Origin of the sequence: Variovorax sp. SPNA7 (assembly GCF_033807855.1) — a bacterium.
Classification (GTDB): domain Bacteria; phylum Pseudomonadota; class Gammaproteobacteria; order Burkholderiales; family Burkholderiaceae_C; genus Variovorax; species Variovorax beijingensis.
This window is the reverse complement of sequence record NZ_CP138513.1, coordinates 2,470,196-2,526,899: the sequence shown is the minus strand read 5'-3', so window position 1 is coordinate 2,526,899 and position 56,704 is coordinate 2,470,196. Positions and strand designations below refer to the sequence as shown.

Sequence of the window (56,704 nt, the reverse complement as noted above, 5' to 3'; positions counted from 1 at the left end):
GACGGTGGTGGTGTTTGTTGCGGGTTGCGTGGCCGTTGCGACAACGGCATTCGGTACGGGTGCGGTCATTCGTGCTTTCCTGCTGTGCACCGCGAACTCGCAATGCTGTCTCGATGGCGGGAGTGTGAAACCGCACACCCATCTTGAAAATTGCCTTTTCGAGAAAAAGTCATTACCGTCATGCATGACTTTCGATCTGCAACAGCTCGTCGCTTTCAACGCCATCGTCTCGTCGGGCAGCCTCGGGCGAGCGGCCGATGCGCTGAACATCACTCAACCTGCGCTGAGCCGCACGATTCGCAGATTGGAAGAGCAAGCCGGAGCACCGCTGTTCGAGCGCCATTCAAAGGGAATGCAGCTCACCGATGTGGGCCGGGCGCTGCAGCCGCATGCACTGCTGCTGCAGCGCGAATCGGAGCACGCAAGCGAGAACATCAAGGCCATGCTCGGGCTGGCGAAGGGCACGATCCGCGTCGGTGCGGTTGGGAGCATCGCTTGCCTTGTGCTTCCCTTGGCCATTGGCCGAACTTGCAAGAAATGGCCGAACCTTCAGGTTCAGATCATCGAAGGCGTATGGGATCGGCTGGCGGACGCGCTCGTCTCGCACGAGATCGACTTGGCGCTCGGGGTCGACACCGAGGACACGGGCGAGATCGTTGCGGTCAAGGACTGCCGATGGGAAGACACCAGCTACGTCGTCGCGGGTCGCCACCACCCGCTGCGCAAGAAACCGAAGCTGAAGCTGTCAGACACTCTGGCAGAGCGCTGGGCGATCCTTCCAAAGGGGACGGGACCGTTCGAGCACATGAAGAGCGTATTTGCGCGGCAGAACCTTGCTCTGCCCAACGTGGTCGTCGAGACACGCTCGGTCATGGCGCTCAAGAGCTTGATCGGCCACTCGGGGTTTCTTGGATGGATGCCGGCGCCGATGTACGACGCGGAGCAAAAGGCCGGACTGATCGATGCCTTGGACATCCCCGGCGCAAGCGACAAGAGGATCTTGACGGCTTTTCGGCGGCGGGCAGGCATGCTGCCGGGCCCCTCGACTAAGCTTCTCGAAGAGCTTCGTAGACTGACAAGGGCTGGCTCTAAAGCTGCGTGAGAATGTGGTGGTTCCGCAGTTTCAGCGTGTTGACTCCTTAGGGCTACGCTGGAGTAGCTACCTCGTCGTATCCCGTCGATCTCTGACTGGTCCAGACCCTCGCACGCAGTTCTGCACTACATATCGCGCGCTCAGTGGCAGAAACTTTTGAAGCCTAGCTGCACGTGCCTCGCTACAGCAGCGCGGCCGATCGTGCATGCGTATTCCCTGCACGTCTTGGCCTGCTACCCGTGAAGAAGCCCCGGGGCCAGTCGCCAACACCTCGGGCGCAGTCTCGCCATCAATCGTCCAAATGCTGCCCTGGGGCACTCGCATCGCAAGAAGCAAGTGCCAAGGCTAAGGCATCCTCATTGGCTCATCGTTTGCGGTCTCAAACGCCTATCTGATCGAGCTGCTTGAGCGCCGCGATCAGCACATCCGTGCTCCAGTACGGACGAAATTTGCACCCGTACGCGTAGATAGGAGTATTGGGTGTCGCCTGATTTGGTACAGCGATTGCCCCTGATGTTCGCACTTGATGACAGCGAACTCGTCCAGGATTGCCGCGTTGATATCTTCGCAGACGCATAAGAGCGCCGAATTTCCATCAACACCCCGCAACGCCTCGGCGGCAGTCGCCCACGCATTTTCAGTCTTGAGGGGCCAGCTCAACGTGCAATCCTGCCAACGCTGGTAGCAACACGATTTGGCAACTCAGGCGCGACACGCGTTCGCGGTAGTGGTCTGACTCGGACAGCAGATCGACTTCATCCTCATCAGGCAGGCCCACCGGCGCGGAGCCTTCGCCGATGTACACATGGCAGGTGGCGCATGATTTCGCTCCGCCGCATGTGGCGGCCACGGGCAGCCCCTGGTTCTTGAGGGCCTCCATAAGCGTGAGGCCCTCGGTGCCTGTAAATTGGCTGACGCGACCTTTCCGGTCAGTGACTTCGATGGCTATATCGACCATGGGGATTTCTCATATACGAAACAGGATTTACAGGACCGATTCGCTCACCGCCCGGATCGATCGCACATCGCGCAGACTGACAAGCGGGTCGCTCAACAACGCGAGGGCGAACCTGCGCCTCTCGGTAATCATCTTCTTGGCCGCCGCGAAGTCGGCTGACGCGTTGACGCATTGAATCGCCGTGAGGCGATCGGCGTTTTGATAGATGACACTGAAGCGCCCGCTCTGCGGATCGCCGCGCACCAGCTCGGCATCGCCCGGCAAAGGCAACCCCGCCATCTGCAGCTTGATGTCGAACTGATCCGACCAGAACCACGGCACCTCGTCGCGTCCCGCGGGCTGACCCAGCATCGCGGCCGCCGCCCGCCTCGCCTGCAAGGTGGCATGCTGCACCGACTCCAGCCGCAGCGGTGCATCGAAGCCTTCGCACCGACTGACCGTGCAATCGCCCGCGGCGAACACATGCGGATCGGTGGTGCGTCCCTCGCGATCGACCACGATGCCGCGATTGACGGGCAGGCTGCCACCCCGTGCCAGCGCGTCGCTGGCCTCGTTGCCGATGCTCACGAGCACCACATCGGCAGGAAGCCATGTGCCATCCGAGAGGACCACGGCGTTGACGTGCTCATCGCCCTCGATGCGCGTCACGCTCGAATGCGTGAGCACGCGCACGCCGCGCCTTTCATGTTCGTTCTGCAGGAATCGGGCGATCACCGCCGAAAGAGAGCGCGACAACACCCTGCCCTGGCTCTCCAGCACGGTGACCTGGCAACCGGCCTGGCAGGCGGTGGCTGCGAATTCCATGCCGACATAGCCTCCACCAATGATGACGACCGATCGCCCTTCCACCAACTCGGCGCGCAGGCGATCCGCATCGTCGAGCGACTTGAGTTCGCACACTCCCTCGAGTTCGGCGCCGGGGATCGTCAGGCGGCGCGCTTCACCGCCCGTGGCCAGCAGCAGCTTGTCGTAGCCGAGCACCGCGCCGGTGTTCAGGTGCACGCAGCGTTGCGCGCGATCGATGGCCGTGACCTCGGTGCCCAGCTGCAGTTCGATGTTCTCTTCGGTGTACGACTTGGCGGGACGAAGCCAGAGCCTGTCACGTGGCAGTTCGCCTTGGAGGAAGGCCTTGGACAGGGGCGGACGCTCGTAAGGAGGCCAGGCCTCGCGCCCAACCACCACGAGGCGTCCTTCGTAGCCGCCATCGCGTAGCGCGAACGCGGCTTCGGCGCCCGCCAGGCCGGCGCCCACGATAACGATGGTGGAACCGGTCTTCATGGCTGCCGTCTCTTCGCTCACAGGGGTACGGCCAGCATGTTGTCGATGCTGAACGAGTCGACGATCACCAGCCGCCTGCGCAATTTGAGCTGCCCGCCGGTCTCCACCAGCGTGTCGTCATAGCAGCCGACGATGTAGATGGACGAGTTGCCCTCCAGGTCGCTCTGCATGACCAGCAGGTTGGCGCTGGCGGTGATCGTGCCGTCGGCTTCCTCATTGACTCTCACGTTAGTGATGTAGTGCCGCAAATACATCTGCCGGTACGTCAGCGTCTCCTTGATGAGCATCGACACGCGGTCTTTGACCATGCCCGGTGTGTAGCAGCCCATCAGCGGCGCTGGTAGGCCCGCATCATGATTCTCACGCGAGACCACGCGGTAGTCGCATGCATCGGCGGCAAAAGACTCGGGCCACTCGGCGAAGCGGCGTTGGTTCAAAGCATCCGCGTAGTCGAAGTTGAAGCGCTCGACGCGCTGTTGAAGTGACACGGACATCAGGCGGACTCCCCGTCGCGGTTCATGTTGCCCGCCGGGGCGAAGCCCATCATGCGGTGGTAGTGCTGCCAGAAGCCTCGGATCGAAATCTCCTGTGACAGGTAGTCGGTGTCGTGCGGCTTGCCGACACCGCCCATCTCGAGCACGGAGTGGTCGCCACGGCGTGCCTTGACGCCTTCCTGCACGAGGCGCAGCGCCTCGCCGTCTTCCATCGAGATGTAGCCAGACGGTCCGATGAGGTTGACCGCGAGCAAGCGGTTGTGCAGCTGTTCCGGCGTGTCGCCCTCGAAGCCCAGGTAGGTGATGTGCAGCTCGACCGCATCCGGCCCTTTGGGCCGCAGATGGCGCACGGCGTAGGTGTTGTCGACCTGCGCCACGATCAGGGTCGGGAACATGGACAGGAGCGTCGTCTTGTAGCCGTCACCCAGGTCCAGCGGGATCTTCAGCAGCGAAGGGTCATGCATCTCCAGGTCGGGCATGAGCTTGCCTGTGTCCGCGTAGGCGTCGGAGAGCTTGCCCAGGTTCGCGTTGTCGTTGACCCCCATGATCGAATGGTTCCAGGTGTTCTTTCCATCCTTGTCGAGCTTGATGCCTCCCTGCATGGCCGGCGTCTGGATGCCGAACGACACCTGGAACAGGTGCAGCAACGAGGCGTGGTACGGATCGCGAACGTTTTCGTTGTAGAGCTTCCAGTTCCCGGGAATCTTCTGGCGCAGGTAGCCGATGACCTTGGGCTTGCGCTGGACAAGCAGGCGGTCGATTTGCGCCACGCTGTGCGGGCCGAGGTATTCCTCGAGGGGTTCGGTCGTGTCGCAGTAGGTGCCGAAGATCAGCCCGCCGCGCATGGCCACGCGCAGCGTGCGCAGGCCATGGTCCTTCTTCTCGAAGCACGGTGGCATGCCGCCTTTGCCGTTGTGGCCCTTCTCCAGCGGCACGCCGGTGAGCTCGCCCGCGAGGTTGTAAGTCCACAGGTGGTACGGGCAGGTGTGGCGTTTGGCGTTGCCGCGCAGCTTGTCGACGATGCGCGCGCCGCGATGGGCGCAGCTGTTCTCGAACGCGTTGACGGAGCCGTCCTTGGCGCGCGTAACGACGATCTGGGTGTCGCCGATCCAGGTGGTCTGGTAGTCGCCCCACGCCGGGATCTCGCACTCCATGCCGAGGTAGTTCCAGACCTCGCCGCGGAAGAGCTTGTCCATTTCCAGCCGGTAGATCTGCGGGTCGGTGAACACGTCGTAGGGCACACGCGAGAAGTCCGCAGTGGGCCAAGTCATCGGCTTTTCGACTGTCGGTGTCGATGCCGGATTGCTGTTAGTCATGCCTTGTCTTCCTTTAATTGAGTTCAGTCGGTGGTCAGACACCGAGGTAGCGGTGCCACAGCGCTCGGTCTTGCGCCAGCGCACGGGAGTCGCCTTCCCAGGCGACGCGGCCGCGCTCGAGGATCGTGTGGCGGTCGACCAGCTCGATGAGCCGCTCGACGTACTTGTCGATCACCAGAATGCCGAGCCCCGTCTCTCGCAGCAGTGCGAGGCTGCGCCAGATCTCGGCGCGCACCAGCGGTGCGAGTCCCTCGGTGGCCTCGTCGAGGATCAGCAGCCGCGGGTTGGTCATCAGCGCGCGGCCGATGGCCAGCATCTGCTGCTCGCCGCCGGAGAGCTGGTTGCCCATGTTGGCGGCCCGTTCGCCCAGGCGCGGGAACAGCGCCAGCACGCGATCGAAGGTCCAATGGCCGTCGCCCGACCGGGTGGCGGCGAACGCGGTGAGGTTCTCGCGCACGCTCAGGTTGGGAAAGATCTGCCGGCCCTCGGGCACGACCGCGATGCCCAGCCGCGCGATCTCGCTCGTCGACAGGCCGTCGATGCGCTGGCCGAGGAAGCGGATCTCGCCGCGCCGGGGAGGCGTCAGCCCCATGATCGAGCGCACCAGCGTGGTCTTGCCCATGCCGTTCCTGCCGAGCAGGGCGTGCGCGCTGCCCGTCTGGATCTGCAGGCGAACCTGCGACAGCACCTGGCTTTCCCCGTAGGCGGTGTCGATGTCGATGATGTCCAGCAGAGCGCTCACGCAATGTCCTCCCCGCCCAGATAGGCTTGCACGACATCCGGGTTGCAGCGGATCTCCTGCGGTGTTCCCGTCGCAATGACGTTTCCGTAGACGAGCACGGAGATGCGGTCCGCCAGGCGGAACACGGCGTCCATGTCGTGCTCGACGAGCAGAACAGTGACCTGACCGCGCAAGCGTTCGATCATCTCGACCATGTGGCCCGATTCCTGCGGTCCCATGCCGGCCATCGGCTCGTCGAGCAGCAACATGCTCGGCGAGGTGGCCAACGCGATGCCGACTTCCAGCAAGCGTTGGTCGCCGTAAGACAGGCTTGCAGCAGAAAGCAGTGCGTGGTCGGTCAACCCCAGCCGGTCAAGCACGGCCGCTGCTTCGTCGCGCAGCGCAGTGTCGCGCGCGACCGGGCGCCAGAATGAAAAGCTGTGCCCGCGTCGCGCCTGCACGGCGAGCGCGATGTTGTCCAGCACGCTCAGTTGACGGAATACGTTGGTGATCTGGTACGAGCGCGCAATGCCGCGCCGCACGCGCGCACTGGCAGGCAAGGCTGTCACGTCATGCGCGTCCAAAGTGATCGTGCCAGCGTCGGACGCCAGCGTGCCGGCGATCTGGTGGATCAGCGTGGTTTTGCCGGCGCCGTTCGGTCCGATCAAGGCATGCACTTCGTCGCGCCGCACCTGCAGGTGCAGGTCGTCGGTCACGCGCAGCGCGCCGAACTGCTTGTGCAGCCCCTGGATTTCCAGCAGCGGCCTAGACATGCTGCGGCTCCTTGCGCGCACTGCCGGGCAGGTTCCAGCCAGCCACGCGTGCAAGCACCAGCGCCAGCAGCAGGATCCCCAGCGGCAACTGCCAGCGCTCGGTGTAGTGCGACAGCACTTCCTCGAGACCGAGGAAGACGGCGGCACCGACGACACCAGCCCACGGGCGGCCGAGGCCCCCGATGATCACCATGACCATCAACATGCCCGACTGCGACCAGTGCATCACCGACGGGCTGACGAAGCGGTTGAGCTCGACATTGAGCACGCCCGCCAGCCCGCACAGCACCGCCGCGATCACGAAGGCCACCAGCTTGTAGCGGTAGACCGGGAACCCGATGGTGCTCATGCGGGCTTCGTTTTCTCGCACGCCGATCAAGACGCTGCCGAAGCGCGACGGAATCAGCCGGTGTACCACCAGCAACCCGAGGGCCAGCAGCAACAGCGCGAGATAGTAGAAGCCCGTGTCGCCGCCTGTCGGCCACCAGGCTTCCCAGCCGAAGCTGGAGCGCCGAGTCATCGAGAGACCGTCGTCGCCGCCATAGCTGCGCAGCGAGACGAAGGCGTAATAGAACATCTGCGCCAGCGCGAGCGTGATCATCAGGAAGTGAACGCCCTGGGTGCGCAAGCTGATGGCGCCCATGATGGCGCCCAACAGAGCCACGACAGACAACGCGAGAGGCCACGCCACCCATGCGCTGCCCACGCCGTGCTGCGCGGCGATTGCCACCACATAGCCGCCGATGCCGAGGAAGGCCGCGTGGCCGAAGCTGACCATGCCGCCGTAGCCGAGCAAGAGGTTCAAACTGGTGGCGGCCAGCGCGTAGATCATGACGCGCGTCAACAGGCCCAGGTAGAACTCCTGCCCTGCTGCGGCGAGCAGCACAGGCAACGCGGCAAGGCCGAGTCCCACCAGCAAGGTCGCAATGGCTCCGCGCTTCATGACGACGCACTCCCCAGTTCGGTAGGTGCGAGCACGGGCGAGCGACGCACGCGCAGCCATTTCGGCCAAAGGCTCGTGGCGCCGGGCGAGAACAGGCCCATCGGCCGGAACGCCAGCACAACGATCATCAACAGGTAGACCGACATCGACGCGAGCGCGGGCCCAAGATCGGAGACGATCGCCGCCGGGAGCACCGTGCCCAGAAGGCCGGGCAACCAGGCCCGGCCCAGCGAGTCGACCATGCCCACCAGCAGCGCGGCGATGAACGCGCCACGGACCGAGCCGACGCCGCCCACGACCACGACGACGAAGGCGAGGATCAGCACTTCCTCACCCATGCCGACCTGCACCGACATCAAGGGCGCCAATGCAGCGCCCGCCAGCCCGGACAAGGCCGCGCCGAGCGCGAATATCGCGGTGAACAACCACCGCACGTTCACGCCCATCATCTGCACCATCTCGCGATTCGAGGCTCCGGCCCGCACCCACATACCGACCCGGGTGCGCGCGACCATCCAGTACAGCAGCAGCGCCACGACCACGCCGGCGACGATGAGCGCGAGCCTGTAGGCCGAGTAGCGCAGATCATCCACGATGGGCACCGAGCCCGACAACGCGGCCGGCATGTCGTAGGGCAGCGGCTGCACGCCCCACACGATACGAACGGACTCGTTGAAGATCAGGATCAGCGCGAAGGTGGCCAGCACCTGCGTCAGGTGGTCCTGGCGGTACAGGCGCCGGATCAGCACGATCTCCAGCACGGCACCGAAAAGTCCCATGAAGAGCAGCGCCCCCATGAGACCCATGACGTACGACCCGCTGAACGTTGTCAGCGCCGCAGCCGCATAGGCCCCCAGCATGTACAGCGAACCGTGCGCGAGGTTGACAAGGTTCATGATCCCGAACACCAGGGTCAGGCCGGCGGCGAAGAGGAACAGCATGAGGCTGTACTGCAACCCGTTGAGGAGTTGTTCGATCCAAAGCATGGTCTCGGCTTACTTCTGCGTGCAGGCCGCGCCGTAGGCGTCGGCGTGGTTGCTCAGCACGAGCGACTCGGTCTTGTTGTAGAGGCGGCCTTTGGAGTCGCGCGAGACGACGCGAACAAAGAAGTCCTGCACCGGAAAGCGATTGGGGCCAAGGCTGAACTTGCCGCGGACCGACTTGAACCTGCTCTCGGCCAGGGCCTTGCGCAGTGCCACAGGATCGTCGGCATTGCCGCCGGCCGCGCGCACCGCGGCGTCGATCATCATGATCGCGTCGTAGCCTTGGGACGCGTAGAAACTCGGCAGGCGACCGTAGGTCTTTTCGAAGCCGGCCACGAACTCGCGGCTGGGCGCGGTGTCGGTGTCGGTTGACCAATGACCGGTGTTGTAGATGCCGAGCATCGCGTCGCCACTGGCGGCGAAGGTGTCCTGGTCAGCGGAGAACTGGCTGGTCAGCAGACGGGTCTTGTCCGAAATGCCTGCGGCGCGGTACTGCTTGGTGAAGTTGATCCCCATGCCCCCGGGCAGGAAGAAGTACACCACGTCGGGCTTCTGTTCGCGCAGGCGCGCGATTTCCACGGCGAAGTCGAGCTGGCCCAGCTTGGGGTAGAGCTCCTCGACCACTTCGCCCTTGAAGAATCGCTTGAAGCCGGTGGTGGCATCGCGGCCGGCCGGATAGTTGGGCGCGACCAGGATCACGCGCTTGTAATCCCTGTCCTGCGCGTATTTGCCTGCAGCCTCGTGCACGGCATCGTTCTGCCAGCTCACGCTGAAGAAGCCGCTGTCGCATTGCGCGCCCGCATACTGCGACGGACCCGCATTCGAGCTGAGATAGACGTTGCCGTTTTCCAGCGCGACAGGCGCCGCCGCCAGCAGGATGTTCGAGTAGATGATGCCCGTGAGCACCTGCACCTTGTCCTTCTTGACCAGCCGCTCGGCGATTTGCTTGGCAGCACCGGGGTTGAACTGGTCGTCCGCGACGATCAGGCGGGTCGGCTGCCCGCCGACCTTTCCGGAGAGCTGCTTGACGGCCAGCTCGATGCCGTCTCGCATGTCGACGCCCGGCACGGCCTGGGCGCCGCTCAGCGTCGTCATGACGCCGATGCGAAGTTCTGCGGCACCAGCCGTGGCCAAGCTGGCGCACGCCATGAGGGAAAGGGCCCAACGGGTAATTCGTTTCATCGCTTTTCTCCTGTAGAAATTTGGTGCTGCATTGCTCACTGGCGCGGCCGGTCAGGGCGCGGGTGGTGCGCCGGACCAAGCGCGCGCCAGTAGCCCGGCAATCGCTTCGCGGCTCAGCGGGCGCGGGTTTGCGTAGGGGCTGGTGAGCGCCAGGTCGGTCACTCGATCGAGGGCCCCGGCGGTCATGCCCAACTCACGCAACGACGTTGGCGCGCCAAGCTCCTTGGCAAGTTCGTGCAGGCCCGAGCTGGCGTCCGGTCGGCCCAGGGCGCGCGCGATGCGGCGCATGGCCACCGGCGCAGCCGGTGCGTTGTAGGCCAGGGTGTGCGGCAGCATCACGGCGTGCGTCTCTGCATGGGGCAGATCCAGGCTGCCGCCGAGCACGTGGCACAGCTTGTGATGCAGCGCCATGCCCGCCTGCCCCAGCACCGTGCCGCACAGCCACGCGCCATACAAGCAGTCGCTGCGCGCCTCGATATCGCTCGGCGCGGCAGCCACGCGCGTCAGACCGGCGGCCAGGGCGCGAATGCCTTCCTCGGCCATGAGATCGAGCACGGGGTTGCCGTCATGTGCGTACAGCCCTTCGGCGGCATGTGCAATCGCATTCAATCCACTGGTGACAGAAAGCGCCACCGGCAGCCCCAGCGTCAACTCGGGGTCGTACACCACGGTGCGAGGCAGCACGCGCGCATCGCGTCCGGTTTTCTTCACGCCGTCTTCCGTCAACCCATAGATGGGCGTCATTTCAGAACCTGCATAGGTGGTCGGAACGGCGACGATCGGCAGACCCATATCGAGCGCGATCCCCTTGGCCAGCCCAATGGTGGAGCCGCCACCGACCGCCACGAGCCCATCGGCGCCGACAGAGGTGGCGTATGCACTCGCCGCGCGCGCCACCTCGACAGGGACATGCATGCGCGCACCGTCGAACACGCCCACGCAGCGCTGTTCCAACAAGGTCGCAGCGGCTTCAGCCAGGTCTCGTTGATGGGGGGTGCACAGCACCAGCGCGCGTTGAATGCCCAGCGCTGCCACTTCGTTCGCGAGGCATGTTCGACTGCCCGCGGCAAATACCACCCGTACAAGCAGGGCGCCGTAGACGAAATCACGCATGGCTCGAAGCCTCGGCAGGAAAGTAGTCGACCTGAAAGCGGGCCACCCTCAAGCCATCGAGTTCGCGCCTGACGCGCAGATGCTCAGGGTGGTCGGCATAGGCCGCCAGTGCTTGCGGCGAATCGAATTCGGTGTACAGGACCACATCACAGGCGTAGTCGACGCCGCTAACATCCAGCCCGACCTCCAAGGCGAGCAGGCCCGGAATCAGCGAGCGCAGGCCTTCGAACTGCTGCTTGACCTTCTCGCGCGTGGCGCGACGTGCATCGGGTGTGTCGCCCGAGACCTTCCACATGACCACGTGCTTGATCATGGAATCAGCCCTGGTGCGTCGGATTGAGCACGAAGTCGAAGTCCAGCGTCGAAAACGGAATATCGAGCAGCTGGCCATTGGGAGCAAGCCCGGCCTCGTGACGAACCCAGTCCACCACAAGGGACGAACGAACGCCGAACACCGCATCCGAGTCGAGATACGGATCGCCAGCGCGGAACACGTGGGTCACGAGGGTTTCGTAACCCGGCGCGCTGATTCGGAAGTGCAGGTGCGCTGGACGCCAAGGATGGCGGCCCAATGCGTCCAGGAGCTGACCAACTGGCCCATCGTGCGGAATCGGATATGGCGTCGCCACGATGCTGAGGAAGTGGTAGCCGCCATCGGCTGCCGAACGAAGCGTGGCACGCGCGCGATGCTCGTCAAATGGCTCGTACTGCACGTCGTATAGGCCCCTGGCATCTGCCTGCCAGATCTCGATCACGGCCCCCGCCACCGGCTCGCCGGCCAGCCCACGGATGCTGCCGCGCACGAAGCACGGCTCGCCCTCGGCGCCGTTCGCTACATCGGTGCCCAACGCCCGCTCAGGTGCGCCTTCGACGTGGAATGGACCGAACACGGTGGCCTCGGTGCAGCCCACGGGCTTGCGATGATTTTGAGCCGCCACCAGCGTCGACAGGCCCAGCGTGTCCGACAGCAGGATGAACTCTTGCCGTGTTGGACTGCAGGCATGGCCGACAGCCGTTAGGAATTCGAGTCCCGCGGCCCATTCGACCTCAGTGAGGTCGACCTCCCGCGCAAAGCAGTGCAGGTGCCGCACCAGACAGGTCATGACCGTCTTCAGACGTTGGTCCGCCGTGTTCGCGTGGCGCGCGATCACCGCTTGGGTGATCGTTGTCTCGTCGAGATTTTGCATTCGTGGGCTCCTGACCTTTCCCCGACAAAAAGTCGTTCACGAAGGTCTGAGCGAATGCTATTAATGACTTAGATGGAAATATATGATGATAATGAAAACTATATTTTCATCCCAAGGAAAGATGGCTCATGAACCACTGGATCGAGTACGAGTTCTTCGTGCGCGTTGTGGAGTTGGGTAGCCTCAGCAAGGCGGCCGAATCCATGGGCCTGTCCAACCCCTCGGCAAGCCGCCAGCTTGCGGCCCTGGAGCGTCGCCTTGGCGCTCGGCTGATCGAACGCAGCACGCGCCGCTTGTTTGTGACAGACGTTGGCCAGGACTTCTACCGCCGCTGCAAAGGCGCACTGGACGACATGCAGGAGGCCGTCGAGGCAGTCAACGTCACGACATCCAATCCGGTGGGCGTCTTGCGCGTGACTGCGTCGCTGTCGCTGTCGCTGCAGCACATCGCTCCCCTGCTGCCGGAATTCACGCAGCGCTACCCAAACCTGCGCGTGGAGGTGGTCGCAGCAAATCGCTACTACGACATCATCGACAACAACATCGACGTGGCGCTGCGCACGCGCGAGTCCGAGCCTGACTCGAGCCTCGTCATCCGAAGCCTGGCAACGACGCGACGCGTACTGGCCGCCTCGCCCGCGTACCTCGATCGCTACGGAGCCCCCGGCGACCCCCATGCACTCGCGAAGCATCCATTGCTGTTGTACACCTACCATGACCCCGACACACTGACCTTCGAGCGAGGCGATGAACGCGTGACGATTGCGACCAAATCCAAACTGGAAGCTAACGATGGGCAGATTTTGCGTGTGGCCAGTGTGCAGGGGCTCGGGATCGTGGTGCAGCCGATGTACGTGGTCTACGACGACTTGGTGGCGGGCCGACTGGTTCCGCTTATGACCGACTGGAAGCTACCCTCGATGTCTGTCAACCTCGTGTATCAGCACCGCCGCCTCGTCCCCGCAAAGACGCGTGCCTTCATCGACTTTCTGGTCGAAGACTTTGAACGACAGGACTACCAGCGGCGCTGGAATTCGATGGCTTGGGGACAGACCAAGCAGGCCGGTTGATAGGCGCAATCGCGTCAAAGGCCGGGTATCCGTTCATTGCGTAGACCAAGGCGGCAACCAATGACGCCAAAGACAGCACGAGCGCCTGCCAGTGGTGCATGTCGACCAACCCATTGCCCAGGACAGCCGTCCGGTCTAGCCGGTGGCGAGCAGATTCCATCAGGCCCGGGAAGGCCTTGCGATTGGCGTGCTGCACGGTGGTGCCGGTGCGCAGCGGCTCGCGATTGCGTTGGATGACAGCCGGCGCTCAAGCTCGGCCACTTATTAGCGCGGCCAATCACGGCGGCGTGCGCTGTCGGCTTTCCAGAGGTCGTCCGTGGCGCTCAAGCCACTCGACACCGATCCGCGCAACGCATTCTCACCACCTGCCCAGAGCTTTGTAATCGGTCCGATGTCGAACGAGATTCTTCCTTTCAGTAGAAGAATCATTTCCAAAATCGACATATATCTGCATTCGAGCGATCACTAGCATCCACCTTGCTCACTTGCATGACCTTGGTCTGCAAGGAAGTCATAGGAGCCCGCAAATGCGAAACCTCGATGAGACCACGATTGCGCATTCGGTGATCGCAGGCTGCGCCAGCCCCGCGAACTGATACCGAAAGATGTCGTGGCACACCGTCGACTCGGAATCCCGCGGGAATTTACTTGATCGAGGCCGAGCGGGCAGTGGGCTTCAGGTTCTCACGGCCTTCTGCCATAGCAGAACCAAGAAAACGAGGGTCAACATGAAAAGCGTTCCATCTTCACTCAGCCTGATCGCCGCCGCGAGCGCTTCAGCAATCCTTGTGGCTGGCTGCGGCGGATCCAGCGGATCCGGCGGATTCAGCGGATTCGGCGGATTCGGCGATGTCGGATCGACGGACACGAATCCCATCACACCCGTATCCGCGGATGCGATCTTCATCAACGGCAAGGTCGTGACCGTGGACAACAATTCGCGTGTCGTGCAAGCCTTCGCCATCAAAGATGGAAAGTTCTTGAGTGTCGGGTCCACCGATGAGATCAAGACGCTTGCGAGTGCGAATACACAGGTGGTGGACCTCAAAGGCCGCACGGTGATACCTGGATTGGCCGACGGTCACTTTCACAGTCCTGGCGGCGGATCGGGCATTGACATTTCTCAAGCCCGATCACTTGCAGATATCTTTGCAAAGATCAGTGACGCTGCCAAGACCGCCACGCCCGGCCAAATTCTTGTCTCGAATTCAGACTGGCACGAAGCCCAGCTCAAAGAGCAGCGCACACCTACCGCCTCGGAGCTGGAAGCCGCAGCACCCGGCATACCAGTGGTGCTTGTCCGAGGGGGGCACAGCTATTTCCTGAACAAGACAGCGCTGGCGAAATGGAACATTACGACCAGTTCGCCTGTGCCAGCTGGGGGCGCAATTCCAAGGGACGCGAATGGCGACCTCACCGGCGAACTGGTCGATACGGCGCGTAATCCCGTTGAGTTGCCGCCGCCCCCACCTGAGACGCAAGCAAGCATCGAGAAGCAGCAGGCTGTGCTCAACTCCTATGGCCTGACGAGCGTCCGCGTCGCGGGCACGAGCGTGGCGGCGTACCGACAACTGCAGCAAGTCAGGGACTCGGGAAGATCAACCGTGCGTTACAGCGTTCTCTTCCGCGGTGTGAGTCCGGATGCCTTGGCGTCCCAGGGAATCAAGCAGGGCGAGGGCGATAGCCTGGTGAGTGTCTGGGGCATCAAAATGGCCGTCGACGGTGGCTTTGAAGGCGCCCACACGACCCAGGCGTATGCCGAGCCGATGGGGCAAGGCGGAACTTACTTCGGGTTAGCGACCATGCCGCAGGCGGCATTCAATGACTCTGTCATTGCCTTCAACAACGCCGGCTGGCGCGTGGCAACACACGCCGTTGGCGATGCCGCAATCGACCAGGTACTTGAGGGCTATGAGAAGGCCAGCGCAGCCAAGGACATTCGGCAGACCGGTTGGACCATCGAACATGCGGCGATCATGCGCCCTGATCAATTGCCGAAGCTCAAGGCACTGAATCTGCGCATGTCCGTCCAGGATCACCTGTATCTTGTAGCGCCGATTCTTAAGAATTATCTTGGCGTTGATCGATATTCGCAGTATTCGCCGATCAGAACTTACCTTGACGCAGGCCTTCTGGTCGCAGGGGGAACGGATGCTCCGGTGATCCCCATCAATCCGTTCTGGGGGCTCTACCATCTCGTGTCGCGCGACTCCATCTCGGGCGGCGTCGCCGGCGCAAATCAGGCAACCAGTCGCGAAGAAGCGTTGCGTGTTCTCACACTCAACAACGCCAAACTCACCGACGAAGCAGATATCAAGGGATCCATCGAGCCGGCGAAACTCGCTGACTTCGTGGTTATATCCGGTGACATCATGACGATTCCGACCGGTGAAATCGAGGATCTCAAAGCGCTTGAAACCTATGTCGGTGGCAAGCGCGTGTACCAGGATTCAAGTACTCCCCTTTAGTTCTTTGAACCCTCGATGATTCAACTACGACTCAGACTGAGAGCCACTTCGGCAGCGTTGCTCACTGCGGCGCTGTCGTTGCTGGCCACCCCTTCGTTGGCGCAGCGCTCTCGCGATGTGCATGAGCACGGTGCTGCCAGAGAATTGAAAGCGTCCGATTTCTCAGGCGCGCCGCGCGACTTGGTCTTGTGGGGTGACCTCGCTCGCGCAGGGTTAACCAGGAAGAACGGTCAATACAAGTTGACCTTTATGCCTGCGAAGATTCGCGAGCTTCACGGCAAGTCGGTCACCTTGGTCGGCTATATGACCGCGATTTCCGGTGGCAAGCGTCACACCCGATTCCTGCTAAGTGCGCAGCCCTTGTTGTGCGACGAGTGCCACGCCATGAATTCACCGACCACCACGGCGGAGATCAATGCGCTGAGGCCGCAAAGTCAAACCGACGAACCGCTGACGATTCGAGGCACGATGGAAATTGTTGACGACAATCCCAATGGACTGGTTTACCGGATCAACAACGCGAAGGTTTTGTCGCGAGCAAGAACAAAAAATTCCCGTTCGACGTCCTGAGCAACCGTATTAAAAGTTAAGAAGCGTGGAGCGATTCCTCCCAGTGTTTTCCGGACTTCGCAATGGCGTTGAGCGTGGTCAGCAGCTTGCGCATGGCCGCCACCAGGGCGACCTTCCGGGCCAAGCGTCCCGAATCCCCATAGGCCCGTAGCCTTCCCGTCCGCAGCAGAGCATTCCGCGGTTTCCTCCTTAGAGGCTTGTCCAACACCTGCCCTCAGGCACTGTCGTGCGCGGGCTCGCAATGTTGGCACGGACAGGTGTCGGACAACCCTTAACCACTGTCGGCGTTCAGCCGCCAAAATTGTCTTCCGAAAGGCTGTCGTTCAACGATTGGACGACCTCTTCTCTCGATCTTGACGAAACGCGGCGAAGCTTTGTTGGGCAACCTTTGTGCGCTTTTTGACGAGCTCGGCGCATGGGAGCGGTCCCTCGGATATGAAGCGTCGCAGAACTTTGGCCTCGGATTGCAAGGGCCATGGGGTGCGCCTTGGTGGTTTGGCTTCTTAGCGCGATGGCTTGAATCCGGAAAGGGCAAACATCCGCGCCTTGAGCGCTTGAATGAAGGCCGTCACGCGCGCGGGACGGTAGATGCCTGGAGGCAGCGCGACATGAATGGCGATGGGTTCGAGCCACCAATTCGCCAGCACCCGTTGCACCCGACCGGTCTTGAGGTCTTCTTGGCACATCCAGGGGGCCGCCGCGCCGATGCCCGATCCGTTGAGGATCGCGCGGTAGCTCGACAGCAGGCTGTCGGTCTGGATCGGGGTGTCAAGCATCACCATGCGGGGGCGGCCCAATCGATCCAGCATGCGCACGTTGCCGGTCACATAGGGCACGAGTCCGACGCAAGGCAACTGCGGAAGACGTGCGATGCTGATGGGCCCGAGCCTCTCGAGCAGTTCGGGCGTAGCGATCAGCACGCGCTCCATCGTGCCGAGCTTGCGGCTCACCAATCCGGGATCGCGTACCTCCCCCACGCAGACCCAGCAATCCGCGCCCCATGCAGTCAGGTCGAGCACCCGATCGGTCAGCGTGAGTTCGATGCGTAAAGCAGGATGCGCCGCGCGCAGATCGGTCACCGCGTCGGTCAGGAAGCCCGTCCCGTACCCCGAAGGCCCGATCACGCGCAGCGTGCCTTCAGGCCGGCTTTGCCCGCCCTTCAGACGCTGCGACAGGCCTGACCATCGGTCCCCGAGGTCACGGGCCTCGGCAAGCAGCGAGCGTCCTTCGTCGGTGAGCGAAAAGCTCGCGGTCGTGCGCAGCGCCAGCTTGCAGCCGAGCAGCCGCTCCAGCTCGAGCAGTCGACGACTGACCGTGGGCTGCGTCGTGCCCAGCAGCCGCGCCGCCTTGCTGAGTGATCCGCTCTCGCCGATCTTCTGGAACGTGTCGAGCAGGTCGAGCCGGTCATGTACGTGCTTCATACGCCGAACGTATAGCACTTCATCGCTCCATGCGTCTAGCGGAAAGTGACTGTGGTTCGTATCGTCGGGCCATGAACACTTCGAACTCCCCCACGGCCGGCATCGCCCGGATCGGCGACGAGCCCAAAGGCGGCTCCGTCCTCGGCTTCTACGCACCCAAGGGGTCGGCCCGTCCGCCGCGCGTCGCCCGCGGCGAAGGCGTCTTTCTGTGGGACGCGAACGGCAAGCGGTATCTCGACGCAACGGCCGGCGCCGTCGTCGCGAACATCGGCCACGGCAATCCGCGCGTGCTGGCCGCGATGACCGAACAGGCCTCGAAGGTGACCTTCGCGTACCCGCGCTTTTTCGAGAGCGAGCACAACATCGCGCTGGCCGACAGCGTCTGCGCACTCGCGGGCGACGGCTTCGATCGCGCATTCTTCGTCTCGGGCGGATCGGAGGCCAACGAGGCCGCGATCAAGCTCGCGCGCCAATACGCGGTCGTGACCGGCCAGGGCAGCCGCGCGAAGGTGATCTCGCGTGATCCGAGCTACCACGGCTCGACGCTCGGCGCGCTCGCGGTTACGGGCGATGCCAACACGCTCAACCTGTATGGCCCGATGGTTCGTGCCATGCCCAAGGTGCCGGCGCCCTTGTCGTATCGCATCCCCGATGGCCACACGGTGGAGTCGCACGAGCAGGCGTGCGCCGACGCTCTCGAGCAGACGATCCTGCGCGAAGGCCCGAACACGGTGCTGGCGTTCATCCTCGAACCCATCGGCGGCCTCTCGACCGGCGCGGTGGTCTCCTCGGCGGCGTACTTCCGGCGCGTGCGCGAGATCTGCGACCACTACGGCGTGCTGGTGATCTTCGACGAAATCATGAGCGGCGCCGGCCGCACCGGTGCCTTCCTCGCCGCGCACCACTGGGAGGGCGCGCGCCCCGACCTCGTGACGCTCGCCAAGGGCCTGGCCGCCGGCTACACGCCGCTGGGTTGCCTGCTTGCCCCCAACCGGATGGTCGATGCGATCGCAGGCGCCGGAGGCTTCGTGCACGGCCACACCTACTTCACGAATCCGCTGTCGTGTGCGGTGGCGCGCGCGGTTGTCGACGAGGTCGTGCGGCAAGACCTTGTGACCCGCGCACGTGACAGGGGTGAACTGCTGATGGCACGCCTGCGCGACATCGCCTCGCGATCGCCGATCGTCGGCGACGTGCGCGGCAAGGGCCTTCTGACAGCCATCGAGATCGTCTCGGACAAGGCCAACCGCAGCCAGCTGCCGGTCGCCTTCAACGCGCCCGCGCGGTTGACAGAGCACGGGTTGAAGCATGGCATCGCGCTCTACAACCGCCGAGCCAACCTCGGCGCCTTCGGCGATTTCCAGATGATCACGCCGCCGCTCACGATCACGGAAACGGAGATCGACGAGTTGGCCGACCTGCTCGAAAAGTCGCTGGCCGATCTCGCCGACGAGATCGCGCGCAAGGGCCTCGCGCACTGAACCCGGCGACCGCACCGATTTCGCAACCCACCCAGGAAAGCCTCCGATGAAGCTCCCGTTCACTCTCAAGGTCACGTTCGCCTGTACCGCGCTGGCCTTCGCAGCCGCGGCCACGGCACAGATCAACACCGCACACGGCCCGCTGAAGCTCATCGTCGGCTACCCGGCCGGCGGCTCGGCCGACGTGCAGGCGCGCACGCTCGCCGACAAGCTGGCCGCCGAGCTTGGCACGGTTGTCGTCGTCGACAACCGCACCGGTGCGGGCGGCGCGATCGCGGCCGACTACGTTCGCACGGCGCCGGCGGATGGACTCACCGTGCTGCTGGCCAACATGCACATGATGGTTATGCTGCCACTGACCACGAAGTCGGTGCGCTACGACGCCGTCAAGGACTTCAAGCCCGTCGGCCGCATCGCGAGCTTCTACGAAGGCATCGCGGTGCCCGCCGAGCTGCAGGCCAAGGATGTGAAGCAGTGGCTCGACATCGCCACTCGGGACCCGAAGAAGGCGAACTACGGCGTGCCCGCACCGGGCAGCGTCTCGCAGTTCATGGGCTATCGCCTCGGCAGCGACGCCAAGGCCGGCCTCGTCGCCGCGCCCTACCGAGGCGCAGCGCCGCTGGTGCAGGACCTGCTCGGCAACCAGATCTCGGCCGGCATCATGCCCATTGCCGACCTTGTCGCGCATCAGCAGTCGGGCAAGCTCAAGGTGCTGGCAGTGAACGGCACCCGGCGTGCAGCCTTGCTGCCCGACGTGCCGACGCTCAAGGAACTCGGCCAGCCGCACTTCGACAACCTGGAATGGACCGGCCTCTTCGTGCCGGCGGGCACGCCGCGGCCCATCGTCGACCAGCTGAATGCGGCACTCGGCAAGGCACTGGCCAACAAGGACGTGCAGGAACGGCTGCTGAAGCTCAGCAGCGACCCGAATCCGAGCACGCCGGAAGAACTCTCGGCCCTCATCGCCGACGACATCAAGCGATGGGGGCCGGCGGTGAAGGCCTCGGGATTCACATCGGAATGACGGCGACCGCCTTGCACCCGATCCCGCCGCACAAACCGCTGCAGCTGCCCGGCCTCCATGGCTACGCCGATGCCAAGACCGTGGCGGCGGGTGAACTCGTCCGCTTCCACGTCAGCAGTGACGTGCCTTACGAATTCGCGGTCTGCCGGCTGGGCAGCGACGTCGAAGGACGCAGCGACGACGTGGCGCTCGAAGCGTTCGCGCCCTATCAGGCGCGCGTTCAGCCGATCCATCCCGGCTCCTACGTGCATGTGGAACGCGGCTTGCCAGCCGGCCTGCCGCTGCGCGGATTGAGCTTCGAATGCTGGATCAAGCCCTGGACCGTCGATGTCAGGCAGACCATCGTCAGCCAGCACGACGACGACGACGCGCAGCGCGGCTTTGCGTTCTTCATCGAACCCGGCGGCGCACTGTCGTTCCACCTGGGAGACAACGCCGCGCCTTCGCACGGCCGGCTCGCGGCGCGCCGTTGGCAGCACGTTGCCGCCACGTGGGACGGTGAGTTCGCAACGCTGTGGATCGATGGGGGGTGCGTGGCGCAGTGGCCCGCACGGCAGGCCGTCGAGCCCGCAGCCGCGCCGCTGCGGCTCGGCGCCAGCGCCATCGACGGCCTGGCCGACCTGTTCCTCGAAGCCGACCTCGTCATGCCTGCGTTGTACGACCGGGCGCTGTCGGGCAGCGAGATCGCCGCCCGACACGGACAACGCGGATTGCAGATCGCAACGGGCCGCTCGGTGCTCGCCTGCTGGCCCCTTCGGGAAGAGCGCGGCGCGCAAGTGGCCGATGCCAGTGGGCACCAGCGCACCGGCCGCATCGTCAACCACGCGACCTGGATGATCGTCGGCCCGGCCTTCGAACCCGGCAAGGTCGGCCAGTACGAAGAAGACGAATCGCCCTACGACCCGCTGCACGATCCGACGCGCGGGCACGGCCTGCGTTTCGCCGGCGACGATCTCTACGACTGCCGCTGGGATGCGGTGCACGCATTCCGCGTTCCCGACGACTCTAGGTCCGGCGTCTACGTCGGCCGCGCGCGCTTCGATATCGAGGGCCGCAAGGCGGACTACGACATCACCTTCATCGTGCGCAAGCCCGCGCACGTGGCACCTGCCCCCATCCTCGTGCTGTGCGCCGTCAACAGCTGGCTCGCCTACGCCACCACGCCCTTCGCGAAGAACGTGGTCGACGATCCGGTGTGGCCGCGCCGCTCGGAGGGCCTGGAGAACAGCCATCCCGACGCGCCGGCCTACAGCAGCTACGTCTACCACCGCCACGGCCAGCCCTGCTACCAGGTCGGCCTGCGCATGCCCTGGCCCAATGCCAGCCCCAATGCGCTCTACGACCCAGCCGAGAGCGGTTTCAGCCAGTGGACGCGGCTCGAACGCCATCTGCACGTGTGGCTCGACAAGCAGGGCTACGACTACGACGTGATCGGCGACATCGACCTGCACCGCGATCCGTCGCTGCTCGCGCGCTACAAGACCGTCGTCGTCAACGGTCACAGCGAATATTGGTCGCTGCCGGGCGTGGAGGCACTCGACGATTTCCTGAAGCGCGGGGGCAGCGCGGTCGTGCTGTCGGGCAACACCATGTACCTGCGCGTGAGCTACGACGAAGACTTCACCGTCATGGAGCAGCGCAAGGTCAACGGGCCCGATCACGACGACACCAGGTCGCCCGTGGGCCCGCCGGCCGGCGCATTCGGCGAGCAGTACCACAGCCAGGACTGGGCGCGCGGCGGACGGCTCAAGGCATCGGGCCGGCCGGCCGGCGAGATCATCGGCCTTGAGACTGCGGGCTGGGCCTTCGCCGACGGCGATGACTTCGGCGTCTATCACGTCGAGCTGCCGGCGCATGGGCTCTTCAACGAGCCGCAGCCGCTGGGTCTCGGCAAGGGAGACACCTTCGGCCACGCACCCGGCGGCGGGCTGCCGCGCGCCATCGGACACGAGTGGGACCTGACCCTTTCAACCCTCGCGAAGATGACGAAGTGCGCCCCCCCCGGTGCTTCCCTTCCCTTCGCACAAGAAGGCATCGAGGTCATCGCCAAGGGCATCCGGCGCGTGCCGGGCAAGTTGGACGCGTACCTCGACTACTACTCGAGACCCACCGAATCGCTCGACGGACTGTCGGCCGAAATGATCTATTGGGAGCGGCCACAGGGCGGGCGCGTGTTTCATGCAGGCGCCGTCGGTGCGGCCTGGGTGATCGGCAGCGACCCGCTCTTCGGACAACTGCTCGGCAACGTGCTGCATCGTTTCGGCATAGCCCCCAGAAATTCCATGCAAGCACCTACCGGCAAGACGGCAACGTGATGGCCACACATCCAGAAATCACAGCTCACACGGCGCTCGATGCGCTCCTGTGGACGCCTTCACCAGACCGCAAGGCACGGGCCCTGATCACCCACTTCGAGGCCTGGGTGGATCGCGAACGCGGTCTTCGTTTCGAGAACTACGAGGCGCTGTGGCAATGGTCGGTGACCGACCTGGAGGGCTTCTGGAGTGCCGTCCTGGCCTTCTTCGAGCTTCCGTTGCGAACGTCGTACGCGCGCATCCTGTCCTGCGACGACATGCCGGGCGCCCGATGGTTCGAAGGCGCCCAGCTCAATCTGGTCGACCAGGTGTTCCGCCACGCGCACCTGGCCTCGCCCGCCATCGTTTTTGAAAGCGAAGCCTCGGGCACCGGCACCGTGAGCTGGGACGAGCTTCGGTGCCAAGTGGCATCGGTGGCTCAAGCCCTGCGCGAGTTGGGCGTGCAGCAAGGTGACCGCGTGGCCGGCTACCTTCCCAACATTCCCCAGGCGGTCGTTGCGTTCCTGGCCGCTGCCAGCCTGGGTGCGGTGTGGTCTCTGTGCGCGCCGGACATGGGGCCGGTCAGCGTGGGAGACCGGCTCCGCCAGATCGAGCCCAAGGTGCTGGTCGCGGTGGACGGCTATCGCTTCGGCAGCAAGGCGTTCGACCGCCGCGGCGCACTGGACGAGATTCTGCGCGAGCTGCCGACGGTCACCGGCATCCTCTGGATCGCGCATCTCGACGCGGCAGCGCATCCACCCGTGCAGGCCGCGAGCCGCACAACGATGCACTGGCAGGACGCCATCGCGCGCGAGGCGGCCTGGCAACCGGCGGCGCTCCCGGCGGAGCACCCACTGTGGATCCTTTACTCGTCGGGAACGACGGGGCTGCCCAAGGCGATCGTCCACGGCCACGGCGGCGTGCTCGCGAACGGCATGGTGAACATGATCCTGCACGGCGACCTGCACCCGGGCGAGCGCGTCTTCTGGGCCGCCAACACGTCGTGGATGGTGTGGAACGCACACGTCATGGGGCTGCTGGGGGGCGCCACCCTCGTGCTGTACGACGGCGCCGTGACTGGTGGCGGTGCCGAGCCCGACTGGGGCTACCTGTGGAAGCTGGCGGGGCGACTGGGCGTTCACGTGTTCGGCGCGGGCGCCGCGATCCATCACGCCTGTCTCAAGGCCGGCATCGTGCCGCACGACATCGCAGATCTGCGGCAGTTGCACACGGTGTCATCCACCGGATCTCCTCTGTCACCCGAGGCTTGCGAGTGGCTGTACAGCGCCGTCAAACCCGATCTCTGGCTCAACATCGTTTCGGGCGGAACGGACATTGCCGGTGGCTTCCTGGTAGGGCTCCCCACCCTGCCGGTCTACACAGGCGAGATGCAATGCCGCACCTTGGGCGCGTGTGTGCAAGCCTGGAACGATGCCGGGCAGCCCGTGATGGACGAGGTGGGGGAACTGGTGTGCACAAGGCCCTTGCCTTCGATGCCGCTGTACTTCTGGGGAGACGCGGGAAATCGGCGCTACCTGGAGAGCTACTTCGAGAACTTCAAGGACAGCCAGGGCCGCAACGTCTGGCGCCATGGCGACTGGCTGCGACTGGCGCCGCGGCCGCAAGCGACGGCGGGCGTGATCTACGGCCGTTCAGACGCCACCATCAATCGCCAGGGTGTGCGCATGGGAACCTCCGAGCTGTACCGGGTCGTACAGGGCATCACCGAAGTGCTGGACAGCCTGGTCGTGGACCTGGAGTACCTCGGGCGCGAGTCGTACATGGCGCTGTTCGTTCAGCTGCAGCCCGGCATTCAGCTGAGCGCGCCGCTGGAGCAATACATCCGGCAGGCCTTGCGTACAGGCTTGTCAGCACGACACGTGCCCAACGAGATCATCCAGGTGAGCACGATCCCCAAGACCATCACCGGTAAGAAACTGGAGTTGCCCGTCAAGAAGCTCCTACTGGGCCACGCGCTCGAGAAGGTCGTGAGCCGCGATGCGCTGGCGGAGCCTGGGAGCATCGACTGGTACGTGGATTTCGCCCAAAGGTACCGCCGCCGCATAGGCTGATGCGGGTATGTGAGGCTCCGCTCGCCGCCCGGCACGAAGCCCTGGGCAAGGTTTGGGATAGATCTGACCGGACTGGCGCGTTATCACTATCGTGCCGGAATGCCGGAATGCCGTCGTCGACGACCGTCGGCTCGTGGCCGACTGAAGTCGGACGCTCCACCGTGCGAACGGAGGTCGCCCGTCCCCGTCGCAGTTCGCCGCCCCCTCCGGCGCTACTCTCGGAACCAAATCTTTAGCGTCACATAGACCGCATAGCTGTGAGGCGCGCGTAGTCACTCGTGTTGCATTTTTTCTTCTTTTGTTGACAAATGACTAGCAAATGCAACAAACTCCAGCATGCTCTCTATTTCGACACGCGAACAAGCCGTCCTGGCGCTGGCTAAAAAGCGGCCGTTGCTGCGCGCGCGGGATCTAGCCGAGCACGGCCTCCCCACGATGGCACTCAGCCGACTGGTCGCCGCAGGCCGGCTCGAACGAGTCGCCCGAGGCGTCTACAGCCTGCCGGGACGCACGCTCAGCGAGCACCGCTCACTGGCAGAGGTCGCCCTTCGCGTGCCGCAGGGCATCGTCTGTCTGCTGTCAGCGCTGCGCGTCCATGGAATCGGCACGCAAGCGCCGTTTGAAGTGTGGATCGCGATTCCTCACAACTCGCCAACACCCAAGCTCGACCAGCCTTCGCTACGCGCCATCCGCATGTCCGGCCCCGCACTGTCCGAAGGCGTTGAACCCATGCAGATCGATGGTGTACACGTTCCGGTCTTCAACGCAGCCAAGACCATTGCCGACTGCTTCAAATTTCGCAACAAAATCGGCCTGGACGTCGCGCTAGAAGCGCTACGCGACGGATGGACACAGCGCAAAGTAACAGTTGACGCGCTCTGGCATTACGCCACGATCGACCGCGTATCCAATGTGATACGCCCCTACCTCGAAAGCGTCACCACGTGAGCCGCAACATCGCAGCCTCCATCCGCGCCCGCTTGAAGCAACAGGCGGATGCCAAGAAGCAGGACTTCAACCTGACGCTCACCCGCTATGGCCTTGAGCGCCTGCTGTACCGGTTGTCCATCTCGGACCATGCCCCCAACTACCTGCTCAAGGGTGCACTGCTGTTTTCGCTCTGGTACGACCAGCCACATCGGCCCACCCGCGATGCCGACCTGTTGGGGTTCGGTCCAGACGACGTCGAATCGGCGGTGAACGCATTTCGCGAAATCTGCCGGATTGCAGTGGAAGATGGAATCACCTTCGATGACGCGTCAGTGCAAGGGGCAGTCATTCGCAAGGAGACCGGCTACGGAGGCGTGCGAATTGACCTGAGAGCGATGCTGGACGGCGCGCGCATCGCGCTGCAGGTGGACATCGGCTTCGGCGATGCTGTAACACCAGCAGCGGAAGCCATCAGCTATCCGGTCCTGCTTGACGACTTGCCCGCCCCGCAGTTGCGCAGCTATCCCAAGTACACCGTGGTGGCTGAAAAGTTCCATGCGGTCTGCCTCCTGGGAATGACCAACACCCGGATGAAGGACTACTTCGATCTCTGGGTGCTAATGACCGAAGGGACGCTGGACCCCGCTGAACTGCAGCGTGCCATTGCAGCCACATTCGAACGCCGGAAACTCGCGATGCCCAGCGGCCTTCCTACCGGGTTGAGCGACAGCTTTTCTGGTGACGCAACGAAGAAGGCGCAATGGGCCGCCTTCTTGAAGAAGAACCGGCTCGATGCGATGGATCTGGCAGACGTCGTGGCTCGGTTGCGAGAGGAATTCCAGAAGCTCGGCATCCCCTGACTTGCGCCGATCATTGGCCCGAAACTTGGATGCTTAATCTGGACACCAAGACACCACAGCCCTTGTCCGCTTTCACGCCGACGTACTAGATGCGGGGTCGACGTTCGACCCCGCCTTCAAATTTCCACGCGCACCGGCACTGCGGCACAACGCCTTGAACGTCCTGTCTCGCTCCACGAAAGCCGCCAGCATGTGGGGAATCATCGCGACTGCGTCGACTCTGTCACCGTGCGCCTGGCTGTGCAGAACCGCATACCTGTCGAGCCGTGATTTCAGGTCTACCGACAGCGTGATGGTGACCTTGACTGTTTCCGTCTTGGGCAAGGCGCCCAGACTCAATCGGCTGCTACCTTTGCTCACTGCGTCGCTCCCCGATGGAAGAACAGTGGCTGGTACGGCCGCAATACCAAATCCTTGTTCACCATCACCTGCATCGGGAACCCCGGCCGGATCGTCAGCGTCGGCTGGATGCTCGCATTGCGCTTGGTGATCTCCTGCCCGACCTGGTTCACTGTGTCCTGCGCCCCGTCGCGCACGGCTATCACGACACGGTTGCCATCCTGGCTAGTCTGATTCCGAGGCGCCGCCAACTCTGCACCCATGCCAAGCAGGGTCGACAGCGCCGCACCGGCCAGGATTCGATCCCAGTGCCAGTCGACGCCATCCTCTAACCCGGCATAGCCAGCCGGATCGATTCCTGGCAAGCGATCGAGCGCCACCGACGACGTGTCGGGCAGGATCAGCCGCGTCCACACCAGCAGCACGCGCCGCTGTCCGAAAGCGACCTGGCTGTCGTAGCGTCCGATCAGCCGCGAGCCCTGGGGGACCAGCAGATGGCGCCCCGTGGCCGTGTCATAGACCGCCTCGGTCACTGTGGCGATCACTTGCCCCGGCAGGTCCGAGTTGATGCCCGTCACCAGCGCCGCCGGGATGATGGTTCCCGCCATGACCTGGTACGGTGAAGTCGGCAGCTGCAGCCTGCCGGGATTGCGCGTGGTGGTATCAACGACGTTTGCAAGAAAGGCTTCCCTGCGGTCCTGGTGGTTCTGCGCCGCTACAGGGTCGGCCGGCGAAGCCACGGCGGGGTTCATCGCACCCAAAGGATTGAACGGCTGCTGACCCGCTGTCAGTCCAGACGCATCAGTAGCAGTTGCGGACATGGCGTTCTCGGCAACAGCCCCTCGCTTCGCAGAGGCTCCGTCGCCGCTACGCCGGAAGAACACCGACGACCGCGCCGCCTCCTCGGCCGCCAACCTTTCGGCCTGGGCTGGGTCGACGCCATTGCCGGCAGCACGCATCTCCATCGGCTGCTGTGCCTTCACCATGGCCGATCCGAGATCTCCCGGCAGCGGTGGCCCCAGCACCGGTGGCGCGGGTTTCGACGCGCGCGGCATCCCAGCATAGTCCTTGGGCAGCTGGTCCAAGCCATCCGCCCGCGCCACGCGGTCCACGTTGTACAGCTCGGCCGCCGGGTTGCGGTCACGTTCCTGCGACTGCAGCGACCACATCGTGCCGCCGAACACGGCCGCGGCCAGGGTGCCGGCGCCGACCGCCAGCATGCGACGGTTGAGCCGCACGACGGACCGGGGCTGCGCGCGCAGGGCCACCGTCTCCGGCGCGACCTTGGGGGGGACTTGGGACGACGGAGGAGGCACACTGTCCTCCGCACTCATGACCTGTCGCTCCGTGCGTCCTGTACGCTGCCGATGGCGCCATCCGTGCGCTCGATACGCACCACCTGGGCCTTGCCGTCCTTGAAGCCGCCCAGCCGCAGCTCCGCCGCGCCGAAGAGGCGGTCCACCACGTAGTACGGCGAGCGGAAGCGATAGTTCACGAGCTGGCCATCGCCCTGCGGGCCGATCACAAACAGCGGCGGCAGCTCGCCCTGGGCGATGCCGCTTGGGAACTGGATGTAGACCTTCTGCCCGTCGTCGAAGGCCCGCAGCGGCTTCCAGGACGGTGCATCGCCGCTGATCGCGTACCGAAACCGGATCCGCTCCACCGACAGCCCCGAATCCACTGGTGTGGCGACCTGCGCCTCCCTCGCCTGCTTCTGCAGCGCCAGCATCCGGTCCTTCGGATAGTCCCAGGACACCGACGCCATCCAGGCCTGCGGCGTGGAGGACAGCTCGATCAGATAGGTGCGCCGGGCGGTCGTGATGACCAGGTTCGTCTTCAACCCCACGCGCGTGGGTTTCACGAGCACGTGGACACGCTGGTTCGCACCGGTGCCGCTGACCGTGTCGCCCACGATCCAGCGCGCCGTGTCGCCGGCCGAGACCGCCACCAGTTCCTCGCCCTCCTGCAGGGCGATCACCGTCACGCGGCCCGGACTCGTGTAGACCTGATACAGCGCACCGTCCGCATAGGGCCAGACCTGGATCGCGTTGACGTAGCCCTCGCGCGTCGGCGCGACGCGGGCTTCCTCATTGGCCCGCGAGACCCGCACTTTCTCGTCGGTGGGTTCCCGTGTTGGCTTCGCTTCCTGCTCGCTCGGCAGCGCCTTCATCTGGCCGGGCAGCGGCAAGGGCCTTGGCACCTCGACCACCTCGACGGGCGGCGTCGGTTCCGGCAAGGGCTGCGCGGCGGCGGCCACCGGCTCGTCGAGCGAGATCGCCGGTGGCGGCTTGCCTTGCGTGGCACAACCGGCAAGGACGGCCGCCCCAATCAAGATCGGTGCAAATGCGTGTTCACGGAAATCAGTCTTCATGGCTTGGTTCCTTTCACTGTGTCCGTCGCATCGAGCTCGCGGCTCCAGGACAGGCCGTTGACGTAGATACCCAGCGGGTTCCTGCGCAGCCGCTCCTCGGTGCGCGGCGTCTGCAGCACGATCGCGAGCACCGCGGTCCAGCGCTCCAGCCCCGCCGCTTCGCCGTTCACGTAGCGCCGCTCGGTCCAGCGCACCTGGAACGACGAATCGCTCGCGCGCACCACGCTGTTGATCTGCACCGCCACCGAGCTCTCCCCGATGCGCGAGAACGGGTCGTTGGTGCGCGCGTAGTCGTTCAGGGTCGCGGCGCCGCGGTCCGTCGTGTACTCGTAGGCCTCGAGCCAGTTCTGTCGCACCACGATCGGATCGATCGACAGAGAGCGCACGTCGGTGATGAAGCGCGCCAGGTGGTGTGCGATCTGCGCGTCGCTGGGCTTGTACGGCGCAGCGGCCTCGCCGACCGCACGCACCTGACCCGCGCTGTCGACCTCGACGACGTAGGGCGTCACGATGGACTGCGCCGAGCGCCAAACCAGGCCACCGGCCATCAACAGGGCCAGCGAGAGACAGCCGAAGGCCATCAGGCGCCAGTTCTTCGCCTGTACGCGCGCGCTGCCGATGCGCTGGTCCCAGACCTGCGCCGCGGCTTGATAGGGGGTGACGGGCTCGGGCGTGTTCGAGTACCGCACCTGGGGTCGCTTGAATCGCATGGATGGTTCTCCTCGAAAGAAGCCGGATCAGCCGTTGGACTCGTCGCGCAGGCTCGGGCCGGTGCCGCTGCCGCCGTGGTCGCCCGAGCGCAGCACGTGTGCCGTCGTCGAGGCCGCATGGCTCAGCTGCTGCTTGCGCCGCATCTGCCGGGCCCATGCCGGTTCGGGGGGTGGTCCGCCAGCCGCGTCCGCGCCGGAAGATGCCGCATGCCCCGTACTCGCAGGCGCTGCGGCATCGGTCACGAAGTTGGCCACGCGGTCCTTCACGGCCCTGGCGCCGGACGCGACCCGCTGGCCGACAGCCCCGGCACCGGTTTTCGCGAGATGGGCGAGCCCCGCACCTGCGGCACGCATGCCGCCATTGCCTGCTGCCGCCGCGCCCGCGTGGTAGGCCGATTTCGCATCGCTCGCCAGACTGCTGGCCGAACGTGCGGCCGACGCGCCGCCGCCGATAGCCGCGCGCGCCGCGGGGGGCGCCATGCGTGTGCCCGCGGCCACGGCGGATCCGGTGCTCGCCATGGCCGCGCCGCCGGCGACCGCCAGTCCGGCCGCCCCCAGGGCCGATCCCGCCGCCGCGCCGGCACCAAGTTGTGGCGCCCCCGACACCAAGCCCGTCGCGATTCCAGGCCCGAAGATTCCCAGCCCCAGCATCGCGAGCGCTGCCAACATGATCGTCAGCGCATGGTCGATGGACGGCTCGGCCCCGGGCAGCGTGCGGAACTCCGCAAAAAGGCCGGTGCCGATCCCCACGATCACGGCCAGCACCAGCACCTTGATCCCCGAGGACACCACATTGCCCAGCACCTTCTCGGCCAGGAACGCGGTCTTGTTCCACAGCGCGAAGGGCACGAGCACGAAGCCCGCCAGGGTCGTCAGCTTGAACTCGATCAGGGTGACGAAGAGCTGCACCGCGAGCACGAAGAAGCTCACGATCAGCACCAGCCAGGCCAGGAACAACACCGCGATGGTGTCCAGATGGGCGAAGGTTTCGGGGAAGCCCGTCATCTCGCCGATCTGTTCCATGATCGGCCGGCCCGCCTCGATGCCGACCTGCGCGAGCCGGCCCGGCTGCAGGAACTGAGCCTGCGTCAGGCCGGAGCCCGATGCCACCAGGCCCAGCCCCGCGAACGAGCGGAACAGGACCCCGGCCAGCTGGTTGAAGTGGCCGATGATGAAAGCGAACGCTCCCACATAGAGCACCTTCCTGATCAGCCGGGCGATCACGTCGTCGCCCTGCCCCGTCGCATGGCTCATCGCCCAGAAAAGCCCGGCCAGCGTCATGTCAATCACTACCAGCGTCGCCGTGAGGAAAGCCACCTCGCCATGCAACAGCCCGAAGCCCGAATCGATGTAGCGCGAGAAGACATCGAGGAAGCGATCGATGACCGCGACATCGTTCATCGCGTCAGTCCTTGGCGCCCGTGCCGATCGGCGATGAGGCCGGTGTGGCCGGCGGCAGGACGGGGTCGCTCGCGTAGGGCGATGGGCCGCCGCTCATGAAGCGCTGGCGCGTGGCCTCAGCCACCGCATGGCACTGCGCGTCGCCCATCCGGGCATGGTCGGCCTTGCACTCTGCACGCAGACCCTTCAGCCGCTCGGGATTCGCGATCAGGGATTCGACGGACTCGATGCCGGGCCCGGAAGGCTCGGACTTGCCGCAGCCCGCGAGCACCGGGACGGCGATGGCCGTCGTGATGAGGAGCAGGTTCTTCATGGACGTCCCCTCAGTTGCCATAGAAATTCACGCTGTGCGGCGTGTACGGTGTGCCGCTGCCCGCGAAGCGGCGGCGCACCTCGCGCGCACGCTCGTGCACCGCCACCTGCCGCGCCTGCTCCAGCGCCGCGGCGCGGTCCTGCGTGATCTGCAGTTGCTGCGCCTGGATGGCCTGGCGCGACTGCAGCGCCAGCAGCTGGTTGGTTGCCTGCATCGCCTGCAAGGCGCCTGCGGCCGACTGGCTGCGGTTCAAGAGATCGGTCAGCGCCCGCTCGTCGGAGGCGAAGTTCTGCATCGCCTGCGACTGCACCTGGGTCGCGGTGCGCAGGGCTTCCAGCGAATTGCGCCAGCGCTGGCGCGCATCGCCGGCCATCTGCGCGCCGGACATGCCCGCCGAAAAGGACTCCGGATAGAGCCGCTTGAACTCCTCTTCCATGCGTGAGACGTTGAAGGCGAGCCCCTGCGCCTGCTGGATCAGCTGATTGGTCGCCGCCAGCGTCGACTTGAGTTCGGACAGCGCACTGAAGTCCAGGCCCTGAAGATTCCTCGCCTGGTTGCGCAGCATCTGCGCCTCGTTCTGCAGCTGTTCGACCTGGTTGTTGATCTGCTCCAGCGCGCGGGCCGCCGTCAGCATGTTCTGGATGAAGTTGGACGCATCGAACACGGTGTCGCCGACGCCGAAGATGGCATGCGCCGGCGGGGCCACACCGAAAGCGATCGCACTGACCGCGACGAGCGCGGCGATTCTGGGCTTGAAGGAAGACTGGAGGTTCATGGCATTTGCTCCTGCGGGGTTGAAGAAAGAGATGGGAATCCCGATGGAAAAGACGGAATGAGATCGGCCGCCCAGCCGAGGCCGCGATGGCGCAGCCAAGCGGCCGCGAAGACCGAAGGCATTCGCGAGAACGGCGAGGCCAGCACCGAAGCCTGCACGCGGTCGAGTTCGCGCTGGTCCTCGGGTGAAGCCGCGCCGGCAAACGCCAGCGCCACCGGCCCGAGCCCGAGTTCGAAGACCCGGTTGCCCAGGCGCGACTGGTAGTAGTAGTCGCGCTTGGGCTGTGCCGTGGCGACGATCTCGATCTGCCGGCTGTTGAGCCCGAAGCCCTCGTAGATCACGCGAATCTGCGGCTCGGTGGCCTGCGGGTTGGGCAGGTAGATCCGGCTCGCGCAGCTCTCCACGATGGCAGGCGCGATGCTGGAGTTCTGGATGTCGGCCAGGCTCTGTGTTGCGAAGATGACCGACACGTTCTTCTTGCGCAGCGTCTTGAGCCACTGGCGGATGCGTGCGGCAAACACCGGGTCGTCGAGGAACAGCCAGGCCTCGTCGAGAATCAGCAGGGTCGGCGCGCCGTCGAAGCGTTCGTCGAAGCGCGCGAACAAATAGCCCAGCACGGCCAGCACAGCGGCCTTGCTGTGCATCAGCTCTTCCATCTCGAAGCACTGGATGGAGGAGGCTCCCAGCCGGTCCCGGTCCGCGTCCAGCAGCCGCCCGTGCGCACCACCGAGCACATAGGGCGCCAGCGCCTGGCGCAGGGCATTCGACTGCAGCAGCACCGCCAAGCCGGTCATCGTGCGCTGCTCAAGCGGCGCGGTGGCGAGGCTGGCCAGCGCCGACCACACCATCTCCCGCTCGGCCGGCCCGACCTCGAGCCCCTCCTGCCGAAGCCGCCCTTCCACCCACTCCGCCGCCCAGGTGCGGTACCCATCCTGGTCGATGCGCGCGAGCGGCTGGAAGGCGATCTCGCCATCGGTACCGAGGTCGTAATGCTCGCCGCCGAGCCCCAGGATCGTGGCCCGCAACGAGCGCCCCATGTCGAAGGCCAGGATGCGCGAGCCGGGATAGCGCCGGAACTGCAGTGCCAGCGTCGCGAGCAGCACCGACTTGCCCATGCCCGTGGGCCCGACCACGAGCGTGTGCCCGACGTCACCGATGTGCGTGACCAGCCGGAACGGCGTGGCGCCATCGGTGCGCGTGACGATCAGCGGCGGACCATCGAGATGCGCATTGCGCTCGGGGCCCGCCCACACGGCCGACACCGGCATCATGTGCGCCAGATTCAAGGTCGAGACGATCGGCTGACGCATGTTCGCGTAGGCATGGCCGGGGATCGAGGACAGCCAGGCCTCGACCGCATTGAGCGTCTCGGGGATCGTCACGAAGCCACGGCCCTGGATGACCCGCTCGATTGCGCGCAGCTTCTCGTCGGCCGCCGCCGGATCAGCGTCGAGCACCGTCACGGTAGCGGTCACATACCCGAAGGCCACCTGGTCGCTGCCGAGTTCCTGCAGCGCCGCGTCGGCATCCGCCGCCTTGTTCGAGGCGTCCGAGTCGACCAGCGCACTCTCCTGCTGGAAGATGGTCTCGCGCAGCAGGGCCACGATGTTCTTGCGCTTGGCGAACCACTGGCGGCGCAGGCGCACGAGTTCCTTCTCCGCCTCGGCCTTGTCCAGGCAGAGGAAGCGCGTGCTCCAGCGGTAGCCGAAGCCCAGGCGGTTCAGGTCGTCCAGCAGCCCCGGCCAGGTCGAGGTCGGGAAGCCGCGCACCGTCAGCACCCGCAGATGCCGGCTGCCGAGCATCGGCGCCAGGCCGCCCGTCAGCGGCTCGTCGGCCAGCAGCGCATCGAGATGCATCGGCATTTCGGGCACCGCGACCGCATGCCGGCGCGTGGACACGCAGCCGTGCAGGTGGGTCAAGGTCTGCGCGTCGTCGAGCCACTCGACCTCCGGCATCACGCCTTCGAGCAGGCCGAGGAAGCGCTCGGTCTCGGATACGAAGGCTTCCAGCCGCCCCCTCCAATCCGACCCGTCCGACGCACCCGATCCATCCTGGACGTCCGTCCCTGCGCGCTCATAGAGCAGCCCCGCGGCGCGCGCCTTCGATTCCTCGGGCGGCAGGTACAGCAAGGTCAGGTGGTAACGGCTCTCGAAATGGCTGGCATCGGCCTCGAAGGCGGCGCGGCGCTCCTCGTCGACCAGCCAGGACAGCGCCTCGGGAAACGACGACTCGGGATAGCCGGCCGCCTCGCGCCGCTCGGCCTCCACGAACAGCGCCCAGCCCGAGCCGAGTCGGCGAAGCGCATTGTTCAACCGTGCCGAGGTGGCGACGAGCTCGCCCTGCGTCGCACTGTCCAGGTCCGGCCCGCGGAACCGTGCGGTGCGCTGGAATGATCCGTCCTTGTTGAGCACGACCCCGGGGGCGACCAGCCCGGCCCAGGGCAGCCAGTCGGCCAGCAGCGCCGGGCGCTTGCGGTATTCGGCGAGGTTCAGCATGGCACGCTCTCCATGACTCGCCTCAGACGTCCAGCAGCGGACGCTGCTTGATGTGCCGCGCGAAGACCTGCATGAACTGCGGGTCCAGGCGCGCACCCCAGACGGCCAGCGCATGGCCGACGAGCCAGAGAAAAATACCCGGCAGCCAGAGCTGCAGCCCGAGACCGACCGCGGCGGCCAGCGTGCCGTTGGCGATCGCCACCGTGCGCGGCGCGCCGCCCAGCAGGATCAGCTCGGTGAGCGACCGGTGCAGCGGAATCTCGAAACCGGGCGCAACACCCGCCGAGAAAGCAGTCGACTCACTCATGCCAGCACCGCCCCACCCGAGAAGCTGAAGAAGGTCAGGAAGAAGCTGGAGGCGGCGAACGCGATCGACAGGCCGAACACGATCTGGATCAGCCGGCGGAAGCCTCCCGAGGTGTCGCCGAAGGCGAGCGTCAGTCCGGTCACGATGATGATGATCACCGCGACGATCTTGGCCACGGGCCCCTGGATCGAATCGAGGATCGACTGCAGGGGCGCTTCCCAGGGCATGTTGGAGCCGGCCGCACGCGCGGGCAGCGCAGCGGCCAGCAAGAGCGTTGTCGCTGCCGCCGCGTGCAGCAGCGGCTTTGCGGAAAGACGTGAAATCGTCATGACGGTTCTCCAGAAGACGACGGGGTTGACGGGGCAGGACGAGACGAAGAGAGCAAGGGGAAACCAGGCACCGCCGAGGTATCCAGCTGATAGCCCTCGTTGTCGTGGCCGACGACGCGCGCGATCTCGCGCACCCGCCGGGCGCGGCCACGGCCAGCGATGAAGACGATGACGTGGACCGCCTCGGCGATCAGGGCGCGCGGCACGGTCACGGAGACTTCCTGCACCAGCTGCTCCAGCCGCGTGAGCGCGCCCAGCGCGGACCCGGCGTGCACGGTGGCGATCCCGCCCGGGTGCCCGGTGCCCCAGGCTTTGAGCAGGTCCAGCGCCTCGGCACCGCGCACTTCGCCGACCACGATGCGGTCGGGCCGCAGCCGCAAGGTGGCACGCACCAGGTCGGCCATGGTGGTCACGCCCGGTTCGGTGCGCATGCTCACGTGGTCGTCGGAGCGGCATTGCAGCTCCACCGTGTCCTCAAGGATCAAGACGCGGTCGCGCGTCTCGGCGATCACGTCGAGCAGCGCGTTTGCGAGCGTGGTCTTGCCCGTGCTGGTGCCACCCGCCACGACGATGTTGAGGCGCTCGCGCACGGCCTGCCGCAGGAACGCGGCCTGGTGCTCCGTGAGGATCTCGTCGGCCACGTACTGCGTCAGGCTCATGATCCTCAACGCCCGCTTGCGGATCGCGAACGAAGGCGCGCGCACCACCGGCGGCAGCACGCCCAGGAAGCGCTCACCGCTTTCTGGCAGTTCGGCCGAGAGGATCGGCGTGCCGGCATGCACCTCGGCGCGCACGTGCGTGGCGACCAGGCGGATGATGCGTTCGGCCACCGGTGGTGACAGCGCCACGCCGGTCGGCGCGCGGCCGGTGCCGAGCCGGTCCACCCACAGCGAGCCATCCGGGTTGAGCAGCACTTCCACGACCTCAGGATCCGCGAGGGCCGCCGCGATCTCCGGCCCCATGGCCGTGCGCAGCATGCGGATGCGCCGGGCCGCCGCGTTGTCCGCGGCTCCCGGCGACGACCAGGAAGAATGATCAGACGGCTGGACCATCGGCGGCCTCCTCCGGTTCCTCCTGCCCCGCGTGCGTTGGCGCCGCTTCGGGCTCGATCTCCTCGTGGACCTCTCGCACCAGGCTGCGCCCGCGCTGCAGGTGTCGTCCGAGCTGCTCGATGAATTGGACATACCGGGCCCTCCCCTGCGCCCGTGCGGCGTCCTGCTGGCCCTCGGGCACCGGGATCGAAACGGTGAGGAAGTAGCGGACATAGAGCGCCACCGTTTCGATCAGGATGTTCTGGTCGCGCTCAAGCCGGTCGAACTGGCGCGAGAGCCTGTCCAGGCGCTTGGCGATTGCTGCCTCGCGCTGGTCGCCGCCATCGGGCGAAAGGAACGATGCCAGTGCGGCTGCGACCACGGCCGATTTCGAGACACCCTTGTGCACCGCCAGCCGATCCAGCCGTTTGGCGTGCTCCGGCTCGATGAAGATGTTCAGGCGGGTCCGGCTCATAGTGCGATCCCGTCGTCAGGGTCCAGTGCGGCGAGACGCGCCGTACGCGTGAGCTGACGGTCCACGTCGCGCGGCCGCAGCGGCACGTCGTCCTCGTCATCGAGCACCAGCAGCCCATCGTCCTCCTGTAGCGCCGACGGGTCGCGCACGAGCTCCAGCTCGGGCTTGAGCTGGGGGCCGCCCTCGTCGGTTGACGACAAAGACTCGGGAGCGATCAGCGGCGCCAGTGCGCTCCAATCGTCGGACCGTATCGCAGGGCGATCGGCGTAAAAGCCAGCAGCCAGCGCCGGTGGTGGCAGCACACGCCGTGTGAAGTTGCGGTCCTGGTAGTAGCGCAGCTTCCTGGCCTTGATCGGTGGATGGCCCGAGACCATCACCACCGCGTCGTCGGGCGGCAACTGCATCACCTCGCCCGGCGTCAGCAGCGGCCGCGCCGTTTCCTGGCGCGACACCATCAGATGCCCAAGCCAAGGCGCTAGCCGGTGCCCTGCATAGTTGCGCTGCGCGCGCAACTCGGTGGCCGTCCCCAGCGCCTCCGAGATGCGTTTAGCCGTGCGCTCGTCGTTGGTCGCGAAGGCGACGCGCACATGGCAGTTGTCGAGGATCGAGTGATTCGGGCCATAGGCCTTGTCGACCTGATTGAGCGACTGCGCGATCAGGAAGGCACGCAGGTCATAACCGGCCATGAACGCCAACGCCGACTCGAAGAAGTCCAACCGGCCCAGCGCCGGGAACTCGTCCAGCATCAGCAGCAGCTTGTGGAGGCGCGCGATGCCGTCGGAGCCGTCGAGCGATTCGGTGAGGCGCCGGCCGATCTGGTTAAGGATCAGGCGGATCAGCGGCTTGGTGCGGCTGATGTCCGAGGGCGGCACGACCAGGTACAGCGAGACCGGGTGCTCCGCCGAGATCAGGTCGGCGATGCGCCAGTCGCACCGAGAGGTGACCTCTGCGACCGTGGGATCGCGATATAGGCCCAGGAAGCTCATCGCGGTGGACAGCACCCCGGAGCGCTCGTTGTCGCTCTTGTTGAGCACTTCCCGCGCGGCCGAGGCGACGACCGGATGGACTTCCTGGCCCAGGTGCCGTGTCGTCATCATCCGGTGCAGCGTGACCTCGAAGGGGCATGCCGGATCGGACAGAAAATTGGCGACCCCGCGCAGCGTCTTGTCCTCGCCGGCGTACAGCACGTGCAGGATGGCGCCGACCAGCAGCGCGTGCGAGGTCTTCTCCCAGTGGTTGCGTCGCTCGAGTGCACCCTCCGGGTCCACCAGGATGTCAGCGATGTTCTGCACGTCGCGGACCTCGTGGGCGCCGCGGCGCACCTCGAGCAGCGGGTTGTAGGCGGCCGAGCGCGCGTCGGTCGGGTTGAACAGCAGGCAGTGCGAGAAGCGCGCGCGCCAGCCCGCCGTGAGATTCCAGTTCTCGCCCTTGATGTCGTGGATCACGGCCGAGCCGGGCCAGGACAGCAGCGTGGGCACCACAAGTCCCACGCCCTTGCCGGAGCGCGTGGGCGCGAAGGCCATCACATGTTCCGGTCCTTCATGGCGCAGGTAGGCGCCGCTCTTGTCCGATGTCCTGCCAAGGAGTACCCCCACCGGCTTTGTCAGGCCCGCCTTGGCAATCTCCTCGCGCTCAGCCCAACGGGCGGAGCCATACGTTGTGACCTGCTTGGACTGTCGCGCGCGCCAGATCGCCATCGCAATCGCCGCGCAGGTGGCGAGCATGCCGCTGAGAGCGGCGATGGCACCGCCACTCTCGAAGACGTGGGATGCGTAGGCATCGTAGAAGTACCACCATTCGAACAACTTCCAGGGCTCGTAGACCGGCACGCCGGAAGTCACGAACCAAGGAGGGCCGAGCATGGCTTGGTAGCCCAGCGCGTGCGCTGTCCACTGTGTGGCCGCCCATACGCCAGCAATCGCGACGCAAGGCACTGCAAGAATTTCTCCAAACAGGATGCCGTTTGCTCGACTCGACATGGTCACCTTCGTGTTCGTTCCAGTGCGCGTGCCGAAGCGGCACTGCCATACGAAGTCTGAAATCAATGTGCCGTGGCGCATACCCATCGCGGCGTGGTGACGCGTACCCTGGCGCAAGTGTTGCGTCGGCCTTAAGCCGAGTAGATGGCTAAGCGCCGAAGATTCGGCGCCACGCGGCGGGTAGCCTTTCAAAGGATCGACGGGCTGTCGAACGCCGTTGGCGCGACGCAACATCGCGCGAGCGGCGGAACGCCGCATCATCGATCAACGCAGCGTTCTGGCGTGCACCAGGAAGCGTTGCAGCACGTCGTGCACTCCCAGACTCTGCCGCTTATGCAGCACGCAGGTCGTTATGTGTATGCTTTCCGCCAGCGGGACAACGACAACATCGGTGCGGCGCAACGCCGCCATATGGCCAGCGTCGGCGACTCCGGCGCCCAGGCCCGTCGCCACGCGTGTGACGTACCCGGCGAGCGTCCGAGCTTCGCCGGCAATGACCGGGCTTTCTGCGTACTGCCGACGCACAGCATCCATCTGCAGGCGGAGCCCAGGCAACCGGACGAGATCACACGCGATCATTGGGAAGGCTAGGAGTTCGGAAACCGCCAGTACCTCGCGCGTTGCCAGTTCATGCTCTGGTGGCAGTAGCGCCACCAATGGATAAGACCAAGCGACTTCCTGCACGATCACGCTGTCGTCCGGAACGCCGAAAGAAAACCCGACATCGACTTCCTCGCGCCTCAGCGCGGTCACCAGTTCGGCCGCGCGCATCTCCGTGATTTCGAGCGGGATATTAGATGCCAGGGCACGCCAACTGGAGAAGCACTCCGCGAGCTTGGGCTGGGCAATGCCGTCGGCCACGCCGATGCGGAGCGGCTCTCGGTGGCGGGCATCGATTTCGCGCACAACGCGCTTGATCCGCCGAAGCCGGACGAAGAGCTTTCGCGCCTCCTCAAGTAGCTTTTCGCCAGAAGGTGTCAGCACCAGCTTGCGCGACGACCGCTCGAAGAGCACGACGCCCCATTTTTTTTCCAGATCACGAATAGTGCGGGAAAGTGGTGTCTGGTCGATGTGAACCCGCTCAGCTGCACGACGGAAATTCAGTTCCTCGGCGACGGCGACAAAGTAGCGTAAATGACGTAGCTCCGTTCCGGTATCCACGAGTCCGATCTCCAAAGTCGAATGTCGGTGGTAGTTCAAGCACGTCGCAGACCCCTGATTGGAAGCACAGCGCGCTCTGCGGCAGCACGCCTTCGATCTCTTCAATCGAAGAACGCAAACACCTACGTCGTATCTTGCGGAACACCGGCGTGTCGGTCGCGACCGAGACGATACGCCGCAGCTCGTGACACTCTGCGGTGCAGTGACCGCATGTACCGGCCAAGGTTGAGCGATGGGCAACATCTTGCCTATTCAAAGCGCCTCGAGTTCCAGCGCCAATACGCTTCCGGCTGTCCACGATGCTGTCGCGAATGCTCGGCACCTTGTTCAGGATGTGCTCGGCATAGAAGCGCACGGTGGCGATCTTGGCCTCACGAAATCTACATCGACGTTGTGCGACGCAAGGTCCGCTGCCATTTGAATCGACTCGACATACGAAGACAGAGGTGCTGGCCTTTCCTAGTTTTTTGGTCGTCGTAGCAGCCCACCGGCGGGGCCGATCAGAGCTGCCAATGATCGATGGCTCGACAAACGGGGACCCGCTCGTATCACTCCTGGCCAAACTGGGGTCTGCTTTCGGTCCCAAAAGTGGACATTCGCGACCGAGGCGACTGGTCGAGATGTGGCCTACGAGTCACGAGCCCGGCGGAGACGATCGCCGCCGGGCTGGTTTTCTGTTCTCCTATCACAAGCGGATGCTGCCTGGGTACTTTGCAGTTCCACCGCGTAGCGTTCAACCGTTACACGCGCACTCTTCCTGCACTTTTTACTGCGTTGCAGCCCGGATCGGATCCCAGATGCTGCTGCAGAAGTGACGCTGATCGAAATCCGCAGTGCTGCGAAGTTGCCCAGCGCCTGGCGAAAAGATTTGTGTGGCCGGGAAGGCATCGAATCGCGGCATCGAACTGCCGTTCGGATCGAGATTTGCGACGAAGTTGCCCCAATACCTGCGCATGGACAACGCCAGTTGCTGCTGGTCCGCATTAAAGGCGGCGCCGAGGTCGAAGAGGTAGTTCAAATCCGCGGTGTGCTGGGAGCCCAATGGAAACCCGACCGTGTTGCTCGGCTGGGGTGAGGCCGGGTCGTCAAGCTCGAAGGCATGGACCTTCACATACCGAGCGAGCGCCGATCCCGCGGCGCGAGCGCTACAGGCAACGGCGGCGTCTCCCCACAGCTGGGCCAGAGCCATATCGGCACTAGGCGCGTCGTTCAGGAAGCCGTTCTTGAAGTTCGCCGCCGGATACGATGTGGCCAGCAGATTCGTAAGATCGCTCGTGATGGCCGACGGCTTCAGGATGCTCACATATGGGCTGTCGATCGGGTCTGGAGTGGGACGAGACAGCAACTTGCGGATGATTTGGGAATAGGTGCAGGTCACCGGGACTGCAGTGGTGCCGCAATAGGCGTTCGGTTGCTGCAAGTTATAGTTCGCCGGTCCGCCTGCGGCGAGCATCAATGCGGGCGCGGGCAGCGGTGCGAGCAGGCGGGCGAGGAAGAAGCGCCCCTCATTTGCAGTAACACCTTCCATGACGGGCACCTTGATGAACCGCCCAGACTCGAAAGCGGCTTTCGGTGTGAGCGGCACGATCTTCGTGTTGTGGACCGGCCCAAGGTTGTAACGCCCGAAGACCCGGCCTTGGGATGCGAGCACTTGCGCCACTGTCTTCGAACGCATGCATGCTGCTGAATCGCACCCGAGATCCGCCTCGAAAGCGGCGCCCACGGTGGCTTGGCGCGATGCTGCGCTCACGCTCTCAGTGGTGTAGTAGAAGAACGATCCGCTCTGGACGATTGCAGCCCTGAACAGGTTCTGTGCCGTGCTCGTGGACGTGAGCGTCGCGATCACGCTCATACCACCGGCTGACTCTCCAGAGAATGTCACCTTCGCCGGGTCCCCGCCAAATCCCGCTATGTTGTCGCGCACCCACCGCAGCGCGAACTGCTGGTCCATCAGCCCGTAGTTGCCTGCGTCCCCGACCTCCTCGAAATCATTGGCGGCAGAGGCGGTCAGCTTGCTGTTGCTCAACCAGCCGAGCGCTCCGAGCCGGTAGTTTATGGTGACCACAATCATGTTGTTGTCGGCCGCAAGATTGGTCGCGGGGTAGGCTTGCCCGCTGCCCGCAACGAACCCGCCGCCGTGGCTAAAGACGAGAACGGGGAGCTTGGCGTCAACCTTCGCGTCGGGCGGGACGTAGACATTCAGGAATAGGCATTCCTCAGCCTCGTTGGCAGCGCCCACTGAAGGGCAGGCGGCACCAAACGTGTTTGCAATCTTGGTGTCGGTGGCCCCCACGGGTGCCTGGGGTGGTTGCCAGCGAGGTGCGTTTGCATACTGAATTCCCCTGAACTCAGTTCCTCGTCCCAAGGGAGAAGCCATTCCCTGGAACACTCCACTAGAGGTCTTGACGCCCTGTGAACTCACAGGCACAGGCACAGGCGGCGGCGAGTCTGCATTGCCGCCACCACAAGAAGCGAGGATGGTCGCGAGTGCGAGTCCGAGCACTGAGGACAGACTGCGGTGGAAGAATTGAAAGCGTTGATGATTTTCCAATTTTGACTCCGATAAGGTCGACTTGACAGGGCATCCGCCCGAGTCATCCGGTAGCGGCAGGCGAGTTCTTCGCGGCTGTACCGATGGACAGGAGGCGGATTCACAGATAGGTGTGCTCATCGCTCAACTGACATACAGGCCGTCCTTGCCCAGTTGGGGCGAGCTCCGAGGAACCCAGGCGGTGGTGCCGGCGAAACCGAGGAGCTTTGCCACGCCCCGGGGCATGGACATCAGGGCGGCGAGTGAGCCGACGGTCTCAACGTTTCCTGGCTACGGGGGAATTCATCATGTCGGATCTCCTGGAAGTAATGAGTGGAATGTGTCGTGTCGAAGGAGAAGCGGTTGTCGTCAGTCGTACCCCTTAGTAGCGGCCCGACAGCAGCGAGCCGACGCCGGGCACCTCGGCTTTCAATCCCAGGCGTTTGAGCATCATGTAAGTCGTCGATATCGCCGAGGACACGACCGGCAGTCCAGTCCTGCTTTCGATCAGCTGCACCGATGCGAGCGAAGGCATTTGCACGCACGCGGAAGCCACGATCGCGTCGACGCCACGCGTCTGCAGCTTCTTCGTGATCTCGGCTGGGGCCAGGGGATCCTGCCGGCCCACTTCGAGGTTGTCGGGAATCTCGAGCGAAATGCTGTCGACCACTTCGATGCCTTCGTTCTCCAAGTAGTCGATGACGAGTTGGGTCAACGGTTTCATGTAGGGCGTAAGGATCGATACCTTCTGCGCGCCGATGGCGTGCAAGCCATCTACCAGCGCGCCGGCGCTGGTCACAACCGGTGTCGGCGCCCCGTTCTCGATCGCGCGCCTCTCCAGGCGCGCCTCGGAGGTTCGGTGGTAGCCCAGACCCATGCTCATGATGGCGACAAGGCAGGCGTAACCTAGAACGTCCACCCGCGCGTCGGACAGTTCGAGCGCGCACCGGTCGCTGTCGCTGTCCATGGCGGCGAGCTCATCCTTGGTCACCTTCTTCATGCGCATGCGACTGGAATGGAAGGTGAAGCGTTCGGGATGGACGGCCTCACGCGCGCGCAAGATGGCAGGAATCTCCGTCTCCATGGTTGTGTTCGACGAGGGCACGATTTGCCCTATCCGAAAGCTGCGAGCGCTCATGGCTGGAACTCCCCGGTTTCGTTAGCAGCCGGCCGGTCGTCATTGGACGTATCGACGACCGGTTCGTCATCGAGACGCACAGCCTGCTGCGCGCGTCGATTCACGCGCAAGTCGAAAACGTCGAAGCGGTTGTAGTGCCCGGTGATGTCGTGCATCTGGCGCGGCTGGATGCACCGCGACAGGTCGATGTCCGCATACACGATGCCCTCGCTGTCGATCAGGGGCTCGCCGATGACGCGGCCGTCCGGACCGAGAACGCCAGAGAACGCGCTGTTGCGGCGCTCGAGTTGGGCCTTCACTTTCGGGTCACCGCCGCTGATGGCCTCCACGATCTCGGGAGAAATGGTGGAACAGGCCACCACGGTGAAGACCTTGCCTTCAAACGAATGCGCTGCCGCCCGCACCTTGATCGCTTCGGCCATGTCGTAGTCCGGCGGCGCCACCGGCAGCGAGATGTAGCTCGCGACGTGCACCAGTTCGCCTTGCGCAAGCAGGGAGAATCGGGCCAGCGTATTGGTGTTTTCGCCGCAAGCCAGTGCGCCAAGCTTCCCGATCGCGGTGTCGTAGACCCGCAGCGACGAACCGTCGCCGTTGGCCCATGTGAGCTTCTCCGCCCAGGTCGGCACCAGCTTGCGGTGCCGACCCAGCAGCCGGCCGTCCGGCCCGACGATCACCAGCGTGTTGTAGATCGTCCCGATACCCGTGCGGCTGCGTTCGTTGACGCCCACCACGACGTGGACGCTGTTCGCCTTGGCGGCCGCGCTGATGCGCTGGATCTCCGGACCGGGGATTTCGATCGCGCTGCGGCACAGCTTCTCGAACCAGGAGCTGCCCTCGATCGGGTTCATCACCCAGCTCCAGTAGGGATACCCGGCGACGAACACTTCGGGGAACGCCACCAACGAGGCGCCGTTGCCAGCCGCTTCACAGATGAGCGCGCACACTTTCTCGACGGTCGCGTCCGTGTCGAGGAAGACCGGCGCGGCCTGGACGGCCGCCGCCTTGAACTTCGGAAGATCTAGCATTGCAGTGGTCCTTTTAAAAATCAGATGCCCAGGTAGCGTTGCGCGAGGTCGGGCCGCGACGCCAACTCGGAGGGCGAGCCCATCCACACCACCCGGCCCTTCTCGACGATGTGGTGCACATCGATCAGGTCGGCCATTTCGGTGAGGTTCTTGTCGATGACCAGAATGGTCAGCCCTTGCGACTTGAGGGCCTGGAGGCACGTCCAGATTTCCTTGCGAATGAGCGGCGCCAGGCCTTCGGTGGCCTCGTCCAGAACCAGCAGACGCGGATTGGTCATCAGCGCACGGCCCAGCGCCAGCATCTGCTGCTCGCCGCCCGAGAGCGTTTGCGCCGATTGCTTGCGCCGCTCCCGCAGGCGGGGAAACAACTGGAAGACGCGGTCGAGCGACCAGTTATCGCCGCCGCCGATCAGACGCGCATGCGCCGTTGCGACCAGGTTCTCCTGCACCGACAGCGAGCCGAAGATTCGCCTGCCTTCCGGAACCAGCCCCACGCCCAGCCTCGCCACCGCGTGCGGCGCCAGTTTGTTGAGCGATGCGCCGGCCAAGCTGATGCGCCCGGTGCGGGCGGGCAGCATGCCCATGAGCGTGCGAACGGTGGTCGTTTTGCCCATTCCGTTGCGCCCCACCAGCGAAATGACGTCACCCTGGCGAGCCTCGAAACCCATGTCGAACAGGATCTGGCTGTTGCCGTAGCCCGCGGTGAGATTTTCGACAGTCAGCATGCGCCGTCCCCCAGGTAGGCGGTTCGCACTTCAGGATGCTCGCGCGCCTGGCCGGGGGTGCCCGTGAAAATGGTCTTGCCGTAGACCAGCACGGTGATGCGGTCGGCGAGCGTGAACACCGCGTCCATGTCGTGCTCGACCAGCAACATGCCGTACTGGCCTTTGATGGCCATCAATTGATCGGTCATGCGCGCGGACTCCTCCGGTCCCATGCCGGCCATCGGTTCATCCAGCAGCAGCAAGCGGGGCTCTCGCGCCAGCGCCACCGCCAGTTCGAGCTGTCGCTTCTCGCCGTGCGCGAGGTCCGCGACCCTGACGTTCGCGCGTTCCGCCATACCGACCTGTGTCAATCGAGCCATGGCCTGTTCGACGAGACGCGCATCGCTTCGGGGATTGCTCCAAGCTTGGAACGCCCTTCCCGTCTTGAGCAGCAGCGACAGCAGCACGTTGTCGGCCGCCGTGTATTCGGCGAAGAGCTCGGTGATCTGGAATGAACGCCCCAGGCCCAGCCGTGCGCGGGCGAACGCCGGCGTGTGCGTCACGTCGCGGCCGTCCAGCAGGATCTGTCCCGAGTCGGGCCGTTGCTCACCACAGATTTGGGCGATCAGCGTCGACTTCCCGGCGCCGTTGGGTCCAATCAACGCGTGAATTTCTCCGGCGCGAACGCCGATGTGCACGCCGTTGGTGGCCACAACGGCGCCGAACGCCTTGCGCAGGTCGCGCACCGTCAGCAGCTCCGGGGAAGTCATGGCAACATCAATCATGGCCGGCCCGCAGCCAGCCGCCGAACAGGCCGTTCCTTCCAGCCAGCACCACTAGCACCAACAGCGGGCCCATCACGATCATCCAGTGCTCGGTCCATGCCGAAAGGGTCTGCTCGAGGCCGAGAAATACAGCCGCGCCAGCGATCGGCCCCAGCAAGGTGCCCACGCCACCGAGAATGACGATGGCCATGAATTCGCCGGACTTGGTCCACGAGGCCATGTCGGGCGTGACCAGGCCGGCGAAGTTGGCCCACAGGATGCCGGCCAGCCCGGTTCCGGTGGCGGACAGCACGAAGGCGATGAGCCGGTGCGGTGTCGGGGCGACGCCCAGGTTGACGGAACGCCGTTCGCTCTGGCGCAACCCCTGGAGAACCAAGCCGAACCGCGAGTTCACCAATCGGATGCAGAGGAAGGTCCACGCGGCCAGCAATGCCAGGCAGACGTAGTAGAAGGTCGCCGGATGCTTGAGGTCCAGGCCGGGCAGCGGGTTGCGCTGCGGCATCATCAAGCCGTCGTCGCCGCCGTAGATCTGCAGCGACATGAGCACGAAGTACACCATCTGGCCGAACGCCAGCGTGATCATGATGAATTGAACGCCGCGCGTGCGAAGCGCGAGGTAGCCCGTTGCCAAGCCAAGAAGTGCGCAGCAGGCCAGCGCCAGCGGCCACGCAATAAGCGCCTGCTGGCTGTCGCCCCAGCCGAAGAGCGGGCTGCCCTGCTTGGCGTGGAAGGCGATGATGGCGACCACGTATCCGCCCAGACCGAAGAACATGGCATGGCCGAAACTCACGAGCGCGCCATACCCGAGCACCAGGTCGAGTGAGACCGCCGCCAGCCCGTAGATAGCGAAGCGGGTGACGAGGTTGAGGAGATAGGGTGTCCCCGTCAGCGACGCCACCACAGGCGTCAGGCACAGCAGCGCCAGCCCGCCAAGCGCGAACCACACTGCACGTGGGGAACTGGTCAAGACGTTTGCACTTTTCACATCATCCTTTCATGGGGAACAGCCCCAGGGGGCGAACGATCAGCACGGCCGCCATCACCAAATAAATGCTGGCCGATGCCAGGCCCGCGGCCAGCGGGTCGGCGACCGTCGGAGTGAACAGACCGCCGAGCAACTGGGGCAGGTAGGCCCGCCCTAGGCTGTCCACCATGCCCACGAGGATTGCGCCGACCAAGGCCCCGCGCACCGATCCCACGCCGCCGATCACGATGCAGACGAACGTGGTGATCAACACACGCTCGCCCATGCCGATCTCGACGGCCAGCAAGGGGGCCGCCATCACCCCGGCCAAGCCGCAGAGCAGCGCGCCCAGGCCAAAGACGATGGTGTAGAGGTTGCGGATGTCGACGCCCAGTGCATCCACCATCTCGCGGTCATCCGCACCGGCGCGCACCAGCATGCCCACCCGCGTGCCGTTGACCAGCAGCCATAGGCCCAGCGCGACCAGCGCACCCACGCCAATGAAGGCAAGCCGCAAGACCGGGTACTCGAAACCGGGCAGCAACGTCACTGCGCCATCCAGGGCCGCGGGCGTCACAGCCAGCGGCGGCGTGCGTCCGAACAGCATGCTCACCGCTTCGTTGGTGAAGAGGATCAAGCCAAAGGTGGCCAGCACTTGGTAGAGGTGATCGCGTCGGTAGAGCCGGCGTATCACAAGGACTTCGACGACCAGCCCGTACAAGGCCGCGCCGACAAGCGCGGCCACCATCCCTGCGAGGAACGAACCGGTCCTTGCGATGGCGAACGTCGCGCAGTAGGCTCCGACCATGTAGAAAGAGCCGTGGGTCAGGTTGACGACGCCCATGATCCCGAAGATCAAGGTGAGCCCTGATGCCAGCATGAACAGCATCGCGCCGAACTGGAGCCCGTTGAGCAACTGCTCGAACAGCAGCATCATGACGGCATCTTGCATTGGTCGGCGTAAGCGTCCTTGTCGTCACTGACGATCTTGCGGACGACCTTGGGCGCCAGTTCACCGCCGGCGCTCCTCTCGATGCGCATGAGGTACAGGTCCTGGATCGGATGCTGGTTGGTGTTCAGCCGGAACTTGCCGCGCAGGGAAGTGAACTCGGCTTTGCGCATCGCGGCGCGGAAAGCGTCGGCTTTGGTCAAGTCACCGTTGACGGCCTTCAGGCCCGACCCGATCCACTGCGCGGTGTCATAGGCCTGCATCGCGTAGTCAGTGGGAATGCGGCCATAGGCTTTCTTGAACGCCTCGACGAACTGCTGCGATGCCTCGTTATCCATGGCGACCGACCAGATGCCCGTGGTGTAGAACCCTTCCGACGCTGCCCCCGTCGCGGCGAGCATGCGACTGTCCATTGAGAAACCCGGCACGACCACGGGGATGGTCTTGGACAAGCCCGCGTTGGCGTATTGCTTGGCGAAGTTGATGCCAGCGCCGCCCGGGTGGAACTGGTAGACCGCGTCCGGCACAAGGGAGCGGATACGCGCCAGTTCGACGGAGAAATCCGATTGGTCGAGCTTCGTGTAGATCTCGGCCAGCACCTGGCCCTTGTACGTGCGCTTGAAGCCAGCCAGCGCATCGCGGCCGGCCTGGTAGTTGGGCGCAAGCAGCACGACGCGCTTGTAGCCCAGTTGGTTGGCCGCGACGCCGCCTGCCGTGTGGAAGGCATCGTTCTGGTAGGACGCCACGAAATAGTTGCGATTGCAGTTGGCGCCCGCGAAATTGGAGGGGCCGGGGTTCAGGCTCACGTAGAAGTGCTCTGCGTCGACAACGCTGGGGACCACGGCCGCCAGCACGTTCGAGAAGTTCACCCCGGTGTACAGGCGGATGCCCGACTGCACCATACGGTCAGCCGACTGCTTGGCGTTGGCGGGCTTCAGGCCATCGTCCTCGACCACCAGTGCCACCGGCACGCCGCCCAGTTTTCCGCTGCCTCGCGTGATGGCCAGGGTAAAGCCGTCGCGCTCGTCTTCCCCAATGTAGCCCGCAGGGGTGGACAAGGTCGTGATGAAGCCGATCTTCACCGGGTCGGCGGCATACGCTGGATGGACGCCTGCCAGTACCGCGACGAGCAGGCCGGCAACGCCAAGGTTTCTGAACATGTTTTTATCCATGAAATGAATTTGGAAAGGGACTCGCCTAGACGGCGACGACCGGGTGGCGCAGCGTGCCGATACCTTCGACGCAGGCGATCACGATGTCTCCGGGCCAGAGCCATTCCTGCGGATTGCGGCCGGCGCCAACGCCATCGGGCGTGCCGGTAGCGATGATGTCGCCGGGCTCCAGGGTGATGCCGGCGCTGATGTCGGCAATGAGGTGAGGGACCTTGAAGAGCATGTGGCGGGTGTTCGACCGCTGCTTCTCCTTGCCGTTGACGGTAAGCCAAAGGTCCAGGGTGTGCGGCTCGGGGATTTCGTCGGCGGTGACGATGCACGGGCCGAACGGCGCGTAGCTGTCCTGGCCCTTCGAATAGATCCATTGGCCCCCGCGGCGGCAGTCGCGCGCGCTCATGTCGATCATGACGCTGTAGCCGAACACGAACGACAGTGCGTCGGCCTCGGTAACGCGGCTGGCTCGACGCCCCATGATCACCGCGAGCTCGACCTCCCAATCCAGTTGCTGGGTGATCTTCGCGTTGTGCTCGATCGCGTCGCCCGGCCCGATCACGGCCGTCGGGGGCTTGGAGAAGATGACCGGCTGCTTTGGCAACTCGTTCGCGGTATCCAGCGCGCGGCTCGACTCCGCGATGTGCTCCGCATAGTTGAGCCCGATGCCGAAGATGTTTTTGCGCGGGCGCGGGATCGGTGCGAGCAGCTTCACGTTCACCAGTGGCTGTGCAACGCCCACTGGCCACTTTCCAGCGTGTTCCGCGAGCAGCGCGCCGGCCACTCGCACGGCGTCCGGTCCCAGGTCGATAAAATCCAGGATGTCGCGCGGGAAATTGATGCCCGCGGCGCTTCCCAGCGACTCAAGGTCCACCACGTGCTCGCCTACCATTGCGCCCAGTCTGGCGGCGGCGGCGGCATGGCTTCTGTACGTTACGAGGCGCATTCAGTTCTCCGAAATAATTAAAAAAAAACAAAGCAGTCCCCACCACGCGTGTGGGCGCGTGTGCTGGTGTTCGGGTGGGGTGTGGACTAGGCCGGGGTGACCGTTTGTCGGCCTGCGCTGTCACTCAAGGCTTCCTCGCGGTACAGCCCCAGTGATTTCATGACGGGCAGGTCACTGAAACAGAACAGGCATGCGTCGTCGGTGGTGGACGTATTCGCGTGCTCATGGAACATCCACGAGGGAACGCAGAAGATGTCGCGTTCCTGCCAGTCAAAGCGCTGGCCATTGACGACGGAGAAGCCACGGCCCTTCGCCACCTGGTACAGGTAACTTCCGGTGTGCCTGTGCGCCAGCGTGTGCTCGCCAGGCCGCAGCAGTTGCATGCTGGCGCCGATGGTGGGCATCACGGGGCCACCCGTGACCGGGTTGACGTAATGCATCAGCGTGCCGTCAAAGGGACTGCCTTCGCTGACCTTGGACAGGCGCACCAGTGCGTCATAGGTGGGAGCCCATTCGTATTTGAAGAGGGGCGAGTAGCTCTCGCTCCAGGTGCTGACTTGGGGCCGCAACGCGACGCCACCCCACAACGCGCTGGTGTCGTTCACAGGATGGGTCACCGCCTGCTTCAGGTCTGGGTGCACGACATAAAAGCCCGCTTCCAGCGCATTGATCAGCGGTATGTCCAAGCCGTCCTGCCAGATGCAAGTGCTGCCGTCCTCACTCACGCCATGCTCGTGCCAGGTTCCACTCGGCGTCAGGACGAAATCGTTCACGCCGAGCGTCATTTTGTGGCCGTCCACCACGGTGTAGGCGCCGCTGCCTTCCATGATGAAGCGCAAGGCCGATGCCGAGTGGGCATGAGCGGAAGCGGCCTCACCGGGGCGCATGACCTGCAGGCCTGAGTACAGCCAGCCGACGGCGGCCGCCACGTCCTGACGCCCTGGATTGTTCAGGTAGATCACCCGTCGCCCGGCCTTCTGGGGCGTGACCAGTTCAACCGAACGCAGCACATGCGCGTGCAGATCGCGATAGCGCCAGAGTACCGGCACCGAAGAGGTTTGCGGCTGCCAGGGCTCGATCTTGTTAGCGACCGTCCACAGCGCCCCGGTTGCGAGGGCCTCTAGCTCCGCGTAATAGCTGAGCAATGCGGGACTGTCGGCGACGTCGGCGCGCCCTGCCACGCTCTCGCGGTACGCGTCATATGCCAATGCAGCCATAAGCTCTTCTCCGGTTCTATTTTCGAAAACAGACTGGAGTTTATAAAGAAAATCTCATGTGTCAAGAAATTTGCCCCGTTGCAGCGGCCGGACCGCCAACTGTCAGGAGACTTCTTTTGCGGGCAGCTGCCTAGCGTTGATGGCCGCGGCAATCATGTTGCCGGTGTCCCTGTAATGCTTGGCCAGGAGCGCGCTGGCCATGTCGCTATCGCGTCCCACCGTCGCGGCCAACAGATCGGCATGTTCCCTGTTCACGTCCCGCTTGATGGGTTTGGAGGGCGCATAGGGATTGTTGGCGCCGCGCAGGTTGGGAAGCCGGTAGCGCTCTGTCTGCACGTAGAACTGCGCTGACAATTGCTTGAGCCAGCTGGAGTTGCAGCACGCGATCAAGCTTCGGTGAAACTCGAGGTGACGCAATTCGAGGAGCTCCTCGGCTTCCTGTGCTAGCCTGCCTGTATCCCATGGCTTGGCGGCCAGCTTCAACGCGTGGAAAGCACTCACCAGTTGCACTTCCCAGGCATCGTCGCCATTGCGGATGGAGCGCCTGAGCGCTTCGCAGTCGATGAGGATGCGGGTCTCGATCGCGTCCCACATTTCCTCCTCTGAAAGGGGCGCCACCTTGAACCCTTTCGAAGGACTGGACACCACCAGCCGTTCACCCTCAAGGCTGGTGAGGGCTTCCCGGATGGGCGAGAAACTGATGCCATACCGCCCCTTGAGGAATTCCAGCTTGAGCGTCTGGCCGGGCTCGAGAACGCCTTGGGTGATATCCCTTCGCAGCGACCTCCGCGCCTGCTCTGCCAGTGAGAGGTCCTCGCGCTGACTGTCTGTAGGCTGTCCTTCGATGGACGCCAAACGCGCCGTCTTAACTCCATGCTTCATCTCTACCTTGCCCTTTCCGTTGCTGGCCCTGTTGTCCACTCTAATTATAAAATGACTAGATTTTTCGAAACCCAGAGGTTCTAGGTTGGGTGTTTTTGAAGCCAGCGTGGCGACGCGGCAGCGGCGCTGACTGCCAAGATATGAAATTGCAGAGTCGTGCTGCATCGAATGCGCCTCCGTTGGGGTTCGGGCCGTTTCGCCGATAGCTTTGCCCACCTCGCCCTTTCGGCCGCACTCATCCTCGCGCCCGCTCAGGAGCCAGCGTTGCGTTGTCCGCAGAGGCTCAACGCAAACAGCGTGTGCAATTGCGCGGTGTTCTTCGCCAGCCCCCTGTAACGCACCTTGGACCTGCCCTCTCCTGCCATGCCATTCACAACGAGGAAGTTGGGGTTGAAGATTAATTCAAGCGGCCAGCCGCACCACCCTGACGACCAGTTCGATGGCTCAGCTGGCGAATCATCGGCTCGTCGCCGCCGTGGTGTGCGTGCCGGCCCATGGACGGGGTGATGATGAAATCGCCTGGATGGGTGCCAGCTCGCCGTCCACCGTGGTGGTGGCGCCGCGGCCTTCGAGCACGAACCGCAGCGCCGATTGGCTGTGCCGATGTAGCGGTGCGGATTCGCCGGGCAGGATGAGCTGAATGCCGGCGTAGAGGGTGTCAGTGACGCGCAGTTGGTCACCCACCGAAGGGTTCCTCGTTCCTCGGCCTAGCGCAGATCGTTTCGCACTCAGAGTTGATCGCGTTGGTGCCGCAGCGCCCAGCCCGCATCCTCGCGCGCAACCATTTGACCAAGGTGCTCGGACTTCCGATCGACATCGCAAGCTTCCCGGTCAAGCAGCAGTGCCATGTACGCCACCACCGCGATCCGGCTTTTGCCCTGGACCGGGCGTGCCCGTGTTGGCCGGATAAAGTGCGCAACACCACGCGATGGCGTACGGCACCCTTCGGCGGACTCTCGGCGCCCCGGCGGCGGCGGCAGCATCGGTCTTTGCGGCGGAGCGCCTGGATCGCCATCTCTCGTCGAGAGCTGAACACCGTCGCGTGCAGCGGCGGACCGAGATACAGACCGGTCGCGTCGGCCATGTCCCCTCAGCTGTGCCCTGCGCTGGTGGGCTACCGCGAAGCACTTCAGACCATGCCAGTGCCCAGCCATCGCGATGGTGAGCTTGACGAAGTAGCGTTCGTTACAAACACGCGCGGTAGATGCTCACATCAAATTGGAATACATATGAGCACTGAAACGCGCCGGATCGATTCGCCCCCCTTCACACCGCATCGGAAAAAGCGGATTCGGACATTGCCCCGAAACGCGCGCGGTGCACGAGCGCCGCGCGAAAATTGGAATGCTCCGCGCGCAGCCCACAGCCAGCGAGCGTCGGATCGATCTGGCGACCCTGCCAACGGAGCGCTCTGGACTCGAGGGCAGTCGCCTCGCACCTCGCCGGGCGCACGCTACGGCTGCTGTGCCACGCAGACAGTGATGCGGCAAAAGAGAGAGAGGCAGAAAAAGAGAGAGGAAGAGGAAAACGAGAACGGGAGAAGAAGATAAAGGGCACCGGCCGTGCAGGCGGCCGGGCCCTGAGGCCTGGATGCGCCAAGCATGCGCGCCTCCTTCGCACAGGGGGACGCGGACAAAAACTTGAACTGGTTTAACGCCGCAAGTCCAAGACTCTCTCAGTATTCGATGGGACTGAGAGAGTTCAGTGAGATCTTGATCTGCTGTTCGTTGTACCAGCGAATATAGGAGTCCACTGCCTGTATGAACTGCTCGATGGTTATGGACTGCCAATTGCGAGGATAGAACAGCTCGGTTTTCAACCGGCCGAAGAAGCCTTCGCACGCCGCGTTGTCAGGCGAGTACCCCTTGCGCGACATCGGGCGAATGAGCTTCGCATCAGCGATGCGCGAGCCAGCTTGGCCAGCGATGGTGGGCAACACGATCGGAGTGAGCGACGGGCCGATCTTCGGAATCGACCACCGTCTCGATGGCCGCGTCCAGCATCGTGTTGACGAGTTCAGCGTCCGGGCGCGTACCGAGCGACCAGCTGACGACCATGCCGTCGAAGCAGTCGATCACGCGGAGGACAACGTGGGTGATGTCAGTCATGCAGATCCGAAACCTACGCTGCGCCTTTGCGGGCTCGAAAACCGCCTGCTGGCTTGTGATGCCGCGCAGGAGTTCCAACGCTTGCCGGACTGGCTCCATGGCCCCGTTGATTAAGGTACACGACGGGGCGCCGGAAGTCTTGGGTAGCGCGGTCAATCGGCTGAGCGCGCGAGGCAAGCGCTTGTCAGGAATCCGCGGTGAAGCCCACGCGCTTAACCAGCGGCGCCCAACGCTCGTACTCTGCTTTCTGCGACTGCGCCATCGCTTGCGGAGTTGAGCCGCGGGCTTGCAAGCCCACGACTGCCAGACTGTCCACCAGGCTTTTCTCCTTCAGTGCGCGGTTGATGGCCTGATTGGCTCGCTCCACGAGCAGCGAAGGCGTCTTGGCCGGTGCATAGAAGCCGAACCACTCCTCCATCACGAATTCCGGGAACCCCTGTTCGCTGAAGGTGGGCACTTCGGGCGTGAAGGGCGAGCGCTGCTTGCCGGACGTGGCGAGCAGGCGTAGCTTGCCAGCCTTGTGATTGGGGATGAAATCGCCACTGGGAGTCAACATCGCGGCAAGCTGGCCGCCGACCAGGTCGGTGATGCCGGGTATTGAGCCGCGATAGGGCACATGCTTCATGTCCAAACCGTTGTTCATGCCCAGTAACGCACCGATGAAATGCGGCGCGGTACCAGCGCCCGGCGAGCCGTAGCTGGCTTGCAGCGGACTCGCCTTGAACCAGGCCAGCAGGTCCTTCACGGTTTTCACGTTCGCCGGCGCCATGGGGCCGACGGCTAATCCGAAATCCATGATGGCCGCGGTGGACACCGGCGCGATGTCGCGCACCGGGTCGTAGCTGAGTCGCGTGTAGATGTGCGGGTAAATGGTTGCGCACCCCTGCGGCGCGAGCGCGAGCACGCTGCCGTCCGAGGGGGAGGACTTGAGCAGATCCAATGCGATGCGCCCACCCGCCCCCGGGCGGTTCTCCACCACTGCGGGGTTTCTTGTGTAAGCCGAGCCTGCCAGTTGCTCGCCAACGCGGCGCGCGACCCCGTCGCCGCCGCTGCCCGCGGGAAATCCATAGTAGATCTTGACTTGGTCGATCGACTGCGCGGCAGCCGGCCTCAGCCCGGCAAGCAGGGCGCTGGTACCCAGCGTCACTTGCAGGATTTCGCGGCGAGTGCTCATGATGTTTCCTTTGTGAGAACCGACGAAGGGCGGGTCGGCCCGCCGGAAGGGAAAGCCGCCGGCTCGCGCTGCACCGAATCAAGCAGCATTTCACCGAACGCGTGTGAGCCCAGGTTGGTCAGCCCACCATCAATGGGAATGACGGCGCCGTTGATGTAGCTGGCCGAGCCGCTGACCAGGAACAGGGCCAGGTCGGCGACTTCGTCGAGACGCGCCTGCCGGCCCGAAGGCACGGTCGACAGCATGCGTTTCAGGCTGAGCTTGCCTTGGGGCGCCAGGCGGCGCATGCCCTCGGTGCCTTCCACCGGTCCCGGCGCGATGGCCAGGCAGCGCACGCCGTCGCCGCCCCACTCCACGCACAGGCAACGCACGAGCATCTCCACGCCGGCCTTGGCGGCGCACACGTGCGCCTGGCCTGCGATCGGCATGGTCCCATGCCCGGCGGAGATGGCAATGAAGCTGGCGCCGGGCTTGCGCAGGAAGGGATGAGCGGCGCGCGCAGTGTTAAATGTGCCGACGAGATCGATGTCCACCACTGTGCGAAAGGCGTTGCTGGACATGCCCAAAGCCGGCACCACGAAATTGCCGGCCGCACCGGCGATCACGATGTCGATTTCACCCCAGGCCTCGCAAGTACGGCGTAGCGCCGACTCGACCGCCGCATAGTCGCGCACGTCCGCGGAGATCCCCAGGGCCTGGCCGCCAGCCGCGCGAATCTCGAGTGCGGCCGCTTCGGCCCTGGCGGCATCACGGCCGATCAAGGCCACCTTGGCACCAGCGCCGGCGTAGCGTTTGGCGATGTGCAGGTTGATGCCGCTGGTGCCGCCAGTAATGAGCGCTGTGCGGCCTGCCAGCAAGCCGGGAGTGAAGATGTCAGGCATAGGTTTCCTTGGGTGGTCGGCTCAGGCGCGCAGACTGCGACGCAGGATCTTGCCGACGGGGCTCTTGGGCAGTTGGTCCACAAACACGAACTGGCGCGGCACCTTGTAGGCGGTGAGATTCGCACGGCAGTAGGCGATCAGGATTTCGCCCCTTAGCGCTGGATCACGGGCGACCACGAATGCCTTCAAAGCTTCACCGGTCCGCTCGTCCGGCACGCCGATGACGGCGCACTCCAGCACTTGCGCGTGGCCGGCCAGCACTGCTTCGACTTCGTTGGGGAAGACATTGAAGCCCGAAACCAGCACCATATCCTTCTTGCG

At 64.5% G+C, this 56,704-nt stretch carries 53 protein-coding genes and 2 pseudogenes (2 of these 55 cut by a window edge); 10 read left to right on the top strand and 45 right to left on the bottom strand.

Going from position 1 to position 56,704, the window contains the following annotated elements:
* Positions 1-69: the 5' end (the start) of a benzoylformate decarboxylase gene (gene mdlC / locus RZE77_RS11705; RefSeq protein WP_319441985.1), read on the bottom strand. The gene continues 1,557 nt to the left of window position 1, outside the view; 69 of the gene's 1,626 nt are visible here — the first part of the coding sequence; its start codon is at positions 67-69; its stop codon lies beyond the left edge, outside the window.
* Between the two features lie 115 nt (positions 70-184).
* Between mdlC and RZE77_RS11700 the strand changes: the two genes are divergently transcribed.
* On the top strand, positions 185-1,102 hold the full coding sequence (locus RZE77_RS11700) for a LysR family transcriptional regulator (protein WP_319441984.1): 918 nt from the start codon (positions 185-187) through the stop codon (positions 1,100-1,102).
* Positions 1,103-1,730: 628 nt separating this feature from the next.
* Here RZE77_RS11700 and RZE77_RS11695 read toward each other — a convergent pair.
* From RZE77_RS11695 to RZE77_RS11640, 12 genes are all read right to left on the bottom strand, one after another.
* Complete coding sequence (locus tag RZE77_RS11695) at positions 1,731-2,051, bottom strand: 2Fe-2S iron-sulfur cluster-binding protein (protein WP_319441983.1); 321 nt, start codon at positions 2,049-2,051, stop codon at positions 1,731-1,733.
* Positions 2,052-2,078: 27 nt separating this feature from the next.
* Positions 2,079-3,329 (bottom strand): NAD(P)/FAD-dependent oxidoreductase, encoded by a 1,251-nt coding sequence (locus tag RZE77_RS11690; protein WP_319441982.1) that lies wholly within the window; start codon positions 3,327-3,329, stop codon positions 2,079-2,081.
* Positions 3,330-3,346: 17 nt separating this feature from the next.
* The gene (locus RZE77_RS11685) at positions 3,347-3,823 is read right to left on the bottom strand and encodes an aromatic-ring-hydroxylating dioxygenase subunit beta (protein ID WP_319441981.1); all 477 of its coding nucleotides are present in this window, start codon (positions 3,821-3,823) and stop codon (positions 3,347-3,349) included.
* Positions 3,823-5,094, bottom strand: a complete 1,272-nt coding sequence (locus tag RZE77_RS11680) for an aromatic ring-hydroxylating dioxygenase subunit alpha (protein WP_319441980.1) — start codon at positions 5,092-5,094, stop codon at positions 3,823-3,825. Before RZE77_RS11680 ends, RZE77_RS11685 begins: the two co-directional genes overlap by 1 nt.
* 79 nt (positions 5,095-5,173) lie before the next feature.
* Positions 5,174-5,881, bottom strand: a complete 708-nt coding sequence (locus RZE77_RS11675) for an ABC transporter ATP-binding protein (RefSeq protein ID WP_405547451.1) — start codon at positions 5,879-5,881, stop codon at positions 5,174-5,176.
* On the bottom strand, positions 5,878-6,633 hold the full coding sequence (locus tag RZE77_RS11670) for an ABC transporter ATP-binding protein (protein WP_319441979.1): 756 nt from the start codon (positions 6,631-6,633) through the stop codon (positions 5,878-5,880). Before RZE77_RS11670 ends, RZE77_RS11675 begins: the two co-directional genes overlap by 4 nt.
* Complete coding sequence (locus RZE77_RS11665; protein ID WP_319441978.1) at positions 6,626-7,576, bottom strand: branched-chain amino acid ABC transporter permease; 951 nt, start codon at positions 7,574-7,576, stop codon at positions 6,626-6,628. The genes RZE77_RS11670 and RZE77_RS11665 overlap by 8 nt, the downstream gene beginning before the upstream one ends.
* A complete protein-coding gene (locus RZE77_RS11660; protein ID WP_319441977.1) occupies positions 7,573-8,562 on the bottom strand; it encodes a branched-chain amino acid ABC transporter permease in 990 nt (329 codons plus the stop codon). The genes RZE77_RS11665 and RZE77_RS11660 overlap by 4 nt, the downstream gene beginning before the upstream one ends.
* A 9-nt stretch (positions 8,563-8,571) precedes the next feature.
* Positions 8,572-9,741 (bottom strand): ABC transporter substrate-binding protein, encoded by a 1,170-nt coding sequence (locus tag RZE77_RS11655; RefSeq protein ID WP_319441976.1) that lies wholly within the window; start codon positions 9,739-9,741, stop codon positions 8,572-8,574.
* 51 nt (positions 9,742-9,792) lie between these two features.
* Positions 9,793-10,854, bottom strand: a complete 1,062-nt coding sequence (locus RZE77_RS11650) for a maleylacetate reductase (protein ID WP_319441975.1) — start codon at positions 10,852-10,854, stop codon at positions 9,793-9,795.
* Complete coding sequence (locus RZE77_RS11645) at positions 10,847-11,167, bottom strand: Dabb family protein (protein WP_093082240.1); 321 nt, start codon at positions 11,165-11,167, stop codon at positions 10,847-10,849. The genes RZE77_RS11650 and RZE77_RS11645 overlap by 8 nt, the downstream gene beginning before the upstream one ends.
* 4 nt (positions 11,168-11,171) lie before the next feature.
* Entirely contained in the window at positions 11,172-12,041 is an 870-nt protein-coding gene (locus RZE77_RS11640; protein ID WP_319441974.1) for an intradiol ring-cleavage dioxygenase, read from the bottom strand.
* 128 nt (positions 12,042-12,169) lie between these two features.
* Here RZE77_RS11640 and RZE77_RS11635 point away from each other — a divergent pair, with 128 nt between their 5' ends.
* From RZE77_RS11635 to RZE77_RS11625, 3 genes are all read left to right on the top strand, one after another.
* Positions 12,170-13,111, top strand: coding sequence for a LysR family transcriptional regulator (locus tag RZE77_RS11635; protein ID WP_093082245.1), 942 nt, complete (start codon positions 12,170-12,172; stop codon positions 13,109-13,111).
* Positions 13,112-13,839: 728 nt separating this feature from the next.
* Positions 13,840-15,579, top strand: coding sequence for an amidohydrolase (locus RZE77_RS11630; RefSeq protein ID WP_319441973.1), 1,740 nt, complete (start codon positions 13,840-13,842; stop codon positions 15,577-15,579).
* A gap of 15 nt (positions 15,580-15,594) precedes the next feature.
* A complete protein-coding gene (locus tag RZE77_RS11625; RefSeq protein WP_319441972.1) occupies positions 15,595-16,149 on the top strand; it encodes a hypothetical protein in 555 nt (184 codons plus the stop codon).
* A 16-nt stretch (positions 16,150-16,165) separates the two neighbouring features.
* Here the strand turns inward: RZE77_RS11625 and RZE77_RS11620 are convergent.
* Positions 16,166-16,303 (bottom strand): annotated as a pseudogene (locus RZE77_RS11620) (IS110 family transposase); the annotation flags it as partial.
* A 349-nt stretch (positions 16,304-16,652) separates the two neighbouring features.
* Positions 16,653-17,570 carry a LysR family transcriptional regulator gene (locus tag RZE77_RS11615; protein WP_319441971.1) on the bottom strand — a complete coding sequence of 306 codons (918 nt, stop codon included), beginning with the start codon at positions 17,568-17,570 and terminating at the stop codon, positions 16,653-16,655.
* Positions 17,571-17,641: 71 nt separating this feature from the next.
* Here RZE77_RS11615 and RZE77_RS11610 point away from each other — a divergent pair, with 71 nt between their 5' ends.
* From RZE77_RS11610 to RZE77_RS11585, 6 genes are all read left to right on the top strand, one after another.
* Entirely contained in the window at positions 17,642-19,051 is a 1,410-nt protein-coding gene (locus RZE77_RS11610) for an aminotransferase family protein (protein WP_319441970.1), read from the top strand.
* Positions 19,052-19,097: 46 nt separating this feature from the next.
* Positions 19,098-20,075, top strand: coding sequence for a Bug family tripartite tricarboxylate transporter substrate binding protein (locus RZE77_RS11605; RefSeq protein WP_319441969.1), 978 nt, complete (start codon positions 19,098-19,100; stop codon positions 20,073-20,075).
* Entirely contained in the window at positions 20,072-22,390 is a 2,319-nt protein-coding gene (locus RZE77_RS11600) for a LamG domain-containing protein (RefSeq protein ID WP_319441968.1), read from the top strand. The genes RZE77_RS11605 and RZE77_RS11600 overlap by 4 nt, the downstream gene beginning before the upstream one ends.
* Positions 22,390-24,441 (top strand): acetoacetate--CoA ligase, encoded by a 2,052-nt coding sequence (locus tag RZE77_RS11595; protein WP_319441967.1) that lies wholly within the window; start codon positions 22,390-22,392, stop codon positions 24,439-24,441. Before RZE77_RS11600 ends, RZE77_RS11595 begins: the two co-directional genes overlap by 1 nt.
* A 336-nt stretch (positions 24,442-24,777) precedes the next feature.
* Positions 24,778-25,389: a type IV toxin-antitoxin system AbiEi family antitoxin domain-containing protein gene (locus tag RZE77_RS11590; RefSeq protein ID WP_093082266.1), complete on the top strand. Its 612-nt coding sequence runs from the start codon at positions 24,778-24,780 to the stop codon at positions 25,387-25,389.
* Positions 25,386-26,231, top strand: coding sequence for a nucleotidyl transferase AbiEii/AbiGii toxin family protein (locus RZE77_RS11585; RefSeq protein ID WP_319441966.1), 846 nt, complete (start codon positions 25,386-25,388; stop codon positions 26,229-26,231). Before RZE77_RS11590 ends, RZE77_RS11585 begins: the two co-directional genes overlap by 4 nt.
* Before the next feature lie 72 nt (positions 26,232-26,303).
* Here the strand turns inward: RZE77_RS11585 and RZE77_RS11580 are convergent, their stop codons facing one another.
* From RZE77_RS11580 to RZE77_RS11435, 30 genes and pseudogenes are all read right to left on the bottom strand, one after another.
* On the bottom strand, positions 26,304-26,591 hold the full coding sequence (locus tag RZE77_RS11580; RefSeq protein ID WP_319441965.1) for a DUF2274 domain-containing protein: 288 nt from the start codon (positions 26,589-26,591) through the stop codon (positions 26,304-26,306).
* Positions 26,588-27,904, bottom strand: a complete 1,317-nt coding sequence (locus RZE77_RS11575; protein WP_319441964.1) for a TraB/TrbI/VirB10 family type IV secretion system protein — start codon at positions 27,902-27,904, stop codon at positions 26,588-26,590. The genes RZE77_RS11580 and RZE77_RS11575 overlap by 4 nt, the downstream gene beginning before the upstream one ends.
* Complete coding sequence (gene trbG / locus RZE77_RS11570; RefSeq protein ID WP_319441963.1) at positions 27,901-28,941, bottom strand: P-type conjugative transfer protein TrbG; 1,041 nt, start codon at positions 28,939-28,941, stop codon at positions 27,901-27,903. The genes RZE77_RS11575 and trbG overlap by 4 nt, the downstream gene beginning before the upstream one ends.
* Entirely contained in the window at positions 28,938-29,651 is a 714-nt protein-coding gene (gene trbF / locus RZE77_RS11565; protein ID WP_319441962.1) for a conjugal transfer protein TrbF, read from the bottom strand. Before trbF ends, trbG begins: the two co-directional genes overlap by 4 nt.
* Before the next feature lie 27 nt (positions 29,652-29,678).
* Positions 29,679-31,052 (bottom strand): P-type conjugative transfer protein TrbL, encoded by a 1,374-nt coding sequence (gene trbL, locus RZE77_RS11560; RefSeq protein WP_319441961.1) that lies wholly within the window; start codon positions 31,050-31,052, stop codon positions 29,679-29,681.
* A 4-nt stretch (positions 31,053-31,056) separates the two neighbouring features.
* Positions 31,057-31,365 (bottom strand): EexN family lipoprotein, encoded by a 309-nt coding sequence (locus RZE77_RS11555; protein WP_319441960.1) that lies wholly within the window; start codon positions 31,363-31,365, stop codon positions 31,057-31,059.
* 10 nt (positions 31,366-31,375) lie between these two features.
* The gene (gene trbJ / locus RZE77_RS11550) at positions 31,376-32,140 is read right to left on the bottom strand and encodes a P-type conjugative transfer protein TrbJ (protein ID WP_319441959.1); all 765 of its coding nucleotides are present in this window, start codon (positions 32,138-32,140) and stop codon (positions 31,376-31,378) included.
* Positions 32,137-34,635, bottom strand: coding sequence for a conjugal transfer protein TrbE (gene trbE / locus RZE77_RS11545; RefSeq protein WP_319441958.1), 2,499 nt, complete (start codon positions 34,633-34,635; stop codon positions 32,137-32,139). Before trbE ends, trbJ begins: the two co-directional genes overlap by 4 nt.
* A gap of 22 nt (positions 34,636-34,657) precedes the next feature.
* Positions 34,658-34,942: a VirB3 family type IV secretion system protein gene (locus tag RZE77_RS11540; RefSeq protein ID WP_319441957.1), complete on the bottom strand. Its 285-nt coding sequence runs from the start codon at positions 34,940-34,942 to the stop codon at positions 34,658-34,660.
* Positions 34,939-35,271, bottom strand: coding sequence for a TrbC/VirB2 family type IV secretion system protein (locus RZE77_RS11535; protein ID WP_153283814.1), 333 nt, complete (start codon positions 35,269-35,271; stop codon positions 34,939-34,941). Before RZE77_RS11535 ends, RZE77_RS11540 begins: the two co-directional genes overlap by 4 nt.
* Positions 35,268-36,248, bottom strand: a complete 981-nt coding sequence (gene trbB / locus RZE77_RS11530) for a P-type conjugative transfer ATPase TrbB (RefSeq protein ID WP_319442341.1) — start codon at positions 36,246-36,248, stop codon at positions 35,268-35,270. Before trbB ends, RZE77_RS11535 begins: the two co-directional genes overlap by 4 nt.
* 58 nt (positions 36,249-36,306) lie before the next feature.
* Entirely contained in the window at positions 36,307-36,777 is a 471-nt protein-coding gene (locus RZE77_RS11525) for a CopG family transcriptional regulator (RefSeq protein WP_319441956.1), read from the bottom strand.
* Complete coding sequence (locus RZE77_RS11520; RefSeq protein WP_319442340.1) at positions 36,774-38,756, bottom strand: conjugal transfer protein TraG; 1,983 nt, start codon at positions 38,754-38,756, stop codon at positions 36,774-36,776. Before RZE77_RS11520 ends, RZE77_RS11525 begins: the two co-directional genes overlap by 4 nt.
* A gap of 264 nt (positions 38,757-39,020) precedes the next feature.
* Positions 39,021-39,917, bottom strand: a complete 897-nt coding sequence (locus RZE77_RS11515) for a LysR family transcriptional regulator (RefSeq protein WP_319441955.1) — start codon at positions 39,915-39,917, stop codon at positions 39,021-39,023.
* 766 nt (positions 39,918-40,683) lie between these two features.
* Positions 40,684-42,294: a carboxylesterase family protein gene (locus RZE77_RS11510; RefSeq protein WP_319442339.1), complete on the bottom strand. Its 1,611-nt coding sequence runs from the start codon at positions 42,292-42,294 to the stop codon at positions 40,684-40,686.
* A 535-nt stretch (positions 42,295-42,829) separates the two neighbouring features.
* Positions 42,830-43,585: a maleate cis-trans isomerase family protein gene (locus RZE77_RS11505; protein ID WP_319441954.1), complete on the bottom strand. Its 756-nt coding sequence runs from the start codon at positions 43,583-43,585 to the stop codon at positions 42,830-42,832.
* The gene (locus RZE77_RS11500; RefSeq protein WP_319441953.1) at positions 43,582-44,610 is read right to left on the bottom strand and encodes a carbon-nitrogen hydrolase family protein; all 1,029 of its coding nucleotides are present in this window, start codon (positions 44,608-44,610) and stop codon (positions 43,582-43,584) included. Before RZE77_RS11500 ends, RZE77_RS11505 begins: the two co-directional genes overlap by 4 nt.
* 20 nt (positions 44,611-44,630) lie before the next feature.
* A complete protein-coding gene (locus tag RZE77_RS11495; RefSeq protein ID WP_319441952.1) occupies positions 44,631-45,335 on the bottom strand; it encodes an ABC transporter ATP-binding protein in 705 nt (234 codons plus the stop codon).
* Positions 45,329-46,099, bottom strand: coding sequence for an ABC transporter ATP-binding protein (locus RZE77_RS11490; protein WP_319441951.1), 771 nt, complete (start codon positions 46,097-46,099; stop codon positions 45,329-45,331). The genes RZE77_RS11495 and RZE77_RS11490 overlap by 7 nt, the downstream gene beginning before the upstream one ends.
* Positions 46,092-47,066 (bottom strand): branched-chain amino acid ABC transporter permease, encoded by a 975-nt coding sequence (locus tag RZE77_RS11485; RefSeq protein WP_319441950.1) that lies wholly within the window; start codon positions 47,064-47,066, stop codon positions 46,092-46,094. The genes RZE77_RS11490 and RZE77_RS11485 overlap by 8 nt, the downstream gene beginning before the upstream one ends.
* Before the next feature lie 19 nt (positions 47,067-47,085).
* A complete protein-coding gene (locus tag RZE77_RS11480) occupies positions 47,086-48,000 on the bottom strand; it encodes a branched-chain amino acid ABC transporter permease (RefSeq protein WP_319441949.1) in 915 nt (304 codons plus the stop codon).
* Positions 47,997-49,184: an ABC transporter substrate-binding protein gene (locus tag RZE77_RS11475; RefSeq protein ID WP_319441948.1), complete on the bottom strand. Its 1,188-nt coding sequence runs from the start codon at positions 49,182-49,184 to the stop codon at positions 47,997-47,999. The genes RZE77_RS11480 and RZE77_RS11475 overlap by 4 nt, the downstream gene beginning before the upstream one ends.
* Before the next feature lie 25 nt (positions 49,185-49,209).
* On the bottom strand, positions 49,210-50,121 hold the full coding sequence (locus RZE77_RS11470) for a fumarylacetoacetate hydrolase family protein (RefSeq protein ID WP_319441947.1): 912 nt from the start codon (positions 50,119-50,121) through the stop codon (positions 49,210-49,212).
* 86 nt (positions 50,122-50,207) lie between these two features.
* The gene (locus RZE77_RS11465) at positions 50,208-51,338 is read right to left on the bottom strand and encodes a cupin domain-containing protein (protein ID WP_319441946.1); all 1,131 of its coding nucleotides are present in this window, start codon (positions 51,336-51,338) and stop codon (positions 50,208-50,210) included.
* Positions 51,339-51,440: 102 nt separating this feature from the next.
* Positions 51,441-52,385 carry a GntR family transcriptional regulator gene (locus tag RZE77_RS11460; RefSeq protein WP_319441945.1) on the bottom strand — a complete coding sequence of 315 codons (945 nt, stop codon included), beginning with the start codon at positions 52,383-52,385 and terminating at the stop codon, positions 51,441-51,443.
* A 291-nt stretch (positions 52,386-52,676) separates the two neighbouring features.
* Positions 52,677-52,904 carry a cupin domain-containing protein gene (locus RZE77_RS11455; RefSeq protein ID WP_405547434.1) on the bottom strand — a complete coding sequence of 76 codons (228 nt, stop codon included), beginning with the start codon at positions 52,902-52,904 and terminating at the stop codon, positions 52,677-52,679.
* Positions 52,905-53,895: 991 nt separating this feature from the next.
* Positions 53,896-54,298 (bottom strand): annotated as a pseudogene (locus tag RZE77_RS11450) (transposase); the annotation flags it as partial.
* 214 nt (positions 54,299-54,512) lie between these two features.
* The gene (locus RZE77_RS11445; protein ID WP_319441944.1) at positions 54,513-55,502 is read right to left on the bottom strand and encodes a Bug family tripartite tricarboxylate transporter substrate binding protein; all 990 of its coding nucleotides are present in this window, start codon (positions 55,500-55,502) and stop codon (positions 54,513-54,515) included.
* Positions 55,499-56,383, bottom strand: a complete 885-nt coding sequence (locus tag RZE77_RS11440; protein WP_319441943.1) for an SDR family oxidoreductase — start codon at positions 56,381-56,383, stop codon at positions 55,499-55,501. The genes RZE77_RS11445 and RZE77_RS11440 overlap by 4 nt, the downstream gene beginning before the upstream one ends.
* 21 nt (positions 56,384-56,404) lie before the next feature.
* On the bottom strand, positions 56,405-56,704 hold the 3' portion of the coding sequence (locus tag RZE77_RS11435; RefSeq protein WP_319441942.1) for an AMP-binding protein. The gene runs 1,302 nt beyond the window's last position; the window shows 300 of its 1,602 coding nt (coding positions 1,303-1,602); its start codon lies off the right edge, out of view; the stop codon is at positions 56,405-56,407.

Excerpts from the sequence above, each read along its gene's own strand:
- RZE77_RS11700 (WP_319441984.1), top strand. The coding sequence starts at position 185 with ATGACTTTCGATCTGCAACAGCTCGTCGCTTTCAACGCCATCGTCTCG.
- RZE77_RS11695 (WP_319441983.1), bottom strand. The coding sequence starts at position 2,051 with ATGGTCGATATAGCCATCGAAGTCACTGACCGGAAAGGTCGCGTCAGC.
- RZE77_RS11690 (WP_319441982.1), bottom strand. The coding sequence starts at position 3,329 with ATGAAGACCGGTTCCACCATCGTTATCGTGGGCGCCGGCCTGGCGGGC.
- RZE77_RS11685 (WP_319441981.1), bottom strand. The coding sequence starts at position 3,823 with ATGTCCGTGTCACTTCAACAGCGCGTCGAGCGCTTCAACTTCGACTAC.
- RZE77_RS11680 (WP_319441980.1), bottom strand. The coding sequence starts at position 5,094 with ATGACTTGGCCCACTGCGGACTTCTCGCGTGTGCCCTACGACGTGTTC.
- RZE77_RS11670 (WP_319441979.1), bottom strand. The coding sequence starts at position 6,633 with ATGTCTAGGCCGCTGCTGGAAATCCAGGGGCTGCACAAGCAGTTCGGC.
- RZE77_RS11665 (WP_319441978.1), bottom strand. The coding sequence starts at position 7,576 with ATGAAGCGCGGAGCCATTGCGACCTTGCTGGTGGGACTCGGCCTTGCC.
- RZE77_RS11660 (WP_319441977.1), bottom strand. The coding sequence starts at position 8,562 with ATGCTTTGGATCGAACAACTCCTCAACGGGTTGCAGTACAGCCTCATG.
- RZE77_RS11655 (WP_319441976.1), bottom strand. The coding sequence starts at position 9,741 with ATGAAACGAATTACCCGTTGGGCCCTTTCCCTCATGGCGTGCGCCAGC.
- RZE77_RS11650 (WP_319441975.1), bottom strand. The coding sequence starts at position 10,854 with ATGCGTGATTTCGTCTACGGCGCCCTGCTTGTACGGGTGGTATTTGCC.
- RZE77_RS11645 (WP_093082240.1), bottom strand. The coding sequence starts at position 11,167 with ATGATCAAGCACGTGGTCATGTGGAAGGTCTCGGGCGACACACCCGAT.
- RZE77_RS11640 (WP_319441974.1), bottom strand. The coding sequence starts at position 12,041 with ATGCAAAATCTCGACGAGACAACGATCACCCAAGCGGTGATCGCGCGC.
- RZE77_RS11635 (WP_093082245.1), top strand. The coding sequence starts at position 12,170 with ATGAACCACTGGATCGAGTACGAGTTCTTCGTGCGCGTTGTGGAGTTG.
- RZE77_RS11630 (WP_319441973.1), top strand. The coding sequence starts at position 13,840 with ATGAAAAGCGTTCCATCTTCACTCAGCCTGATCGCCGCCGCGAGCGCT.
- RZE77_RS11625 (WP_319441972.1), top strand. The coding sequence starts at position 15,595 with ATGATTCAACTACGACTCAGACTGAGAGCCACTTCGGCAGCGTTGCTC.
- RZE77_RS11615 (WP_319441971.1), bottom strand. The coding sequence starts at position 17,570 with ATGAAGCACGTACATGACCGGCTCGACCTGCTCGACACGTTCCAGAAG.
- RZE77_RS11610 (WP_319441970.1), top strand. The coding sequence starts at position 17,642 with ATGAACACTTCGAACTCCCCCACGGCCGGCATCGCCCGGATCGGCGAC.
- RZE77_RS11605 (WP_319441969.1), top strand. The coding sequence starts at position 19,098 with ATGAAGCTCCCGTTCACTCTCAAGGTCACGTTCGCCTGTACCGCGCTG.
- RZE77_RS11600 (WP_319441968.1), top strand. The coding sequence starts at position 20,072 with ATGACGGCGACCGCCTTGCACCCGATCCCGCCGCACAAACCGCTGCAG.
- RZE77_RS11595 (WP_319441967.1), top strand. The coding sequence starts at position 22,390 with ATGGCCACACATCCAGAAATCACAGCTCACACGGCGCTCGATGCGCTC.
- RZE77_RS11590 (WP_093082266.1), top strand. The coding sequence starts at position 24,778 with ATGCTCTCTATTTCGACACGCGAACAAGCCGTCCTGGCGCTGGCTAAA.
- RZE77_RS11575 (WP_319441964.1), bottom strand. The coding sequence starts at position 27,904 with ATGAGTGCGGAGGACAGTGTGCCTCCTCCGTCGTCCCAAGTCCCCCCC.
- trbG (WP_319441963.1), bottom strand. The coding sequence starts at position 28,941 with ATGAAGACTGATTTCCGTGAACACGCATTTGCACCGATCTTGATTGGG.
- trbF (WP_319441962.1), bottom strand. The coding sequence starts at position 29,651 with ATGCGATTCAAGCGACCCCAGGTGCGGTACTCGAACACGCCCGAGCCC.
- trbL (WP_319441961.1), bottom strand. The coding sequence starts at position 31,052 with ATGAACGATGTCGCGGTCATCGATCGCTTCCTCGATGTCTTCTCGCGC.
- RZE77_RS11555 (WP_319441960.1), bottom strand. The coding sequence starts at position 31,365 with ATGAAGAACCTGCTCCTCATCACGACGGCCATCGCCGTCCCGGTGCTC.
- trbJ (WP_319441959.1), bottom strand. The coding sequence starts at position 32,140 with ATGAACCTCCAGTCTTCCTTCAAGCCCAGAATCGCCGCGCTCGTCGCG.
- trbE (WP_319441958.1), bottom strand. The coding sequence starts at position 34,635 with ATGCTGAACCTCGCCGAATACCGCAAGCGCCCGGCGCTGCTGGCCGAC.
- RZE77_RS11540 (WP_319441957.1), bottom strand. The coding sequence starts at position 34,942 with ATGAGTGAGTCGACTGCTTTCTCGGCGGGTGTTGCGCCCGGTTTCGAG.
- RZE77_RS11535 (WP_153283814.1), bottom strand. The coding sequence starts at position 35,271 with ATGACGATTTCACGTCTTTCCGCAAAGCCGCTGCTGCACGCGGCGGCA.
- trbB (WP_319442341.1), bottom strand. The coding sequence starts at position 36,248 with ATGCTGCGCACGGCCATGGGGCCGGAGATCGCGGCGGCCCTCGCGGAT.
- RZE77_RS11525 (WP_319441956.1), bottom strand. The coding sequence starts at position 36,777 with ATGAGCCGGACCCGCCTGAACATCTTCATCGAGCCGGAGCACGCCAAA.
- RZE77_RS11520 (WP_319442340.1), bottom strand. The coding sequence starts at position 38,756 with ATGTCGAGTCGAGCAAACGGCATCCTGTTTGGAGAAATTCTTGCAGTG.
- RZE77_RS11510 (WP_319442339.1), bottom strand. The coding sequence starts at position 42,294 with ATGGCTTCTCCCTTGGGACGAGGAACTGAGTTCAGGGGAATTCAGTAT.
- RZE77_RS11505 (WP_319441954.1), bottom strand. The coding sequence starts at position 43,585 with ATGAGCGCTCGCAGCTTTCGGATAGGGCAAATCGTGCCCTCGTCGAAC.
- RZE77_RS11500 (WP_319441953.1), bottom strand. The coding sequence starts at position 44,610 with ATGCTAGATCTTCCGAAGTTCAAGGCGGCGGCCGTCCAGGCCGCGCCG.
- RZE77_RS11495 (WP_319441952.1), bottom strand. The coding sequence starts at position 45,335 with ATGCTGACTGTCGAAAATCTCACCGCGGGCTACGGCAACAGCCAGATC.
- RZE77_RS11490 (WP_319441951.1), bottom strand. The coding sequence starts at position 46,099 with ATGATTGATGTTGCCATGACTTCCCCGGAGCTGCTGACGGTGCGCGAC.
- RZE77_RS11480 (WP_319441949.1), bottom strand. The coding sequence starts at position 48,000 with ATGATGCTGCTGTTCGAGCAGTTGCTCAACGGGCTCCAGTTCGGCGCG.
- RZE77_RS11475 (WP_319441948.1), bottom strand. The coding sequence starts at position 49,184 with ATGGATAAAAACATGTTCAGAAACCTTGGCGTTGCCGGCCTGCTCGTC.
- RZE77_RS11470 (WP_319441947.1), bottom strand. The coding sequence starts at position 50,121 with ATGCGCCTCGTAACGTACAGAAGCCATGCCGCCGCCGCCGCCAGACTG.
- RZE77_RS11465 (WP_319441946.1), bottom strand. The coding sequence starts at position 51,338 with ATGGCTGCATTGGCATATGACGCGTACCGCGAGAGCGTGGCAGGGCGC.
- RZE77_RS11460 (WP_319441945.1), bottom strand. The coding sequence starts at position 52,385 with ATGCAGCACGACTCTGCAATTTCATATCTTGGCAGTCAGCGCCGCTGC.
- RZE77_RS11445 (WP_319441944.1), bottom strand. The coding sequence starts at position 55,502 with ATGAGCACTCGCCGCGAAATCCTGCAAGTGACGCTGGGTACCAGCGCC.
- RZE77_RS11440 (WP_319441943.1), bottom strand. The coding sequence starts at position 56,383 with ATGCCTGACATCTTCACTCCCGGCTTGCTGGCAGGCCGCACAGCGCTC.